At 69.8% G+C, this 56170-nt stretch carries 53 protein-coding genes and 1 tRNA gene; 33 read left to right on the forward strand and 21 right to left on the reverse strand.

All coding sequences use genetic code 11. From position 1 onward, the window contains the following. Positions 1 to 159 precede the first annotated feature (159 nt). Entirely contained in the window at positions 160 to 882 is a 723-nt protein-coding gene (locus ACZ5WE_RS12015; RefSeq protein WP_467685605.1) for a DUF5324 family protein, read from the reverse strand. A gap of 252 nt (positions 883 to 1134) precedes the next feature. Between ACZ5WE_RS12015 and ACZ5WE_RS12020 the strand changes: the two genes are divergently transcribed. Then, positions 1135 to 1668: a peptidylprolyl isomerase gene (locus ACZ5WE_RS12020; protein WP_453451344.1), complete on the forward strand. Its 534-nt coding sequence runs from the start codon at positions 1135 to 1137 to the stop codon at positions 1666 to 1668. Positions 1669 to 1785: 117 nt separating this feature from the next. Then, positions 1786 to 2682, forward strand: coding sequence for a rhomboid family intramembrane serine protease (locus ACZ5WE_RS12025; protein ID WP_467685607.1), 897 nt, complete (start codon positions 1786 to 1788; stop codon positions 2680 to 2682). A 279-nt stretch (positions 2683 to 2961) separates the two neighbouring features. On the opposite strand, the gene crgA is transcribed toward ACZ5WE_RS12025, so the two are convergent. Then, positions 2962 to 3216, reverse strand: coding sequence for a cell division protein CrgA (gene crgA, locus ACZ5WE_RS12030; RefSeq protein ID WP_160506128.1), 255 nt, complete (start codon positions 3214 to 3216; stop codon positions 2962 to 2964). Positions 3217 to 3308: 92 nt separating this feature from the next. Here crgA and ACZ5WE_RS12035 point away from each other — a divergent pair, with 92 nt between their 5' ends. From ACZ5WE_RS12035 to ACZ5WE_RS12060, 6 genes are read left to right on the forward strand one after another with little or no spacing between them, the layout of a single operon-like run. After that, the gene (locus tag ACZ5WE_RS12035) at positions 3309 to 4076 is read left to right on the forward strand and encodes a DUF881 domain-containing protein (protein ID WP_467685609.1); all 768 of its coding nucleotides are present in this window, start codon (positions 3309 to 3311) and stop codon (positions 4074 to 4076) included. Between the two features lie 22 nt (positions 4077 to 4098). After that, on the forward strand, positions 4099 to 4788 hold the full coding sequence (locus ACZ5WE_RS12040; RefSeq protein WP_467685611.1) for a class E sortase: 690 nt from the start codon (positions 4099 to 4101) through the stop codon (positions 4786 to 4788). Between the two features lie 4 nt (positions 4789 to 4792). After that, positions 4793 to 4981: a hypothetical protein gene (locus ACZ5WE_RS12045; protein WP_371750399.1), complete on the forward strand. Its 189-nt coding sequence runs from the start codon at positions 4793 to 4795 to the stop codon at positions 4979 to 4981. Between the two features lie 32 nt (positions 4982 to 5013). Beyond that, positions 5014 to 5667, forward strand: coding sequence for an aminodeoxychorismate/anthranilate synthase component II (locus ACZ5WE_RS12050; RefSeq protein WP_467686239.1), 654 nt, complete (start codon positions 5014 to 5016; stop codon positions 5665 to 5667). Then, positions 5664 to 7022 carry a class E sortase gene (locus ACZ5WE_RS12055; RefSeq protein WP_467685613.1) on the forward strand — a complete coding sequence of 453 codons (1359 nt, stop codon included), beginning with the start codon at positions 5664 to 5666 and terminating at the stop codon, positions 7020 to 7022. The genes ACZ5WE_RS12050 and ACZ5WE_RS12055 overlap by 4 nt, the downstream gene beginning before the upstream one ends. A gap of 24 nt (positions 7023 to 7046) precedes the next feature. After that, positions 7047 to 7853: a class E sortase gene (locus tag ACZ5WE_RS12060; protein ID WP_467685614.1), complete on the forward strand. Its 807-nt coding sequence runs from the start codon at positions 7047 to 7049 to the stop codon at positions 7851 to 7853. A 95-nt stretch (positions 7854 to 7948) separates the two neighbouring features. On the opposite strand, the gene pknB is transcribed toward ACZ5WE_RS12060, so the two are convergent. From pknB to ACZ5WE_RS12090, 6 genes are all read right to left on the reverse strand, one after another. Beyond that, a complete protein-coding gene (gene pknB / locus ACZ5WE_RS12065) occupies positions 7949 to 9955 on the reverse strand; it encodes a Stk1 family PASTA domain-containing Ser/Thr kinase (RefSeq protein ID WP_467685615.1) in 2007 nt (668 codons plus the stop codon). Positions 9956 to 10123: 168 nt separating this feature from the next. Next, positions 10124 to 11581 carry a peptidoglycan D,D-transpeptidase FtsI family protein gene (locus ACZ5WE_RS12070; protein ID WP_467685617.1) on the reverse strand — a complete coding sequence of 486 codons (1458 nt, stop codon included), beginning with the start codon at positions 11579 to 11581 and terminating at the stop codon, positions 10124 to 10126. Positions 11582 to 11683: 102 nt separating this feature from the next. Next, positions 11684 to 13111, reverse strand: a complete 1428-nt coding sequence (locus tag ACZ5WE_RS12075) for an FtsW/RodA/SpoVE family cell cycle protein (RefSeq protein ID WP_467685619.1) — start codon at positions 13109 to 13111, stop codon at positions 11684 to 11686. A 26-nt stretch (positions 13112 to 13137) separates the two neighbouring features. Continuing rightward, entirely contained in the window at positions 13138 to 14697 is a 1560-nt protein-coding gene (locus ACZ5WE_RS12080) for a Stp1/IreP family PP2C-type Ser/Thr phosphatase (protein WP_467685621.1), read from the reverse strand. A 120-nt stretch (positions 14698 to 14817) separates the two neighbouring features. Next, a complete protein-coding gene (locus ACZ5WE_RS12085; protein WP_361828992.1) occupies positions 14818 to 15342 on the reverse strand; it encodes an FHA domain-containing protein FhaB/FipA in 525 nt (174 codons plus the stop codon). Positions 15343 to 15352: 10 nt separating this feature from the next. Beyond that, positions 15353 to 16243, reverse strand: a complete 891-nt coding sequence (locus ACZ5WE_RS12090) for an FhaA domain-containing protein (protein WP_467685623.1) — start codon at positions 16241 to 16243, stop codon at positions 15353 to 15355. A gap of 411 nt (positions 16244 to 16654) precedes the next feature. On the opposite strand from ACZ5WE_RS12090, the gene ACZ5WE_RS12095 reads away from it, so the two are divergent. Together ACZ5WE_RS12095 and ACZ5WE_RS12100 are read left to right on the forward strand one after the other, a co-directional pair. Next, a tRNA-Leu gene (locus ACZ5WE_RS12095) sits at positions 16655 to 16741 on the forward strand. A 293-nt stretch (positions 16742 to 17034) separates the two neighbouring features. After that, positions 17035 to 17172 carry a hypothetical protein gene (locus ACZ5WE_RS12100; protein ID WP_467685625.1) on the forward strand — a complete coding sequence of 46 codons (138 nt, stop codon included), beginning with the start codon at positions 17035 to 17037 and terminating at the stop codon, positions 17170 to 17172. 83 nt (positions 17173 to 17255) lie between these two features. Here the strand turns inward: ACZ5WE_RS12100 and ACZ5WE_RS12105 are convergent, their stop codons facing one another. Then, positions 17256 to 18443 (reverse strand): MFS transporter, encoded by a 1188-nt coding sequence (locus tag ACZ5WE_RS12105; RefSeq protein ID WP_467685627.1) that lies wholly within the window; start codon positions 18441 to 18443, stop codon positions 17256 to 17258. A 292-nt stretch (positions 18444 to 18735) separates the two neighbouring features. Here ACZ5WE_RS12105 and ACZ5WE_RS12110 point away from each other — a divergent pair, with 292 nt between their 5' ends. The 4 genes from ACZ5WE_RS12110 to ACZ5WE_RS12125 all read left to right on the forward strand — a co-directional run bounded on the left by ACZ5WE_RS12110 (position 18736) and on the right by ACZ5WE_RS12125 (position 22578). Further along, positions 18736 to 19137 carry an ArsR/SmtB family transcription factor gene (locus ACZ5WE_RS12110; protein ID WP_467685629.1) on the forward strand — a complete coding sequence of 134 codons (402 nt, stop codon included), beginning with the start codon at positions 18736 to 18738 and terminating at the stop codon, positions 19135 to 19137. Positions 19138 to 19290: 153 nt separating this feature from the next. Continuing rightward, positions 19291 to 20868, forward strand: coding sequence for a DUF2252 domain-containing protein (locus ACZ5WE_RS12115; protein WP_467685631.1), 1578 nt, complete (start codon positions 19291 to 19293; stop codon positions 20866 to 20868). Positions 20869 to 21109: 241 nt separating this feature from the next. After that, positions 21110 to 21988 carry a J domain-containing protein gene (locus ACZ5WE_RS12120; protein WP_467685633.1) on the forward strand — a complete coding sequence of 293 codons (879 nt, stop codon included), beginning with the start codon at positions 21110 to 21112 and terminating at the stop codon, positions 21986 to 21988. Positions 21989 to 22230: 242 nt separating this feature from the next. Beyond that, on the forward strand, positions 22231 to 22578 hold the full coding sequence (locus ACZ5WE_RS12125) for a rhodanese-like domain-containing protein (RefSeq protein ID WP_467685635.1): 348 nt from the start codon (positions 22231 to 22233) through the stop codon (positions 22576 to 22578). A gap of 54 nt (positions 22579 to 22632) precedes the next feature. Here the strand turns inward: ACZ5WE_RS12125 and ACZ5WE_RS12130 are convergent, their stop codons facing one another. The 6 genes from ACZ5WE_RS12130 to paaA form a co-directional block, all read right to left on the reverse strand. After that, positions 22633 to 23766: an acyl-CoA dehydrogenase family protein gene (locus tag ACZ5WE_RS12130; protein WP_467685637.1), complete on the reverse strand. Its 1134-nt coding sequence runs from the start codon at positions 23764 to 23766 to the stop codon at positions 22633 to 22635. Positions 23767 to 23888: 122 nt separating this feature from the next. After that, entirely contained in the window at positions 23889 to 24965 is a 1077-nt protein-coding gene (gene paaE / locus ACZ5WE_RS12135; protein ID WP_467685638.1) for a 1,2-phenylacetyl-CoA epoxidase subunit PaaE, read from the reverse strand. Beyond that, positions 24965 to 25456, reverse strand: coding sequence for a 1,2-phenylacetyl-CoA epoxidase subunit PaaD (gene paaD / locus ACZ5WE_RS12140; protein ID WP_467685640.1), 492 nt, complete (start codon positions 25454 to 25456; stop codon positions 24965 to 24967). The genes paaE and paaD overlap by 1 nt, the downstream gene beginning before the upstream one ends. Next, positions 25450 to 26199: a 1,2-phenylacetyl-CoA epoxidase subunit PaaC gene (gene paaC, locus ACZ5WE_RS12145; RefSeq protein WP_467685641.1), complete on the reverse strand. Its 750-nt coding sequence runs from the start codon at positions 26197 to 26199 to the stop codon at positions 25450 to 25452. The genes paaD and paaC overlap by 7 nt, the downstream gene beginning before the upstream one ends. After that, positions 26196 to 26486 (reverse strand): 1,2-phenylacetyl-CoA epoxidase subunit PaaB, encoded by a 291-nt coding sequence (gene paaB / locus ACZ5WE_RS12150; RefSeq protein WP_160506146.1) that lies wholly within the window; start codon positions 26484 to 26486, stop codon positions 26196 to 26198. Before paaB ends, paaC begins: the two co-directional genes overlap by 4 nt. Further along, positions 26483 to 27481, reverse strand: a complete 999-nt coding sequence (gene paaA / locus ACZ5WE_RS12155; protein WP_467685643.1) for a 1,2-phenylacetyl-CoA epoxidase subunit PaaA — start codon at positions 27479 to 27481, stop codon at positions 26483 to 26485. The genes paaB and paaA overlap by 4 nt, the downstream gene beginning before the upstream one ends. A 223-nt stretch (positions 27482 to 27704) precedes the next feature. Between paaA and ACZ5WE_RS12160 the strand changes: the two genes are divergently transcribed. The 3 genes from ACZ5WE_RS12160 to ACZ5WE_RS12170 are packed head-to-tail and all read left to right on the forward strand — an operon-like array spanning position 27705 to position 30595. Then, complete coding sequence (locus ACZ5WE_RS12160; RefSeq protein ID WP_467685645.1) at positions 27705 to 28547, forward strand: DUF5819 family protein; 843 nt, start codon at positions 27705 to 27707, stop codon at positions 28545 to 28547. After that, a complete protein-coding gene (locus ACZ5WE_RS12165; protein WP_467685647.1) occupies positions 28544 to 29779 on the forward strand; it encodes an HTTM domain-containing protein in 1236 nt (411 codons plus the stop codon). The genes ACZ5WE_RS12160 and ACZ5WE_RS12165 overlap by 4 nt, the downstream gene beginning before the upstream one ends. Positions 29780 to 29815: 36 nt before the next feature. Continuing rightward, positions 29816 to 30595 carry a TrmH family RNA methyltransferase gene (locus ACZ5WE_RS12170; RefSeq protein WP_467685649.1) on the forward strand — a complete coding sequence of 260 codons (780 nt, stop codon included), beginning with the start codon at positions 29816 to 29818 and terminating at the stop codon, positions 30593 to 30595. A gap of 15 nt (positions 30596 to 30610) precedes the next feature. Here ACZ5WE_RS12170 and paaN read toward each other — a convergent pair whose 3' ends face one another. Beyond that, on the reverse strand, positions 30611 to 32302 hold the full coding sequence (gene paaN / locus ACZ5WE_RS12175) for a phenylacetic acid degradation protein PaaN (RefSeq protein WP_467685651.1): 1692 nt from the start codon (positions 32300 to 32302) through the stop codon (positions 30611 to 30613). Positions 32303 to 32497: 195 nt separating this feature from the next. On the opposite strand from paaN, the gene ACZ5WE_RS12180 reads away from it, so the two are divergent. Both ACZ5WE_RS12180 and ACZ5WE_RS12185 read left to right on the forward strand, forming a co-directional pair. Beyond that, positions 32498 to 34012 carry a 3-hydroxyacyl-CoA dehydrogenase gene (locus ACZ5WE_RS12180; protein WP_467685653.1) on the forward strand — a complete coding sequence of 505 codons (1515 nt, stop codon included), beginning with the start codon at positions 32498 to 32500 and terminating at the stop codon, positions 34010 to 34012. Continuing rightward, complete coding sequence (locus tag ACZ5WE_RS12185) at positions 34009 to 34602, forward strand: TetR/AcrR family transcriptional regulator (protein ID WP_467685654.1); 594 nt, start codon at positions 34009 to 34011, stop codon at positions 34600 to 34602. Before ACZ5WE_RS12180 ends, ACZ5WE_RS12185 begins: the two co-directional genes overlap by 4 nt. A gap of 27 nt (positions 34603 to 34629) precedes the next feature. Here the strand turns inward: ACZ5WE_RS12185 and ACZ5WE_RS12190 are convergent, their stop codons facing one another. Then, positions 34630 to 35154: an Lrp/AsnC family transcriptional regulator gene (locus tag ACZ5WE_RS12190; RefSeq protein ID WP_467685656.1), complete on the reverse strand. Its 525-nt coding sequence runs from the start codon at positions 35152 to 35154 to the stop codon at positions 34630 to 34632. Between the two features lie 190 nt (positions 35155 to 35344). Here ACZ5WE_RS12190 and pdhA (ACZ5WE_RS12195) point away from each other — a divergent pair, with 190 nt between their 5' ends. The 9 genes from pdhA (ACZ5WE_RS12195) (at position 35345) to ACZ5WE_RS12235 (ending at position 45244) form a co-directional block, all read left to right on the forward strand. Continuing rightward, on the forward strand, positions 35345 to 36499 hold the full coding sequence (gene pdhA, locus ACZ5WE_RS12195; RefSeq protein WP_467685658.1) for a pyruvate dehydrogenase (acetyl-transferring) E1 component subunit alpha: 1155 nt from the start codon (positions 35345 to 35347) through the stop codon (positions 36497 to 36499). Continuing rightward, positions 36496 to 37524, forward strand: coding sequence for an alpha-ketoacid dehydrogenase subunit beta (locus tag ACZ5WE_RS12200; protein WP_467685660.1), 1029 nt, complete (start codon positions 36496 to 36498; stop codon positions 37522 to 37524). The genes pdhA (ACZ5WE_RS12195) and ACZ5WE_RS12200 overlap by 4 nt, the downstream gene beginning before the upstream one ends. Beyond that, positions 37524 to 39059, forward strand: coding sequence for a dihydrolipoamide acetyltransferase family protein (locus tag ACZ5WE_RS12205; protein WP_467685662.1), 1536 nt, complete (start codon positions 37524 to 37526; stop codon positions 39057 to 39059). The genes ACZ5WE_RS12200 and ACZ5WE_RS12205 overlap by 1 nt, the downstream gene beginning before the upstream one ends. A gap of 94 nt (positions 39060 to 39153) precedes the next feature. Then, positions 39154 to 40305: an NTP transferase domain-containing protein gene (locus tag ACZ5WE_RS12210; protein WP_467685664.1), complete on the forward strand. Its 1152-nt coding sequence runs from the start codon at positions 39154 to 39156 to the stop codon at positions 40303 to 40305. Then, positions 40302 to 41978, forward strand: a complete 1677-nt coding sequence (locus tag ACZ5WE_RS12215; protein WP_467685666.1) for a molybdopterin molybdotransferase MoeA — start codon at positions 40302 to 40304, stop codon at positions 41976 to 41978. The genes ACZ5WE_RS12210 and ACZ5WE_RS12215 overlap by 4 nt, the downstream gene beginning before the upstream one ends. Then, on the forward strand, positions 41966 to 43087 hold the full coding sequence (locus ACZ5WE_RS12220; RefSeq protein ID WP_467685668.1) for a potassium channel family protein: 1122 nt from the start codon (positions 41966 to 41968) through the stop codon (positions 43085 to 43087). The genes ACZ5WE_RS12215 and ACZ5WE_RS12220 overlap by 13 nt, the downstream gene beginning before the upstream one ends. A gap of 39 nt (positions 43088 to 43126) precedes the next feature. Continuing rightward, positions 43127 to 44104, forward strand: coding sequence for an NAD(P)H-quinone oxidoreductase (locus ACZ5WE_RS12225; RefSeq protein ID WP_467685670.1), 978 nt, complete (start codon positions 43127 to 43129; stop codon positions 44102 to 44104). Between the two features lie 97 nt (positions 44105 to 44201). Then, positions 44202 to 44615 carry a hypothetical protein gene (locus ACZ5WE_RS12230; RefSeq protein ID WP_467685672.1) on the forward strand — a complete coding sequence of 138 codons (414 nt, stop codon included), beginning with the start codon at positions 44202 to 44204 and terminating at the stop codon, positions 44613 to 44615. Between the two features lie 86 nt (positions 44616 to 44701). Next, entirely contained in the window at positions 44702 to 45244 is a 543-nt protein-coding gene (locus ACZ5WE_RS12235) for a bacterial proteasome activator family protein (protein WP_249588835.1), read from the forward strand. Between the two features lie 109 nt (positions 45245 to 45353). On the opposite strand, the gene ACZ5WE_RS12240 is transcribed toward ACZ5WE_RS12235, so the two are convergent. Next, positions 45354 to 46991 carry a protein kinase domain-containing protein gene (locus tag ACZ5WE_RS12240; protein ID WP_467685674.1) on the reverse strand — a complete coding sequence of 546 codons (1638 nt, stop codon included), beginning with the start codon at positions 46989 to 46991 and terminating at the stop codon, positions 45354 to 45356. A gap of 295 nt (positions 46992 to 47286) precedes the next feature. On the opposite strand from ACZ5WE_RS12240, the gene ACZ5WE_RS12245 reads away from it, so the two are divergent. After that, the gene (locus tag ACZ5WE_RS12245; RefSeq protein WP_467685676.1) at positions 47287 to 48870 is read left to right on the forward strand and encodes a protein kinase domain-containing protein; all 1584 of its coding nucleotides are present in this window, start codon (positions 47287 to 47289) and stop codon (positions 48868 to 48870) included. A gap of 110 nt (positions 48871 to 48980) precedes the next feature. Here ACZ5WE_RS12245 and ACZ5WE_RS12250 read toward each other — a convergent pair whose 3' ends face one another. Together ACZ5WE_RS12250 and ACZ5WE_RS12255 are read right to left on the reverse strand one after the other, a co-directional pair. Continuing rightward, a complete protein-coding gene (locus tag ACZ5WE_RS12250; RefSeq protein WP_467685678.1) occupies positions 48981 to 49421 on the reverse strand; it encodes a pyridoxamine 5'-phosphate oxidase family protein in 441 nt (146 codons plus the stop codon). 113 nt (positions 49422 to 49534) lie between these two features. Beyond that, positions 49535 to 50197 carry a response regulator gene (locus ACZ5WE_RS12255; RefSeq protein WP_467685680.1) on the reverse strand — a complete coding sequence of 221 codons (663 nt, stop codon included), beginning with the start codon at positions 50195 to 50197 and terminating at the stop codon, positions 49535 to 49537. Positions 50198 to 50578: 381 nt separating this feature from the next. Here ACZ5WE_RS12255 and pdhA (ACZ5WE_RS12260) point away from each other — a divergent pair, with 381 nt between their 5' ends. From pdhA (ACZ5WE_RS12260) to ACZ5WE_RS12270, 3 genes are read left to right on the forward strand one after another with little or no spacing between them, the layout of a single operon-like run. Beyond that, on the forward strand, positions 50579 to 51757 hold the full coding sequence (gene pdhA / locus ACZ5WE_RS12260; protein ID WP_467685682.1) for a pyruvate dehydrogenase (acetyl-transferring) E1 component subunit alpha: 1179 nt from the start codon (positions 50579 to 50581) through the stop codon (positions 51755 to 51757). A 2-nt stretch (positions 51758 to 51759) separates the two neighbouring features. After that, entirely contained in the window at positions 51760 to 52740 is a 981-nt protein-coding gene (locus ACZ5WE_RS12265) for an alpha-ketoacid dehydrogenase subunit beta (protein ID WP_467685684.1), read from the forward strand. A gap of 11 nt (positions 52741 to 52751) precedes the next feature. Then, positions 52752 to 54260: a dihydrolipoamide acetyltransferase family protein gene (locus ACZ5WE_RS12270; RefSeq protein ID WP_467685686.1), complete on the forward strand. Its 1509-nt coding sequence runs from the start codon at positions 52752 to 52754 to the stop codon at positions 54258 to 54260. A 96-nt stretch (positions 54261 to 54356) separates the two neighbouring features. Here the strand turns inward: ACZ5WE_RS12270 and ACZ5WE_RS12275 are convergent, their stop codons facing one another. Next, positions 54357 to 55247, reverse strand: coding sequence for a D-alanyl-D-alanine carboxypeptidase family protein (locus tag ACZ5WE_RS12275; RefSeq protein WP_467685688.1), 891 nt, complete (start codon positions 55245 to 55247; stop codon positions 54357 to 54359). 158 nt (positions 55248 to 55405) lie between these two features. Between ACZ5WE_RS12275 and ACZ5WE_RS12280 the strand changes: the two genes are divergently transcribed. Continuing rightward, positions 55406 to 56104: a GntR family transcriptional regulator gene (locus ACZ5WE_RS12280; protein ID WP_467685690.1), complete on the forward strand. Its 699-nt coding sequence runs from the start codon at positions 55406 to 55408 to the stop codon at positions 56102 to 56104. Positions 56105 to 56170: the final 66 nt, after the last annotated feature.

Raw genomic sequence — 56170 nt, forward strand, 5'->3', positions numbered from 1 at the left:
AACCGGACGGGCTGGGACGCGCTGCTCGGCGCACACCGCCGTACCCCCGAGGTCTCGTCCTACCCCCCCCCCCCCCCCCCCCCACCCCCCCGCCCCCCCCCCCCCCCCCCCCCCCCCCCCCCCCCCCCCCGCGGCGTTCGGCAGTGGATCAGTGGAAGATCAGCGCAGGTCGTCGCGGTCCGCGGCCTCGGTTTCGGCCTGCTTGGCCTGGACCTCGGGGTCGAGGGAGGCCTGACCGCTGCCGTCGACCGAGGCCAGCGGCGCGCTGTCGGGGACCTCCGTCGCGGCCGGCGGCTCGACGAGCCAGTCCGGGTTGGCCTGCTTGTCCCACCACTTCCAGGCGGCGACCGCACCACCCGCCAGCACGCCCAGGACCACGAGGCCCTTGGCGAGACGCCCGGCGCGGGCCCGGCGGTTGTGCTTGCGGGCCAGCCGCTGGATCTCCTTGGGGGAGACCTCACCGCGCAGCGCGGCGAGCGCCGCGGCCCCGCGGGACGCCGCCTCATCACGGACGGGCTGAGCCACGGCCACGGCGTGCTCGATCCGCGGCTTCGAGTAGTCGGCGGCCTGCCGGGCTGCCTTGCGGGTCTGCTTGGCGGCCTTGCGGGTGCGGACAGCGGCTTCGTGCGCGGCGTGGTCGACCTTCGGCGGCACGTGCGTACGAGCCTGCTCCAGGCGCGGGCCGACGTGAGCGCCGTACTGGACGCGGGCTTGCTCGGCGGCTTGCGACACCTTGGGCGCGAGGCGTGCGCGGCTTTCGTGTGCGTAGTGGACGGCCTGGTCCTTGGCCGTTCCGGCGTAGGGGGCCACCGCCTCCGCGGCATGCCGCACGCTGTCCTTCGCCGAACCGGTCGCGGCGCGCACGCTGTCGATGCGGGTCACAGGATCCTCCTCCTCGGTGGCTTATAGGTATGTCACCTTTCCACCCTTTCAAGGATCATGCCTTCCGGATGGCTCCGAGGCATGACGCAGCCGGGCATCCGGGTGCGATCATTCTGATCAAATCGGTACAAGGAGAGTGCTTTGCCGACAATGCCACGGATCGTCGTGGCGCGCGCCCACTCGGTGACTACTCGTCGCAATCCGGTCCGTGGGAGGATCGGGGATGTCACAGAAGACAACGGAAGGCAGACCGTGGCCGAGCAGCTTTACGCCACCCTGAAGACCAACCGAGGCGACATCGAGGTGCTGCTGCACCCCAACCACACGCCGAAGACGGTCAAGAACTTCGTCGAGCTCGCCCAGGGCGAGCGTGAGTGGGTCCACCCGGAGACCGGCAAGAAGACCACGGACCGGCTCTACGACGGCACGGTCTTCCACCGCGTCATCAGCGGCTTCATGATCCAGGGCGGCGACCCGCTGGGCAACGGCACGGGCGGCCCCGGCTACGAGTTCGAGGACGAGTTCCACCCCGACCTCGCCTTCGACAAGCCCTACCTCCTCGCCATGGCCAACGCCGGTCCGGGCACCAACGGCTCCCAGTTCTTCGTGACGGTCTCCCCGACGGCCTGGCTCACCCGCAAGCACACCATCTTCGGCGAGGTCACGAACCCGGCGAGCCAGAAGGTCGTCGACGAGATCGCGGCCACGCAGACCAACCCGCGCACCGACCGCCCGGTGAACGACGTGGTCATCGAGTCCGTCGTCATCGAGACCCGCGCCGCCTGACACCGGCGCACCCCGCGAGGGAACCAAACCGCCCCGCCCATCCGTAAAAGGAGGGCGGGGCGGTGCGTTCGACGCGTGGGCGTGGCTGTGCCGTCGTACGGACATTGAGGGGACCCCATGGACCAGGCACCAGGCAGCCCGCAGGGGCCACAGGACGCACCGGACCTGCCCGGCTGCTACCGGCATCCGGACCGCACGACCGGCATCAGCTGCACGCGCTGCGAGCGTCCGATCTGCCCGGAGTGCATGATCAGCGCCTCGGTCGGCTTCCAGTGCCCCGAGTGCGTGCGCGAGGGCTCGGGTACCGGGCACGCGCCCGCGGCGAACCAGCCGCGCACCATCGCGGGCGGCTCGATCGCCGCCGACCCGCGGCTGATCACCAAGATCCTGCTCGGCCTGAACGTCGCGGTGTTCGTCGCGGTCCTCGCCATGGGGGACCGTCTGCTGAGCGAGCTGTGGCTGATCGGCGAATGGCCCCCCTACCCGTACGTGCCGGAGGACGGCGTCGCCGAAGGCCAGTGGTATCGCCTGGTCACGTCGATGTTCACGCACCAGGAGATCTGGCACATCGGCTTCAACATGCTGGGGTTGTGGTGGCTCGGTGGCCCCTTGGAAGCGGCGCTCGGCCGCGCTCGTTTTCTCGCCCTCTACATGCTGTCCGGTCTGGCCGGCAGCGCGTTGACGTATGTCCTGGAGAGCGCGAGCGAGGCCTCGCTCGGGGCGTCCGGGGCGATCTTCGGCCTCCTCGGCGCGACCGCGGTTCTGATGCGGCGCCTGAACTACGACATGCGCCCCGTCATCGCGCTGCTGGCGATCAACCTGCTCTTCACGTTCACCATGAACGGCATCGCCTGGCAGGCGCATGTCGGCGGTCTGGTCGCCGGTGTCGCGATCGCGTACGGGATGGTGCACGCGCCCCGCGAGCGGCGGACGCTCGTGCAGTGGGGGACCTGTGGTGGGGTGCTGATCGTGGTCCTGGCGGCTGTGGTCATCAGGACCGCGCAGCTCGTCTGAAGCCCGCCGTTGTCATCCGATGGCCAAAGTTGTCCACAGCGTGTGTCCGTGCTTGTGCATGCTGTGGGGAACAACAGTGCCCCTTGTCGCTGACCTGGGTTTCCCCAGGAAGGACAAGGGGCCTGTGAGGGCTTGCATGGCGATCAGCCAGTCATACCGGCGTCAACACCCAGAGGGTTATCCACAGATCGTCTTTCTTTTCCCCAGTCCGGGCCGGAATGTGGATAGCGCTGTGGATAACTCAGGGCAAGGCTTGCGCACAGCCCTGCCGGGGTGGCGCTACTTCCACTGCGTGGAGACGCCGAACCCCGCGGCGATGAAGCCGAAGCCGACCACGATGTTCCAGTTGCCCAGCGGGTCGATCGGCAGCTTGCCGTCGGTGACGTAGAAGACGACGATCCAGGCGAGCCCGATGAGGAACATCGCGAGCATCACCGGAGCCACCCAGCTGCGGCTGGTCAGCTTGATGTTCGTCGCCTTCTTCGCGGGCGGCGTGTAATCGTCGGCCTTCTTGCGGATCCGTGACTTCGGCACGAGGGTCTCTCCTGTCGATACGGGGAGCTGAGCCCTCCCCCGGGCGTCCGTTAGCGTAGTGCTTCCGCGGCGCTGAAGGAGATAAGGGTACGTTGAGCAATTCTGCCGACTCCCCCACAGGTCCGGATCGTCGTCCGCACTGGCGGCCGGTCCGGTTGCTGACGGCCGCCGTTTTCGCGCTCGCGGGCCTCATCTTCTTCACCAGCTTCAACACGGCCAAGGGCACGAACATCCGCACCGACGCCTCTCTCCTGAAGCTCTCCGACCTGATCGAGGAGCGCAGCCACAAGAACGGCAAGCTGGACGAGTCCAACGGCTCACTGCGCGACGACGTCGAGTCCCTGGCCGAGCGTGACAACGGCGGCACGAAGGCCGACGACGCCCGGCTGGGGGCCCTGGAGAAGAACGCGGGCACCAAGAAGCTCAGCGGTGACGCGGTCTCCGTCACCCTCGCCGATGCCCCGCCGAACGCCACCGCCAAGCTCCCCGGCTACCCCGAGCCGCAGCCCAATGACCTGGTCATCCACCAACAGGACCTCCAGGCCGTGGTCAACGCGCTCTGGCAGGGCGGCGCCAAGGGCATCAAGGTCATGGACCAGCGCCTCATCTCCACCAGCGCCGTCCGCTGCGTGGGAAACACCCTGATCCTCCAGGGCCGCGTCTATTCACCGCCGTACAAGGTGACCGCGGTCGGTGACCCGGAGGAGCTCAAGACGGCGCTCGCCGCGTCCCCGGAGATCCAGAACTACATGCTGTACGTCAACGCGTACGGCCTCGGATGGAAAGTCGACGACGGGGCGGTGACTCTTCCCGGCTACTCGGGCACAGTGGATCTCCACTACGCGAAGCCCGTGGAGTAGGCCGCTGGGGGAGCTTGTGCCGGTGCGAGTGCTGTTGAGGACGTTCAGCGAACTGTGCATCACCGTCGGCACGTTGATCGTGCTCTTCGTGGTGTACGTCCTGTTCTGGACCGGCGTGAAGGCCGACAATGCCATGGACAGCCAGATCGACACGCTGCAGGACCAGTGGGCGCAGGATTCGGTGCCCTCCGGGACGGACGACAAGCCCGCCGAGACCTCTCCGAACAAGCCCGGCCCCTACGAGGACGGCAAACCCTTCGCCGTCATGTACATCCCCCGGCTTGGTTTCACGTGGAACAAGCCGGTGCTCCAGGGCACCGGAACCGAGGTTCTCAAGAAGGGCCTCGGCCACTACGGGGACACCGCTCAGCTCGGCCAGAAGGGCAACTTCTCGGTGGCGGGCCATCGCCGCACCTACGGAGACCCGTTCAAGGACTTCCCCAAGCTGCGGCCGGACGACGCCGTGGTCCTGACCGACGGCACCACGTGGTTCACGTACCGCATCGACAACAAGCCCTACAAGACGCTGCCCGGCGACACAGGGGTCATCGATGCGGTTCCGCGCAAGTCCGGATTCGAGGGGCCGGGCCGTTACCTCACCCTTACCACCTGTGAGCCAGAGTGGGGACACAGCCACCGGTTGATCGTCTGGGCGCACCTCGATGCCACCCAGCCCGTCGAGGCCGGGAAACCGGAGGCACTGCGCCGTTAGTCTGGTGCCGTACGGCTACGGAAGGGACGGCATGTACGGCTGGATCTGGCGGCATCTGCCGGGAAACGCTTGGGTAAGGGCGCTGCTTTCGCTGATGCTCGTCTTCGCTGTGGTCTACGTGCTCTTCCAGTACGTCTTCCCCTGGGCCGAGCCGCTGCTTCCCTTCAACGATGTGACGGTGGACGGCCAGTGAGCGCAGTGAACCCGGCAAGTCCGGTGAGCCCGGTGGGCGCCGGCGGACGACCCAGCCGCATCCTTGTGGTCGACAACTACGACAGCTTCGTCTTCAACCTCGTCCAGTACCTCTACCAGCTCGGTGCCGAGTGCGAGGTCCTGCGCAACGACGAGGTCGAGCTGCGCCACGCGCAGGACGGCTTCAACGGCGTCCTGCTGTCACCGGGTCCCGGCACACCCGAGCAGGCGGGGGTCTGCGTCGACATGGTGCGGCACTGCGCCGGCACCGGCGTCCCTGTGTTCGGCGTCTGCCTCGGCATGCAGTCGATGGCGGTGGCCTACGGCGGAGTGGTGGACCGTGCGCCGGAGTTGCTGCACGGCAAGACGTCCCCGGTGGTCCACGAGGGCAAGGGCGTCTTCGCCGGGCTGCCGTCGCCGTTCATCGCGACGCGCTATCACTCGCTCGCCGCCGAGCCGGCCACGGTTCCGGCCGAGCTCGAGGTGACCGCGCGCACTCAGGACGGCATCATCATGGGCCTGCGCCACCGTGAACTGCCGGTCGAGGGCGTGCAGTTCCACCCCGAGTCGGTGCTCACCGAGCACGGTCACCGCATGCTCGCCAACTGGCTGGTGGAGTGCGGGGACACAGGTGCCATTGGTCGATCGAGTGGTCTTGCCCCGGTGGTGGGCAGGGCCACGGCGTGACCGCGGTGCGTCCCGAGCGCGATTCCTCCGGAGTCCCGTACGACGAGCAGTACACGTCGTACGGGGAGCCTGGGGCGTTTGAGGAGCCCGGGGCGTTCGAGGCGGCTGTCGATCACCTTGCCGACCCGCTGACTGATCCGCTGCCGGGTCAGCGGGGGCAGCATCCCTCACCGTGGTTCCGCAGCGGGCCTGCGGAGCCGGAGCCGCAGACCGCGCCGCAGCCGCGGCCGGAGCAGCCCCAGCCGCAGGAGTGGTACGACCCCCAGGGGTACGCCCGCGACTGGCGCGTGGAGCAGCAGCCGCAGCAGCCGCAGGAGCCGACGTACGAGGAGCTGTACGGCGCGTACGCCCCGCAGCGACCCGCGCCGGTGTACGAGCCGATACCGGAGGCCCCGCAGCCACAGACGCAGCCACAGAGGCCGTCGCAGCCGCAGCCACAGACGCAGCCTCACGTCGACGACGAGACGGTCGGGCTGCGGACGTCGGACACCCGCCGAATAGTCGAGCCGGCCACCGACGTCACCGAGGTCACCGACCCGCAACCCGACCCCGAGCGCCCCACCGAGGGCAGGGCCGCCCGTCGCAAGGCCGCCAAGAAGGGCACCCCGCGATCCCCCGCGGCCGCGGGGTCCACCGCCCCCCTCTCCCGCGTGGAGGCCCGTCGCGCCGAGCGCGCCCGTAGACCCTCCGCGGGCGCCGTGGCGAGCCGGGGGATCGGCGAACTGTTCATCACGGTCGGCGTCCTGATGCTGTTGTTCGTGACCTACCAGCTGTGGTGGACGAACATCCGCGCCCACCAGCAGGCCAACGGCGCCGCGAGCGACCTCCAGGAGAAGTGGGCCAAGGGCAAGGGCAAGCCGGGCGCCTTCGAGCCCGGACAGGGCTTCGCGCTCCTGCACATCCCTCGCCTCGACGTGGTCGTGCCGATCGCCGAGGGCATCGACAAGTCGAAGGTCCTGGACCGCGGCATGGTCGGGCACTACAACGAGGGCGGCACCAAGACGCCCATGCCGGACGCCAAGAAGGGCAACTTCGCGGTCGCCGGGCATCGCAACACCCATGGTGAGCCGTTCCGTTACATCAATCAGCTCGAACCGGGCGATCCGATCATCGTCGAGACGCAGGACAAGTACTTCGTCTACAAGATGGCGAGCATCCTGCCGCAGACCCAGCCCAGCAACGTCTCGGTGATCGGGCCCGTTCCGCCGGGGTCGGGCTTCACCAAAGAGGGCCGGTACATCACACTGACCACCTGTACCCCGGAATTCACGAGTAAGTATCGAATGATCGTCTGGGGCAAGATGGTCGAGGAACGACCGCGCGGCAAGGGCAAACCGAGCGCGCTCGTCAATTAGAACGGTGAGAACGGGGCAGATCCAGTGGCAGCCACGACCGACCACGACGAGGAGCAGGCCGGGGAGCAGGCCGGGGAGCGGGCCGGGGGGCGGACCGACGAGCAGGCCGGTGCGCGGGAGAAGCAGGCCGAGGCGCCCGCGCCCGCCCGTACGCGACGGCCACGGGGCCGGGGCCCGATCGCCACGGCGGTCAGCGTCTTCGGCGAACTCCTCATCACCGCGGGCCTGGTGCTAGGCCTCTTCGTCGTCTACTCCCTGTGGTGGACCAACGTCGTCGCGGACCGCGAGGCGCACAAACAGGGCGACAGAGTGCGCGACCGCTGGGCGGGCGGCCCGGGGAACCTGAACACCAAGGACGGCATCGGCTTCCTGCACGTGCCCGCCATGGGCAACGGCGACATCCTGGTCAAGAAGGGCACGGGCAGCAAGGAGCTCAACAACGGCGTCGCGGGCTACTACGAGGACCCGATCAAGTCGGCCCTTCCCCAGGACAAGGAAGGCAACTTCACGCTGGCCGCGCACCGCGACGGCCACGGCGCGAAGTTCCACAAGATCGACAAGATCAAGAAGGGCGACGCGATCGTCTTCGAGGCCCGGGACAAGTGGTACGTGTACAAGGTGTACTCGACGCTGCCCGAGACCTCGAAGTACAACGTGAAGGTCCTGAACCCGGTCCCGAAGGAATCGGGCGCGAAGAAGCCGGGCCGCTACATCACCCTGACGACGTGCACGCCGGTCTACACGTCCAACTACCGCTACGTGGTGTGGGGCGAGCTGGAGCGCATCGAGAAGGTCGACAACAAGCGGACGCCGCCGGCCGAGCTGGAGTGAGCCCGGCGCCGCGTACGGAAAGGGCCCCGGACACCGCCGCCTGCATGGCGGTGTCCGGGGCCCTTTCCGTGTACTGAATGAGGCCGTGGGCGGGGCTAGTCCTCGTTGTTGCGGGAGAAGCCGGCGTTGCCTCCGATGAAGCCTCCGCCGTCCTCCCCGCCGTTGCCGCCGCCGTTGTCGCCGGGGTTGCCGCCCGCCGTGGTCAGGTTGACCGCGGTGTCGGGTGCGACCTGCTGGTTGGCGGGCGGATCCGAGACGACCACGAGGGCCTCGTCGTCCTGCGGGCCGGTGATGGTGCCGACCGTCAGGCCGGCGTTTTCGATGGCCGTGCGGGCGTCCTTGAGCTTCTGACCGGTGAGGGCCGGCACGGTGGCCTGCTCGGCCTCCTTGGCGACCTTCAGCGTGACCGTGGAACCCGGGACGGCCTGGGTCTGCGCGGTGAGGCTCTGCGAGATGACCTTGCCGGCCTCGACCGAGTCGCTCTCTTCCTCCTCGCAGGTGCCGACGAGGTCGTTGGTCTTCAGCTGGGCCTTGGCCTCTTCGCAGGTCTTGCCGGTGACGTCGGGGACGGTGACCTTCTCGGCCTCCTTGGCCACCTCAAGGGTGATCTTGCTGCCCTTCTCCACCTCGCTACCGAAGACCGGGTCCGAGTCGAGGACCTCGTCCGGCGTACCGGAGGACTCCACGGGCTTGATGTTGACGTTGAACTGGTACTTGGGGCCCTCGAGCTTCTCCGTGGCGGTGTCGACGTCCAGGCCGATGACCTTGGGCACGGAGACCTTCGGCGCCCCGGTGGAAACCGTCACGGAGATCGTGTCGCCCTTGTTGACCGTGGCGTTCGCGCCCGGGTTCTGGGTGCAGATCTCACCCTCCGGGTACTTCGCGCACGGCTCGCGCTTGGAAGCGTCGAGCACGAGGTCCACGTTCTTGGCGGACTTCTTGGCGTCCGCCAGCTTCTCGCCGACGAAGTTCGGAGCCTTGATCGAATCGCTGCCGCCACCGCCCCCGGTGAACGCCCACTTCCCGATCAGGATCGCGCCCACCAGCACCAGCAAGCCCGCCACGACCAGCAGAATCGTAGAAGTGCTGCTCTTCTTCTGGCGGCGGCGCGAGTGATCGTCGTAGCCGTCGTCGGGGCCGCCGACCGGCGGCATCATCGATGTCTGGCCGCCGCCGTTCTGCGGGCGCAGCATCGCCGTCTGCTGGTCGTCCGGGTGGCCGCCGTAGCCCACCGCGCCCATGGCCGCGGTGGCCTGGACGGGCTGGCCGTCCAGGCAGGCCTCGATGTCGGCGCGCATCTCGTCGGCCGACTGGTAGCGGTAGTCCGGGTCCTTGGTGAGGGCCTTCAGGACGATGGCGTCCATCTCCGGCGTGATCTCGCCGTCGAAGACGCTCGGAGCCTGCGGCTCTTCCCTTACGTGCTGGTAGGCGACCGCCACCGGGGAGTCCCCGACGAAGGGCGGGCGCACCGTGAGGAGCTCGTAGAGCAGGCAGCCGGTCGAGTAGAGGTCGCTTCGCGCGTCCACCTGCTCGCCCTTGGCCTGCTCCGGCGAGAGGTACTGCGCCGTGCCGATGACCGCCGCGGTCTGCGTCATCGTCATCCCGGAGTCGCCCATGGCGCGGGCGATGCCGAAGTCCATGACCTTGACCTGGCCGTTGCGCGTCAGCATGACGTTCGCGGGCTTGATGTCGCGGTGGACGATGCCGTTGCGGTGGGAGTACTCAAGGGCCTGGAGGATGCCGATGGTCATCTCCATGGCGCGCTCGGGCAGCAGCTTGCGCCCCGAGTGCAGCAGCTCACGCAGGGTGGAGCCGTCGACGTACTCCATCACGATGTACGGGATGGAGACCCCGTCCACGTAGTCCTCGCCGGTGTCGTAGACCGCGACGATCGCAGGATGGTTGAGCGAGGCGGCCGACTGGGCCTCACGGCGGAACCGGGCCTGGAACGACGGGTCACGCGCGAGGTCGACCCGCAGCGTCTTCACCGCCACGGTGCGTCCGAGGCGGGTGTCGTGCGCGAGGTAGACCTCCGCCATCCCGCCTCGGCCGAGCACCTGGCCCAGCTCGTACCGCCCGCCGAGGCGACGCGGCTCTTCCATAGCTAATCCAGCCCTCTCCGTCAGTCCCGACCGCACCCTTGTGTGGTCCGGCGGTGTGCTGCTCGGGCATACCGTACCCGGCTCGCCTTACGTGACCCGGCCACGACCGTCACCCGATACAGGACCGGTACCGCAACGTGCACTGATGTGAAGAGGCCGTGACGGGGGTCACTTCTTGCTGTCCAGAACCGCCTTCATCACGTCCTTGGCGATCGGGGCGGCCAGACCACCACCGGAGATGTCGTCGCGGCCGGCCTTGCTGTCCTCGACGACCACGGCGACGGCCACCGGCGAACCGGAGTCGGTCTTGGCGTAGCTGATGAACCAGGCGTAGGGGTTTTCGCTGTTGTCGACGCCGTGCTGGGCCGTACCGGTCTTGCCGCCGACCGTGACGCCGGGGATCTTGGCGTTCGTGCCGGTGCCGTCGTTGATGACGGTCTCCATCATGTCCTGCAGCTTCTGCGCGTTCTCCTCGGAGAGCGGCTTGCTCATCTCCTTGGGCGCGTGCTTCTCGATCACGTCCAGGTTCGGGGCCTGCAGCTCGCTGACCATGTACGGCTCCATCAGCGTGCCGTCATTGGCGATGGCCGAGGCGACCATGGCCATCTGCAGCGGCGTCGCGGCCGTCTCGAACTGGCCGATGGAGGAGAGCGCGGTCTGCGGCCTGTCCATCTTCTCGGGGAAGACGGAGGCGTTCGAGCGGACCGGCACGAACTGCTCTTCGTTGAAGCCGAACTTCTCGGCCGTCTCGAGCATCTTGTCCTTGCCGAGGTCCGAGCCGATCTTGCCGAAGACGGTGTTGCAGGACACCCGCAGCGCCTCGCGCAGAGAGGCGTTCTTGCAGGGGATGTTGCCCTCGTTCGGCAGCGGCGTCTGGGTGTCGGGCATCGTCCAGGGCAGCGGCGACTTGGTGGGCGCGTCGATGTCGTCGTACAGGCCGTGCTCCAGAGCCGCCGCGGCGGTGACCGCCTTGAAGGTGGAGCCGGGCGGGTACGTCTCGCGCAGGGCGCGGTTGAGCATCGGCTTGTTCTTGTTCTTGTCCAGCTTCTGGAAGGCCTTCCCGTCGGCTCCGGCGAAGGTGGAGGGGTCGTACGACGGTGCTGAGGCCAGCGCCAGGATCGCGCCCGTGGACGGGTCGATCGCGGCGACCGCGCCCTTGCCAAGGCCCTTCAGGCCGTCGTACGCGGCTTTCTGTGCGGCCGAGTCGAGGGTCGTGACGACGTTGCCGCCTTCCTTCTTCTCGCCGGTCAGCATGTCGAGACTGCGGCGAAAGAAGAGGCGGTCGTCGTTACCGGTCAGGATGCCGTCCTCGATCGACTCCAGCTGTGTCGCGCCGACGCTCTGTGACGCGAAGCCGGTGACCGGGGACCACATGGAGCCGTTTGTGTACGTCCGCTGGTACTTGAGGTCGTTGCCGCCACTCGTCTCCTTGGAGCCGGTGATCGGTTTGCCGTCCACGATGATGTTGCCGCGCGGAGTGCCATAGCGCTCGATGGTGACGCGGCGGTTCTTCTCGTCCTTGGCCAGGGTGTCGGCCTGCACGTACTGGAGCCAGTTGTCCCGGACCATCAGAGCGAGGATGAGCAGACCACAAAACATCGCGATCCGGCGTAGCGGCTTGTTCACGGTCCGAACCTTTTCGACTTGCGATCACCATGGGCCAGGTCCAGAGGATCCTAGTACTACAGGCGATCGCTTGACGGTGAGTGAGGGGTCAGGGCGGGATGGTCAATCAGACCGGACCACTTGGGTCATTTCCGCGTCGGGGTTCGGGGCGGGGGCGGGCGCGGGGCGGCGCGCGGTATCGCTGATGCGGATGAGGATTCCGATCAGCGCCCAGTTGGCGATCACTGATGAACCGCCGTACGCGAGGAAGGGCATGGTCATACCCGTCAACGGAATCAAGCTCATGACGCCACCGGCGACCACGAAGACCTGGATGGCGAAGGCGCCGGACAGGCCGATCGCCAGGAGCTTGCCGAACGGGTCGCGGGCGGCGAGCGCGGTGCGCACACCGCGCTCGACGATCAGGCCGTAGATCAGCAGGATCGCCATGATTCCGGCGAGGCCGAGCTCCTCGCCGAAGGTGGCGAGGATGAAGTCCGAGTTGGCGGCGAACTTGATGAGGTCGGAGTTGCCCTGGCCGAGGCCGGTGCCGAGCGTGCCGCCGGAGCCGAAGGCCCACAGGGCCTGCATCGCCTGCTCGGAGTGGCCGACCACGCCATCCTGGCTCAGCGTGTACTCGCGCATGGGGTCGAGCCACGCGTCGACGCGCTGTTTGACGTGCGGCTCGAAGGAGGCGACGCCGACCGCGCCGACCGCGGACATCAGCAGGCCGAACACGATCCAGCTGGTGCGCTCCGTGGCGACGTACAGCATGACGACGAACATGCCGAAGAACAGCAGCGAGGTACCGAGGTCGGTCTCGAAGACCAGGATCAGGATCGAGATGATCCAGACGACGACGATGGGACCGAGGTCACGGCCACGCGGCAGGTACAGGCCCATGAAGCGGCGGCTGGCCAGGGCCAGGGCGTCGCGCTTCACCATGAGATAGCCCGCGAAGAAGATCGCGATGACGATCTTCGCGAACTCACCGGGCTGGATGGAGAACCCGCCGACGCGGATCCAGATCTTGGCGCCGAACACGTTCATGCCGAGGCCGGGGACCAGAGGCAGCAGCAGCAGGATGATGGCGCCGACCATCGAGATGTACGTGTAGCGCTGCAGGACGCGGTGGTCCTTGAGCAGGATCAGCACGCCGACGAACAGGGCGATGCCGATCGCGGAGTACATCAGCTGGTTCGGTGCGGCAGCACTGAAGTTGGGCAGCTGTTGCAGCCGCTTCGACTGGTCGAGTCGCCAGATGACGACGAGACCGAGCCCGTTGAGCAGCGTCGCCAGGGGCAGCAGCAGAGGGTCGGCGTACGGCGCGAACTTGCGCACCACGAAGTGGGAGATGCCGGCGAGGAGACCGAGCCCCGCCCCGTACCCGAGCATGCCTGTGGGCAGTTCGCCGTCGATCGCCAGGCCTACGTTGATGTAGGCGAACAGCGGGATGACGACGGCGAACGCGAGGAGCGCGAGCTCGGTGTTGCGCCTGCTCGGCGCCCCGATCGCGCCGATGGTCGACGTGTGTGTAGTGCTACTGCTCATGGCGTGCAAAGGCCCCCAACGGCTGCTTACTGCTTACCGCACAGCGGGACCAGCTTCTCCTCGTCCTCGGAGAGGCTGGGGCCGGGTGTGGGAGTCGGTGCGGTCTTGGACTTGTTCTTGTCGGTCGAGCTGTTCTTGTCGTTCGTGTCGTTCGGGTTGTTCTCGCCCGCCGGATCGGTCGGATCGTCGGTGGGCGCCTTGGCCGACAGGCCGGTCGTGCCGCCCGCCTCGCCCTCGCCGGGCTTGGCGTTCTCCCGCTCGGCCTCACGGCGCTTGGCGTCCTTCTCGCAGGCCGAGGCCTGCTTGCCGAGCTCCTCGACCTTGCTCTTGGCGTCGTCGAGATTGCCCTCGGGGATGGTCCCCTCGACCTGCTTGCGCTGGTACGGCGGCAGGTACTTGAGTTCGATCTCGGGGTGGTTCTCCTCGACCTTGGACAGGCTGACCCACGCCAGATCCTGGTCGATGCCGCGGTACAGGGCGACGTTCTCGTCGTTCGTGCCCACGTAGTACTGGGTCTGGGTCCAGCGGTAGCCGCCGTACAGGCCGCCGCCGATGACCGCCAGGGCGAGCACGATGTAGAGCGATCTCTTGAGCCACTTGCGGCCGCCGCCGGGCTTCACGAAGTCCTCGTCGCTGTACGCGCCGAAGCTGCCCTCGGGAGCGTAACTCGCCGTGTCGCCGCTCCCGGGCGGCCCGAAGCCGCCTCCGGAGGGCTGCGGCGGCACGGGGCGGCCGAGGCCGGACGCGCGGCCCGCCGGGGTCTGCATGGCGCCGTTGTCGTCCTGCGCCTGCAGCTGGTTCTCGGCGACCGCGCCGACGACCACGGGGGTGTCGGAGAGCTGGCCCGCGAGGGTGTCGCCGCTGTCGATGTCCAGGACATCGGCGACGATCACCGTGATGTTGTCGGGGCCGCCGCCGCGCAGCGCGAGCTGGATGAGCTCCTGCACGGTTTCCTGGGGGCCCTGGTAGCTCGCGAGGGTGTCTTCCATCGTCTGGTGCGAGACGACACCGGAGAGACCGTCCGAGCAGATCAAGTAACGGTCGCCGGCGCGGACTTCACGGATGGAGAGGTCCGGCTCGACATGCTCACCACTGCCAAGGGCGCGCATCAGCAAGGAGCGCTGCGGGTGGGTGGTGGCTTCCTCTTCGGTGATCCGGCCCTCGTCGACCAGGCGCTGCACCCAGGTGTGGTCCTGGGTGATCTGCGTGAGGACGCCGTCCCGAAGGAGATAGGCGCGTGAGTCGCCCACGTGTACGAGGCCGAGGCGCTGCCCCGTCCACAGCAGCGCGGTCAGGGTCGTCCCCATGCCCTCGAGCTGGGGATCCTCCTCGACCATCAGGCGCAGCTGGTCGTTGGCGCGCTGCACGGCGGTGCCGAGCGACGTGAGGATGTCCGATCCCGGCACGTCGTCGTCGAGGGTGACGAGCGTCGAGATCACCTCGGAGCTCGCGACCTCACCCGCGGCCTGGCCCCCCATGCCGTCGGCGATCGCGAGGAGACGCGGACCGGCGTAACCGGAGTCCTCGTTCCCCTCCCGGATCATGCCTTTGTGCGATCCGGCGGCGAAGCGCAAAGACAGACTCATGCGCACCTCGCCCGTCGGCTCCGGGTACATCCGCACGGTGCCCACCCTCCGGTCGGGAGCGCGCTGGCGTCCAGTGTGTGGACCGCGTCGGCTCGCTCGCTCCGCTCGCTCATTGTCGTACTACTTCCGCAGCTCGATGACGGTCTTGCCGATGCGGATCGGCGCGCCCAGCGGAACGGGCGTCGGGGTGGTGAGTCGGGTCCGGTCGAGATACGTGCCGTTGGTGGACCCGAGATCCTCGACGATCCACTGGCCGTCACGGTCCGGGTAGATCCTGGCATGCCTGCTGGACGCGTAGTCGTCGTCCAGCACGATCGTCGAATCGTGCGCACGGCCCAGCGTGATCGTCTGGCCCTGCAGGGCGACCGTCGTGCCCGCGAGGATCCCTTCGGATACGACCAGCTTGCTGGGGGCGCCACGGCGCTGCCGCCCGCCGCCCTGCTGCTGGCGCTGGGGAGGTGGTGTGGCCGCCTGCTGTTGCTGGCGTGCGGCCTGCTGCGGTCGCGCGTTCTCACGGCGCGAACCGCGCTGTGTGACGCGTGTTCCGAACAGGTCGCTACGGATGACCTGGACGGCCACGATCACGAACAGCCACAGAACGGCTAGGAAACCCAGCCGCATGACCGTCAGGGTCAGCTCTGACATTGCCCCCGCTTCACCCTTCGGCTTGCCGGTAAACGATGGTGGTTTGGCCCACGACGATCCGCGAGCCGTCGCGGAGCGTAGCGCGGGTGGTGTGCTGCCCGTCTACCACGATGCCGTTGGTAGACCCGAGATCCTGGATCGTCGAGGGCGTTCCGGTCCGGATCTCACAGTGCCGGCGCGATACGCCGGGGTCGTCGATCCGCACATCGGCGTCGGTGCTGCGACCCAGCACCAGCGTCGGGCGGGAGATCTGATGGCGATTGCCGTTGATCTCGATCCAGCGCCGCACCTGAGCACCCGGAAGAGGTCCCGCGCCGGGCCCCTGAGGGCGGCTCGGAGCCGCTGCGGGCCCGCCCGGGCGGCCGCCCGGAGGCGGCCCTGCGGGCATCGGGGGAGGGCTGGAAGGCTGAGCGGGCTGTGGATAGCCATAGCCACCGCCCGCGCCGCCCGCGGGGGGTCTGGCGGGGCTGTGGCCGGCGGCGGGGCCCGAGGGGGCTGCCGGGGCGCGCTCGGGGCTCTGGGAGGTGCTGGACGCGAGCGTGCGGCTGCGCACCCGGTACAGGCCCGTGTCGAGATCCTCGGCCTTCTCCAGGTGGACCTTGATGGGGCCCATGAAGCTGTACCGCTGCTGCTTGGCGTACTCGCGCACCATCCCGGACAGCTCGTCGCCGAGCTGTCCCGAGTAGGGGCTCAGACGCTCGAAGTCGGGCGCGCTGAGCTCCACGATGAAGTCATTGGGGACGACGGTCCGCTCGCGGTTCCAGATCGTCGCGTTGTTGTCGCACTCGCGCTGCAGGGCGCCGGCGATCTCGACGGGCTGGACCTCGGACTTGAACACCTTGGCGAAGGTGCCGTTGACGAGACCTTCGAGTCGCTGCTCGAACTTCTTCATGACTCCCATGGGGCACCTCCTCCGTCGTAGTCATCCTGGTACTGCTTACTGATCGTATCCACGCGCCGGGAAATCGGCTGGTTCCCCCTGTCCGCCCAGTCGATGAGTGTCGCCTCTCACAAGGCATGCCCGCACCAGGGTTCCGGGATCCTTCCGGGCTCCTCTCAGGCTCCTCTATGCAGGGATCGTAGAGGGGGCCTCAAACCAGTGTCGCGCACCCGACTGCGGACCTTCGCCGGGCACGGCGCAAGTCAGTCGGTCGGGCCCCGGATCTCTCCGGATCTCTCCGGATCACCTGGGCAGGTGCCCCCGAATACGGATGTGAATCCACCCTCGGCAGCGTGCTAATCTTCTGGATGTCGAAAGGCGCTCGCACCAAGCAGTCGCACCAAGCGGTGAGAGACCCAAGACAACACCCATGCGCGGGTGGCGGAATAGGCAGACGCGCTGGATTCAGGTTCCAGTGCCCGAAAGGGCGTGGGGGTTCAACTCCCCCCTCGCGCACCATGAAGAACCGACGAAACGGGTCTTCACCAGAGACGAAAGTCCTGGTGAGGCCCGTTTCTCGCGTTCTGGGCGGGCTACGGTCCGGATGTTGACGCGGGCAGGCCCCCAGCGGTGAGCTATCTCACTGCTGGGGGCCTGCTGCCGTGATTCTCAGTCGTCCGGGGCGTGCCCCGCGGGCGCTGGGGTGGTGTGGGGGCGCGGTGGTGTGGGGGCGCGGGGGTGCGGGGGTGCGGAGGCGTGGGGGTGCGGGGGCGCGTACGGCTGTGGCACCGGTGAAGGAGGCGGCCGCGGCCATGAAGCAGGGCTCGACGTCCGACTGGCCGGTGACGTACAGCACCGCGCCGCACCGCACCGCACCGCACCGCGCCGCGCCCAGCGTCACGGCCGCCGTACCCAGTCCCACGCACACCTGGCGTGATCCGGTGGGCTAGGGGCTTTGTGGCGGTTGGTGGTTGACGGGTGGGTGGGTTGACGGGCTGGCGGTGGGTGTCGGGGTCGGGGTGTCGGGTTGAACCTATGCGGGCTCGGTGGCCTGGCGGCGGGCCAGGACCACCAGGCCGCCGCATACCGCCATGACCACGAGGACCACACCGAAGGTCGTCGAGCCGGTGGTCAGGCCGACCGCGTCGCTGAGGAACCCGGCCACGACCGGGAGAATGCCGGCGGGTACATAACCGCCCACGTTGAGCGCCGCGTTGGCCTCGGCCAGGCGTTCCGATGGGACTGCGGCATTGAGCAGTGAGAGGCCGCCGAGCTGGCCCATGCCCTGACCAGACCCCGCGAGCACGGCCGCAGTGATCAGCGGCACGACCGACGAGGTGTGCACGGCGGCCACCAGGGCGGCCATACCCGCTGTCGTACTCGCCGCACCGGCGAGCAGGATGGTGCGCACCCGCAGCTTCTGCACCGCGAACTGGACCCCGGTCGCGGCCAGGAACATCACGAAGGCCATCGCCCCGGCGACGATGCGGCTGGTGGTGCCGAGGAGACCGGAGAGCAGGGACGGGCCGAGCGACAGGACGAAGGACGTCGCGGTGATGCCGGGGGCGAACACGGCGATGCCGAGCAGGAGTTGACCGCCCTTACCGCGCGGCACACCCGGAACGCGGACCCAGGAGGCCTTTTGGGCGGGAGTGCCGGGCTTGGCGGGGCCCCGGCAGGAACTCTTGGTGGAGTCCTTGAGGGGGCGGGACTTCACCGGCAGCGGCATGCGCAGGACAACCATGAACGCGGCGGCGAGGAGGACGATCTCCACCACGAAGACCGTCACCGTCGGCGCGGGCGCCGTTTCGGAGAGCACGCCGGCCAGGAGCGGGCCGAGTCCCGCACCCAGCACCATGGCGCACGACGCGAGCAGGGCACCGAGCCGCTTGCGCGCCGGGCCTGCCACATCCGAGACCGCCGCCATGCCCGCGGAGACCACGGCTCCGACCGCGATACCGGTGAACAGTCTCGCGACGACCAGGGCGAGTACCGACGACGCGGTCGCGAAGATCAGGCAGGCCACCGCGGCGAGCACCAGGGCCGGCAGCAGTACGGGCTTGCGTCCCACGCGGTCCGAGAGCACTCCCGATACCAGCAGCGAAGCGATCAGCCCCACGATGTACCAGGCGAAGATCACGGTCAGCATGCCCTTGGAGAAGCCGATGTCGCGCTGCCAGAGGACGTACAGCGGCGTCGCCGCGTTGGACAGGACGAACACGGCGGTGACGGGTCAGGCGGCCAGCCAGATCCACCGCCGGGGGGCGGTCGCCGCGCCCCCGGCGGACTTCTCCGTGCTCCCGGTGCTCTTCGGCTGTTGCGGCGCCGTTTGTACGTCCGTCACTGCATCTCCCCTGGTTGTCTCCACTACGAGTTGAGTCGAACATACCTCCTGTACGATTGGAGTCGTACATGGGAGCGGAGCGGCGATCAGGAACCGCGTGATCAGGAACCGCCTGACCAACGCGCGATCAGGAACGCGCGATCAGGAACCGCCTTACAGGGAGATGCCGATGGCCACGTTCAACACCCCACCCGCCCTCGCCGATCCACCCCCGCCTCTCGACGAACCGGCGGTCGAAGAGCTGCGTCTGGAAGTCGTGATGGGGGCGCTGAGCGACCCGCTGCGCTTGGGGATCGTCCGCAAGCTCCTGCTCGACTCCGAGGACTTCGACCACTCCTGTGGCTGGTTCGGCCTGGCCCGGCCGAAGTCCTCACTCACCCATCACTTCCGCGCCCTTCGGGACGCGGGCCTCACCCGGCAGCGTCAGTACGGACTTGAACGCCGCAGCCAGGTGCGGATCGACGATCTCAACGCGCGGTTTCCCGGACTGCTGGAACTGGTGGCCGCATGGCAGCCGGCGGACGGGACGGGGAAGGGAACAGCTAAGAAAACAGGGAAGGAAACGGCGTAGGCACCTCGACGGAAGGTGAAGGTGAGGCGTGGGGTTATCCACAGGGGGAGGGTTATCCACAGGCTCTGACGTCGCCCGGCGCCCGGGGGTACCTTCGATGCCAGACGGGGCCCACGAGGGCCGTCTGGACGCGGGGGATGCGGGGGCGAGGCAATGGTCAGCGCGGGCAAGACGGGTAGGTCGGGCGGGACGGGCAAGGCGGGTAGGTCGGGTAGCGACAGGTTGGGTAGCGACAGCGCGGAGTCCGGCGGTCCGGAGGCCGGTGGTTCGGAGTCAGCGGGTGCGCGGCTTCCGTACGTGAAGGGGTTCGCCCAGGCGCCTTCACTGGCTTCGCAGGGCGCGCAGGGCTCGCGGCGGCCTCCGGCTGCGCCGAAGCAGCCGAAGCAGCCGAAGCAGGAAGGCAAAGCGCTGCGGGCGCGGGTCAGCCGCGCCTCGCACGAGTGGTTCGTCGAGGACGACGGCCGACCCGATCCGGTCGATGCCGTGGAGGAGTCCAACCGCAGCAGGCTCCCCGAGCTCACACCGATCCGGATGGGCAGGATGGCCGCGTCGCCCTTCGCCTTCCTGCGCGGGGCCGCAGGCCTGATGGCGTACGACCTCGCACGGACTCCCGTGACGGGGATCGGCGCCCAGATATGCGGTGACGCCCACGCGGCGAACTTCGGCCTCTACGCGGATGCGCGGGGCGGCCTCATCATCGATTTGAACGACTTCGACGAGACGGGGCACGGGCCCTGGGAGTGGGACGTGAAGCGGCTCGCGGCCTCCCTCGTGCTCGCGGGGCGTGAGGCGGGGGCGAGCGAGGACGTCTGCAGAGAAGCGGCGTTCGACGCGGTGGGCGCCTATCGGCGCACGATGCGGCTGCTGGCGAAGCTCCCCGCGCTCGACGCTTGGAACGCCATCGCGGACGAGGAGTTGGTCTCGCACACGGACGCGCGGGATCTGCTCGGCACCCTGGAGAGCGTCTCCGAGAAAGCACGGCAGAACACGAGCGCCCGGTTCGCGGCCAAGTCGACGGAGCGCGTCGAGGACGAGGGCGGCTTCGCGGGGCGCCGCTTCGTCGACTCCCCGCCGGTGCTGCGGCGAATACCGGACGCGGAGGCGGCCGAGGTCGCCTCCGCCCTCGCGGAGTATGTGGGCACGCTCTCCGAGGACCGGCTGCCGCTGCTCGCGCGGTACGCGATCCAGGACGTGGCGTTCCGCGTCGTGGGCACAGGCAGCGTCGGCCTGCGGTCGTACGTGGTGCTGCTGCTCGACCACCGGGGCGAGCCGCTGGTGCTCCAGGTCAAGGAGGCGCGGCCCTCCGCGCTGCTTCCGCATCTGCCCACAGTGGGCTTCACGGCGCCCGAGGTCGCGCACGAAGGGCACCGGGTGGTGCTCGGACAGAAGCGGATGCAGGTGGTGAGCGACTTCCTGCTGGGGTGGACGACAGTGGCAGGGCGGGCCTTCCAGGTGCGGCAGTTCAGGAACCGCAAGGGCAGCGTGGACCCTGCGGCACTGGCAGCCGACCAGATCGACGACTACGGCCGGATGACCGGAGCACTGCTGGCCCGCGCGCACGCGCACAGCGCCGACCCACGGCTCATCGCGGGGTACGTCGGCAAGAACGACGAGCTGGACACGGCGATGGCGGCTTTCGCCGTGGCGTACGCGAACCGAACGGAGGCGGACCACGCGGAACTGGTGCGCGCGGTCAAGGAGGGACGGGTGGAGGCGGAGGCGGGGGTGTGAGGAGGGGAGGGAGGGGAGGGAGGGGGTGGGGGAGCCCCCCTCAGCGGAAGCCCCCTCAGTGGCCCCTCTCAGTGGCCCCTCTCAGTGGCTCCCCCAGCGGAAGCCCTCAGGGAAGGACCCCACACGGAAGCCCTTCTCAGCGATGCCCCCGGCAAGCCTCTACGCCAAGGACTCGCTCGGCCCCCGGCGGCGCTGGCTGCCGGTCGGTCGGGGTGGTGGTGCGGTGGCCTAGGCTGGACGGGTGACGACCCCGGAAGCCGAGCCCACGCAGCCCCAGACGCCCGACCCCGGGCCCGCGACCGCTGGTCGCGAGGCTCCTGACGGGGCGGCGGGGCAGAGTGGCGCCGCACGGCCGGAGGACCGGTTGGAGAAGGCGGTCCGGGCGGCCGAGCAGGCGCTGATCGAGTACGAGATCGCCGTCGAGACGTTCCGGGTCGAGGTGGAGAATTTCTCGCGGCTCCACCACCAGAAGCTCGGCCCGATGTACGCGCGCCTGGACGAGCTGGATGCCGAGATCGCCGAGGCCCTGGCTGCCCGCAGTGGTGACCCAGAGGACCGGCGCAAAGCGGACGAGGCGCGGGCGCGGGTCATGCCGATGCCGGGGGTCGAGGAGCTGTTCCACGGCTGGATGGACGGCGACGGCCTCTATCCGGAGGCCGCCGCGATGCTGACCGATCAGTCGGTACGGCCGCCGCAGCGGGTGCGGCCCAGCGACGAGGCCCGCAAGCTCTACCGCGAGCTCGTCCGCAAGTCCCACCCGGACCTGGCCCAGGACGATCAGGAGCGCGGCCGCCGCGAGGAGTTCATCACGCGGGTGAACGCCGCGTACGCGCGTGGGGACGAGCCCCTGCTGCGGGAGCTGTCCGACGAGTGGGCCGCCGGCCCTGTGGCCGAGCAGCAGTGGCCGAGCAAGAGCGAAGAGCTCTACGCACGCCTTGAGTGGCTCTCCCAGCGCAAGGAGTTGCTCGGCGTGGTCGCACGGGAGCTGGAGGAGGGTGCGATCGGCGCGATGCTGCGGATGGCGCCGGATGATCCGGACCAACTCCTCGACGAGATCGCCGAGCAGTTGCTCGCGCAGGTCACCGAGCGCGAGGCGGAGCTCGCGCGACTGACCGCCTAGCCCGTCGGGCCGCCTGGCCGGTGGGGCCGCTTGGCCGGTGGGACCGCCCTGCCCGTCGGACCGCCTGGCCGGTGGGACCGCCTGGCCGGTGGGACCGCCTGGCCGGTGGGACCGCCTGGCCGGTGGGACCGCCTGGCCGGTGGGACCGCCTGGCCTGTGGCGCAGCCTAGCCCGTCGGGCCGCCTGGCCCGTGGGGCTGCCTGGCCCGTGGGGCTGCTGGTCCGTCGGGTAGCGTCGGAGGCATGGCTTTCGGATCTCATGTGCCCACCGTCGGTGTCGACGACCTCGCAGGCGGCGACTTTCTCCTTGATGTCCGCGAGGACGAGGAATGGCAGGCGGGCCACGCCGCGGGTGCGCTGCACATCCCGATGAGCGAGTTCGTCTCCCGCTATGGCGAGTTGACCGAGGCCGCGCCGCAGGACGGCAAGGTCCACGTCATCTGCCGGGTCGGTGGACGCTCGGCGCAGGTCGCCATGTACCTCATCCAGCAGGGTGTCGACGCGGTGAACGTCGACGGTGGCATGCAGAGCTGGGAGGCCGCGGGCCGGCCCGTCGTCGACGACAAGGGTCAGCCGGGCGCCGTGATCTAGCCCCCTGGGGCGGGGGCTCGACTGCCGCGGGCGCTGCTCTCGCGGTGTGAGCCTTCAGCCGAGTGGGTGGGCGGCCAGCAGGTCGCCCAGTGCCTCCTCGTGCGCCGCTGCCGGGCCGAGGGCAAGCTCCAGTTGCTTGGCCCACGCGTGGTAGCGGTGCAGGGGGTAGTCGGTGTCGGATCCGAAGCCGCCGTGCAGATGCTGAGCCGTCTGCACCACCCTGCGTACGCCGTCCGACGCCCAGATCTTGGCGACGGCCACATCCCCCGTGGCGGGCAGGGCGCCGCTCGCGCCGGTGCTGATGCGCCAGGCGGCCTGCCAGAGGGTGACCTCCATCGCGCGCAGGTCGATGTAACGGTCGGCTGCCTGGACCGCCACGGCCTGGAAGGTGGCGACGGGGAAGCCGAACTGCTCGCGTTTGCCGGTGTATTCGCTGGTCATGCTCAGCACGCCCTCACCGAGGCCGAGCGCGAGGGCGCAGGTCCCGGTGGTGAGCAGGTCGCGCAGCCAGTCCCAGGCCCCGTCGGCCTCGATGATGTCGGCGCCATCGAGCCGTACGGATTCCAGGCTGAGCTCGCCGAGGCGCTCACCGCTGGTGGACACCTGCTCGGCGAGGGTGAGGCCGTCGTGCGCGCGGGGGATCAGGGCGAGGACGGTCCGGCCGGCCGTTGTGTGGGCGGGCACCACGATGAGGTCGGCGTTCTGTGCCCAGGGCACGGCTGTCTGTGTGCCGTCGAGCAGCCAGTCGTCGCCATCCTGCCGTGCGGTGACGGCGAGTTCGGCGCGGTCGTGGCCGCTGCGGCCGCTCGCCGCGACGGTCAGGACGAGCTCTCCGCGGGCGGCCCTCGGCAGGATCCGCTGCTTCAACTCCTCGCTGCCGTAGGTCTGTACGGCATAAGCGGCAGCGCTGCTTTCCAGGAGCGGAATCCGTGCGAGCTTCTTCGCCGACTCGCGCAGGATCAGGCAGAGGGCGATGGCGTCCAGGCCCGCGCCGCCGTACTCGGGGTCGAGGAGCAGGCTCAGCAGGTCGGCTCCGGCGAGCTTGGCCCACAGGGCGCGGTCGAGGTCCTCGGCGACGGCGCCCGGGACGAGGGCGGGGCTCGGCACTCCGTCGGGTGCGACGGAGGCGAAGAGCGCCTTCGCCGCCTCGACGGCCGCCTGCTGTTCCTCGGTGAAGGTGAAGTCCACTGCTTGTCCTCCCGCGCACCGGCCCGACGATTCTGTCTCTGCCTGTTACACCCGCTGTTTCTGACGGGTCGTCAAGATAGAACAGGTTCTATGGGAAGGGAACACACCTGCACGCGGGGCTCTCAGCGGTCGAAGTCCAACTCCACGGTGTCCGTGGCCGGATGGGACTGGCATGCGAGCACATATCCCGCCTCGGTCTCCTCCGGCTCCAGCGCGAAGTTGCGGTCCATCCGCACCTCGCCCGAGACCCGAAAGGCCCGGCAGGTCCCGCACACCCCGCCCTTGCAGGCGTACGGCGCGTCCGCGCGGTTGCGCAGCACGGTGTCGAGGAGGGACTCGCCGTCCTGGACCGGCCAGGTGCCGGAGCGGCCGTCGAGCGTCACCGTCACGGTGCTGTGCGCGGGAGCGGCCGTCGCGGAGGCGGGTGCCGGGGAGGCGAGGCCGCCGTCCACGTGGAATATCTCCTCGTGGATGCGCTGACGCGTTACGCCCAGGCCGCGCAGTGTCTTCTCCGCGCCCTGCACCAGTCCGAACGGACCGCACAGGAACCAGCCCGCGACCTCCTCGACGGGCAGCAGCGCCGGCAGCAGCCTGGCCAGCCGCTCCTCGTCGAGCCGTCCGGAGTCGAGCCCCGACTGCTGCTCCTCCCGGGAGAGGACTGTGACCAGCTGGAACCGGTTTGGCCAGCGATCCTTGAGATCGGCGACCTCCTCCAGGAACATCGTCGACGCGGCGGTGCGGTCGCTCCGGATGAGGCAGAACGTGGCCTGCGGTTCGCGCTCGAGGAGTGTCGTGACGATGGAGAGCACCGGTGTGATCCCGCTGCCGCCGACCACCGCCGCATAGCGCCCGGGTGCCGGCTCCAGCGTGAAGCGCCCGGCCGGGGTCATCACGTCAAGAACGTCGCCGACGGCGACTTCTTTCAGGGCGTACGTCGAGAAGGCGCCGCCTTCTACGAAGCGCACCCCGACCCGCAGGGTCCGGGGTTCCGAGGGGCTTTCGGGGTGGGGTGCGGGTGCGCAGATCGAGTACGTACGCCGGATCTCCGTGCCGTCGACGAAGCGGCGGACGGCGAGATGCTGGCCCGGTACGAAGCGGTACTCCTCACGCAGGGCAGGGGGCACCTCGAAGGTCAGCGTCACGGAGTCGTCGGTGAGCTGCTCGACCGCCGCTACCCGGAGCTGGTGGAAGCGCGCCATCACAACTCCTTGAAGTGGTCGAACGGTTCACGGCAGGCGATGCACCTGCGCAGGGCCTTGCAGGCCGTCGACGAGAATCGGCTGAGCAGTTCGGTGTCGGTCGAGCCGCAGTGCGGGCAGCGGACCGAGAGGGTGAGGGGTACCGGCCCGGCGGTGCTGTGCGGGCGCGGGGGCGCGATGCCGAACTCCGCCAGTTTGCGGCGGCCCTCGGCGCTGATGTCGTCCGTCGACCAGGCGGGGGATAGCACGGTGCGCACGGAGACCTCTGCCATGCCGCGCTCCCGCAGGACCTGCTCGATGTCGGCGATCATGGTCTCTATTGCTGGACAGCCGGTGTACGTGGGGGTGAGCTCGACATCGACCTTGCCGATGCCGCGGACGTGCACGCCGCGCAGAACCCCGAGCTCGGCCAACGTGATGACCGGCAGCTCCGGGTCGGGCACGGAGCCCGCGAGGGCAAGGAGCTCCTCCTCGAGGGCGGTGGTCACCATGACGCCCCCGGGTGGCTGCGGTGCAGATGCTGCATCTCGGCGATCATCCGCCCGAAGGATTCGGTGTGCAGACCCTGGCGGCCCGCGCCCGCTGCCCAGGCCCCTTCTTGCGGGCCGACGGGCACGGCCAGGGTCGCCTTCTCGATCACGGCGGTCACCGAGGCAGTCCAACTCGCGTGCAGCGCCTGCCAGTCGATGCCCTCACCCCCGTCCGCCCGGTCGATGCCCTCCACCGGCCGGAACATCTCGCCGGTGAACCGCCAGAGCGTGTCGAGCCCGCGCTGCATCCGCTCATGGCTCTGAGCCGTCCCGTCGCCGAGCCGCAGCGTCCACTGCTCCGCGTGGTCCTGGTGGTAGGCCACTTCCTTGACGGCCTTCGCGGCCAGTGGGGCGAACGGAGTGTCTCCGCTCGCCAACTCGCCGTACAGCAAGGTCTGGTACGTGGAGAAGTAGAGCTGGCGGGCGATGGTGTGGGCGAAGTCGCCGTTCGGCTGCTCGACCAGCTGGAGGTTGCGGAAGGCGCGTTCCTCGCGCAGGTAGGCCAGTTCGTCCTCGTCCCCGGCCAGGGAGAGCAGGACGCGCGCCTGGCCGAGCAGGTCGAGGGCGATGTTCGCGAGGGCGACCTCTTCCTCCAGGACGGGCGCGTGGCCCGCCCACTCCCCCAGCCGGTGCGAGAGCACCAGCGCGTCATCGCCCAGCGCGAGGGCGGTGGCGGTGGCCGTCGGGGCCGGCAGCGCGGTCACAGGTGCTTCACCCCGTCCGGGATGTCGTAGAAGGTCGGGTGGCGGTAGGGCTTGTCGCCCGCCGGTTCGAAGAAGGAGTCCTTCTCGTCGGGCGAGGAGGCGGTGATCTGTGTGGACGGCACGACCCAGATCGAGACGCCTTCGCTTCTGCGGGTGTACAGGTCGCGGGCGTTGCGCAGGGCCATTTCCGCGTCCGGCGCGTGCAGGCTGCCCGCGTGGGTGTGGGAGAGCCCGCGGCGGGAGCGCACGAACACCTCCCACAGCGGCCAGTCGGTCGAGCTGCTCATGCCTTCGCCTCCCCGTGCTTGGCGGCGAACGCCGCTGCTGCCTCGCGCACCCACGCGCCTTCTTCATGCGCGGTCCTGCGCTGTGTGATCCGCTGTTCGTTGCACGGGCCGTTGCCCTTGAGGACTGCCCAGAACTCCGTCCAGTCGATCGGGCCGAAGTCGTGGTGCCCCCGCGCCTCGTTCCACACGAGGTCCGGGTCGGGGAGCGTGAGTCCGAGGGACTCGGCCTGGGGGACGCAGATGTCCACGAAGCGCTGGCGCAGCTCGTCGTTCGAGTGCCGCTTGATCTTCCAGGTCATCGACTGCTCCGAGTGCGACGACTCGTCGTCGGGCGGGCCGAACATCATCAGGGACGGCCACCACCAGCGGTCCACCGCGTCCTGTGCCATCGCGTGCTGGGCCTCGGTGCCTCGGCTGAGGGCGAGCAGGGATTCGTACCCCTGGCGCTGGTGGAACGACTCCTCCTTGCAGACGCGGACCATCGCGCGGGCATAGGGGCCGTACGAACAGCGGCAGAGCGGGACCTGGTTCGTGATGGCGGCGCCGTCCACCAGCCAGCCGATCGCGCCGACGTCGGCCCAGGTCAGCGTCGGGTAGTTGAAGATCGATGAGTACTTCTGGCGGCCCGAGTGCAGCTTGTCGAGCAGTTCGTCCCGGCTGGTGCCGAGGGTCTCGGCCGCGCTGTACAGATACAGGCCGTGACCGGCCTCGTCCTGCACCTTGGCCATGAGGATCGCCTTGCGCCGCAGGGACGGGGCGCGCGTGATCCAGTTGGCCTCAGGCTGCATGCCGATGATCTCGGAGTGGGCGTGCTGCGCGATCTGCCTGACCAGCGAGGCGCGATAGGCCTCGGGCATCCAGTCCCGCGGCTCGATGCGCTCGTCGGCCGCGACGGCGGCGTCGAAGACCGCTTCGTGCGCCGCCGTGCGTGCGGCGTCGGCCATCGCCTGGTCCGCCTCGGACCGGGCCGTCTGATGCTCGGCTGCTGTCGCCATCGCGGTCCCCCTCGACCTTTAGCTAGCTACCGACCGATCGTTCGGTTCGTGGAATTCAATGGTGCGGCTCAGCGCCATAGGGTGTCAACCCTGTGGATAACTTCACGGACGCTGTAACTGGCGCGCAGGCATGAGTACCGTTCCGCTGCGACGGGCGGTAGAGAGCCGTGTGACGGGCGGGCCGACGGGCGTACCGCCATGCGGGATCGGGAATCGGGGCGGAATGGACGCGAACGACAACAACGCGCACGAGCCACCGCCCCCGTCCTTCGACGCCGTCTCCCCGTCCTCAGGTGCCGCCCTCCCGCCTTCCGACGCCGTCTCGCCGCCTCCCGGCGGCATCACCCCCGTCCCGCCGGCCCCGGGGGCCGTGCCCGCGCCCGTCCCGACGCCCCGCACCGGCATCGCCGCCCTCTCCCCGCGCTACCAGGCGGCGGCCGCGCTCGCGCTCGCGCTCATCGCCGTCACCGCCTGCGTCCACGTCGGGATGCTCTTCCTCCACGTCGCCCCCGCGAACACCATGACCAAGCAGCACGGTCAGGCCGTCGACGACTGGATCTACCCCGAGTTCGAGCAGAACTGGAAGCTCTTCGCGCCCAACCCGATGCAGCAGAACATCGCGGTGCAGGCCCGCGCCGAGATCCGCACGGACAGCGGAACGACCCGGACCACCGCCTGGTACGACCTCTCCGCGCGCGACGGCGCAGCCATCGACGGCAATCTGCTGCCCAGCCACACGCAGCAGAACGAACTGCGCAGGGCCTGGGACTTCTACGTCGGCGCACACGACGCGCAGAATCGTCCCCGCGGCCTGCGCGGGGAGCTCTCGGAGCGCTACATCCGCCGCATCGTGATGATGCGCGTCGAGCGCGTGGAGCCCCTCGGCAAGGGCGCCACCATCGAGCGCGTCCAGGTCCGCTCCAGGACCACGAACGTGCGGCCCCCCGAGTGGAGCGATGAGAAAGTCACGACGAAACCGGCGCTCCGCCAGCTGCCGTGGTGGTCCGTGACACCCGACGACATGCCTCTGGGCAAGGCCCGAGAGTCCGAGGGGGACGCCCGATGAACCGCTTCGGCTCCCTGCTCGGGCGCGGCATGGAACGCGTCACCGCATCCGCTCTCGGCCCCTATCAGACCGCCGTGATCCGCATCGGATTCGCCGCCACCTGGCTGCTCTTCCTGCTGCGCGAGCTCCCCCACCGCCATGAGCTGTACGGTCCCGACAGCCCGTGGAACTGGGACATGGCCCAGCAGCTCATCGCGGAGAACGACGCCTTCACGGCCCTGATGTGGTCCGACGGGCGCATCTGGTTCGAGGCCGTCTACGCACTCGCCGTCCTGAGCAGCGCCCTGCTGATGCTCGGCTGGCGCACACGCACGATGTCCGTGCTCTTCATGATCGGCGTGCTCTCGCTGCAGAACCGCTCCATCTTCATGGGCGACGGTGGCGACAACGTCATCCACCTCATGGCCACCTACCTGGTGTTCACGCGCTGCGGCCAGGTCTGGTCGCTCGACGCCCGGCGTGCGCTGCGCGCGCGTACGGCGCCGGTCGACCCGGCGAAGACGGCACAGCCCGTCGACAAGGCCGGGCCCGTGCTGTGGTGGGCCCTTGGGCTCGGCCTTTCCTTGGTGACGTTCATGGGGGAGCTCAGCGGAGGCTGGCTGCTGATCTTCTGGGGGCTGTGGCTCGCGCACGGCCTGTGGTGGGCCGTCGGACGGCGGGCGCCCGACGGCGAGGCCCGCAAGCTGCTCGACGTCATCGTCAAGCTCGCGCACAACGCCGCGCTTCTGGTGATCATGGTCGAGGCGTGTCTGATCTACGCGACGGCCGGCTGGTACAAGATCCAGGGCAGCCGCTGGCAGGACGGCACGGCCATCTACTACCCGCTGCGTCTCGACTACTTCTCCCCCTGGCCCGCGCTCTCCGACCTGCTCGCCTCGCACGGCCTCATGGTGATGCTGGTGACGTACGGGACGGTCGCCGTGCAGGTGGCCTTCCCCTTCACCCTCTTCAACCGGCGGGTCAAGAACGTCCTCCTGGCCGCCATGATCTTCGAGCACGCGGTCATCGCGGTCGTTCTCGGTCTGCCGTTCTTCTCGCTCGCGATGATCGCGGCCGACGCGGTGTTCCTGCCGACGTCGTTCCTGCGCCGCGTCGGCGGATGGACGGCACGCGCGCGTGGAGCGCTGTTGTCGCGGTTCTCGCGCGGTGGCACGGTTCCGGGGCAGCGCGGGGCGGACGAGGAACCGGCCAGGGAATCCACCGAGCACGCGCGCGTAGGCTTCCCTTCATGAACGGGCCGTACAAGGGATGAGCGGGACGTACGCCAGATGAACGGGACGCACCAGCGTGATCCGGACAGTGCTGTGCGCGACTGGCGAGAGGTCGCCGACGCCTCCGTGCTGCTCGACGGCTTCCACGCCATCAAGCACGCGCTGCGCTTCGGGGCGCTGATCCCCTCGGCGCTGACCAGCGACAGGGCCGCTGTGCTCGCCCTCGCCGACGACCTCGCGCCGGATGTGAAGGACGCCCTGGCCGCGCTCCTCGTCCAGGTCCCGGACAGCACCCTGCGCGCCCTCGTGCCGCGCCTGCATCCCACGGGGGTGGCTGCTCTCGCGGTACGTCCTTCCCGTACGGACAACCTCGACGCGCTGGCCCGCATGCCGAGGACAGCTCCGGTCGTCGTCCTCGACGACCCCCGGAATCTGGGCAACGCGGGGGCCGTGATCCGGCTCGCCGCGGGGTTCGGGGCGACGGGAGTCGTCACGACGGGCACGCTCGACCCCTGGCATCCGACGGTCGTACGCGGTGGCGCGGGCCTGCACTTCGCCACGGCTGTCGAGCGGATGGACGTCTGCGAGCTGCCCCCGGGGCCGGTGTTCGCCCTCGACGCGGAGGGAGAGGACATCCGCCGCCTGAAGCTGCCGGACGACGCCGTGCTGGCCTTCGGGTCCGAGCGAAGTGGCCTGTCCGCGCAGGTGCGGGAGCGTGCCGACCACCTGGTGTCCCTGCCGATGCGGCCCCAGGTCTCCAGCTACAACCTGGCCACCAGCGTCGGGATGACGCTCTTCCACTGGTCGGCGGGCAGGCCTCCGGGTACGGAGGCCTGAGCCCGCCGCCGGGCGTCAGGCGTCCCTGCGCACCTCCACCACGCGGAAGCGGTTGGCCACGAAGGCGCCGTCGCACAGGGCGGCGTTCGCGGCGGGGTTGCCGCCCGAGCCGTGGAAGTCCGAGAACGCCGCCGTCTGGTTCACATAGAGGCCGCCCGTGAGGTTCAAGGAGAGCTGGGCGCACTCCTCCAGGCAGGTCTCCTCCACGGCGCCGGACACCTCGTCCGACGTCGTGTACGCGCCGACCGTCATGGCGCCCTTGTCGCGCACCGTGCGGCGCAGCAGCTCCACGGCGTCCGACGCCGAGTCGACCGCGACGGCGAAGGAGACGGGGCCGAAGCACTCGTTCAGATAGACGGCCTCGGCGTCCGGCTTCGCGCCGTCCAGCTTGACGATGACGGGGGTGCGGACCACGGCGTCCGGGAACTCCGGGTTGCTGATCTCCCGTGAGGGGAGGGCCACTTCACCCAGTCCGGCAGCCGCTTCCAGGCGGGCCTTCACATCCGGGTTGACCAGGGCGCCGAGGATGCCGTTCGCCCGGGCGTCGTCGCCGAGCAGGCCGTTCACCGACGCGGCGAGGTCGGACACCACGTCGTCGTACGACTTCGCTCCGGCGTCCGTCGCGATGCCGTCCCGGGGGATCAGGAGGTTCTGCGGGGTCGTGCACATCTGGCCGCTGTACAGCGACAGGGAGAAGGCCAGGTTGGACAGCATCCCCTTGTAGTTGTCCGTCGAGTCGACGACGACCGTGTTCACGCCGGCCTTCTCCGTGTAGACCTGCGCCTGGCGGGCGTTGGCCTCCAGCCAGTCGCCGAAGGAGGTCGATCCGGTGTAGTCGATGATCTTGATCTCGGGGCGGACGGCGAGGGTCTTGGCGATGCCCTCATCGGGGCGCTCGGCGGCCAGGCACACCAGGTTCGGGTCGAACCCCGCGTCGGCGAGGGCCTCGCGCGCGATGCGCACGGTCAGCGCGAGCGGGAGCACAGCGCGCGGGTGGGGCTTGACCAGGACGGGGTTGCCGGTGGCCAGGGAGGCGAACAGGCCCGGGTAGCCGTTCCACGTCGGGAAGGTGTTGCAGCCGATCAGGAGCGCGATACCGCGGGCCACGGGCGTGAAGCGCTTGTTCAGGCCGATCGGGTCGCGCTTGCCCTGGGGCTTGGACCACTCCGCGTTGTCGGGGGTGCGGGACTGCTCGACGTACGCGTACGCCACCGCTTCGAGGCCGCGGTCCTGGGCGTGCGGTCCGCCCGCCTGGAAAGCCATCATGAAGGCCTGGCCGCTGGTGTGCATGACCGCGTGCGCCATCTCGTGCGTACGGGCGCTGATGCGCGACAGGATCTCCAGGCAGACCATCGCGCGCACTTCCGCGCCCGCGTCGCGCCATGCACGCATTCCTGCGCGCATCGCCGGCAGCAGCGTGTCGATGTCCGGGTGGGGATACGTGATGCCCAACTCGGGCCCGTACGGCGAGGCTTCCGCGCCTGTCCAGTCGTCCGTGCCCGGTTGGTCGAGGTCGAAGCGGCTGCCCAGGAGGGCGTCGAAGGCGGCTTTGCCCTCGGGCAGGCTCAGACTGCCGTTTTCTCCATAGGCCTTGGGGTGCTCGGGGTGCGGCGACCAGTACGCGCGCGTGCGGATCGTCTCCAGCGCCTGGTCGAGTGTGGGCCGGTGCGTGGCGATCAGCTGGTGCGCGGTGAGTTCGGCGGCCATATCGGACCAACTCCTCGTCGAGCCGGCTCTTCGTCGAGCCGGCGAGCGGGGCAGGGCAGTGGGCAGGAACGGACAGACAGAGCTAGAGTAACCGAACGATCGGTCGGGACAAGGGGGTCCGCCGAACCTGTGGACAACTTCTCGCCGGGCACCCCGCACCCTCCGGCGGACACCTCGTGCGGGAGGATCGCGAGCATGACAGCACTCGAGCTCAGCAGCCCCGTTGCCGTGGTCGGCACGGGCACCATGGGGCAGGGAATCGCCCAGGTAGCCCTGCTGGCGGGCCACCCCGTGCGGCTGTACGACGCCGTGGCGGGGCAGGCGAAGGCCGCGGCCGCCGCGATCTCCGCACGCCTTGACCGGCTCGTCGAGAAGGGCAGGCTCGCGGCCGACGACCGGTCCGCCGCGGGGGAGCGGCTCGCGCCGGTCGACAGCCTCGCCGAGCTGGCCGGGTGCGGACTCGTCATCGAGGCGGTCCTGGAGCAACTGCCAGTGAAACAGCGGCTCTTCGAAGAGCTGGAAGAGATCGTCGACGAGGAGTGTCTCCTCGCCACGAACACCTCATCCCTCTCCGTCACCGCCATCGCCGGCACGCTCAGGAAGCCCGGCCGCTTCGTCGGCCTGCACTTCTTCAACCCCGCGCCGCTCCTCCCCCTCGTCGAGGTCGTCAGCGGCTTCGCGACCGACGAAACGGCCGCCACGCGCGCGTACGAGACGGCGCGGACCTGGGGCAAGACGCCGGTCCGCAGCGCGGACACCCCCGGCTTCATCGTCAATCGCGTCGCCCGCCCCTTCTACGCGGAGGCGCTGCGCGTCCACGAGGAGCGAGCCGCCGACCCGGCCACCATCGACGCCGTTCTCCGCGAATCCGGCGGCTTCAAGATGGGCCCCTTCGAGCTCACCGATCTCATCGGCCAGGACGTGAACGAGGCGGTCACCCGCTCCGTGTGGGAGTCCTTCTTCCAGGACCCCAAGTTCACGCCGTCACTCGCCCAGCGCCGCCTTGTCGAATCACGCCGCCTCGGCCGCAAGTCGGGGCACGGCTGGTACGCGTACGGGGACGACGCCCCGCGCGCGGAGCCGCACACGGCGGCGCCCGCACCGGCCCCGGCGTCCGTCGTGGTGCACGGAGAGCTGTTCCAGGCGCAGGCGCTGGTGGAGCTGATCGGCGACGCCGGTATCGACGTCACGCGCAAGAAGCCGATCGATCCCGACTTCCCCGGCTGGATCGAACTGCCCAGCGGGGTGCGGCTCTTCCTTGCCGACGGTTCCGCCGCTGACGACGCCGAGGCTCCGGTGATCCATTTCGATCTCGCGGTGGACTACAAGTCCGCGAGCAGGATCGCCCTGGCGCCCGCCGTGGCAGTGGGCGAGGCCCAGCTCCGTGAGGCCGTCGGTCTCTTCCAGGCGCTGGGCAAGCAGGTCAGCGTCGTCGCCGATGTCCCAGGGCTGATCGTGGCCCGTACCGTCGCCATGCTCGTCGACTTCGCACAGGACGCCGTCGCGCGCGGCGTCGCCGACAAGGAGGACATCGACACGGCGATGCGCCTGGGCGTCAACTACCCGCGCGGCCCGCTCGCGTGGGGCGAGGAGCTCGGCGCGGGCTGGGTCCTTGAAACCCTGGAGCGCCTGCACCTGGAGTACCCCACAGGCCGCTACGCGCCGTCCCAGGCGCTGCGCCGGGCGGCAGCGCGAGAGGACCAATCATGACCACCACCAGGCGCGACACGTACACCCCGGACACCCTCCTGACGGTGGCGGTCCGGGTCTTCAACGAGCGCGGCTACGACGGCACGTCCATGGAGCACCTCTCCAAGGCGGCCGGCATCTCCAAGTCCTCGATCTACCACCACGTCTCCGGCAAGGAGGAGTTGCTGCGTCGCGCGGTGAGCCGCGCGCTCGACGGCCTCTTCGGGATCCTTGCCGAGGACCGCGCGCGCGTGGGCACCGCCGTGCAGCGCCTGGAGCACGTCACGCGACGCACCGTCGAGGTGCTGATCGCGGAGCTGCCCTATGTGACCCTGCTGCTGCGCGTGCGCGGCAACACGGACACCGAGCGGTGGGCGATGGAGCGGCGCAGGGAGTTCGACCAGCAGGTCGCCGATCTGCTCAAGGAGGCCGTGGCCGACGGCGATCTGCGCTCGGACGTCGAGCTGCGCCTCGCCACCCGGCTGCTCTTCGGGATGATCAACTCCATCGTGGAGTGGTACCGCCCGGACGCCCGTGGCGCCTCGTCGGGTGAGCAGGTCGCCGACGCCGTCGTGCAGCTGGCCTTCGCGGGACTGCGCAGCGGCGGCTGACAGGCCGGCTTCCTCCCGTCTGGGAGGTCAGCTCTCCGGCTCCAGGTCGTCCTCCTCGAAGACCAGCAACGTACGTGTGCTGAGCACTTCGGGGATGGACTGCAGCCGGGTGAGGACCAGCTCGCGCAGCGCCCGGTTGTCCGGCGTGTGCACTAGGAGCAGTACGTCGAAGTCGCCGCTGACCAGCGCGATGTGAGAGGCGCCCGGCAACGTGCGCAGATGCTCGCGGACCGTGCGCCAGGTGTTCTGGACGATCTTGAGCGTGATGTAGGCGGACGCGCCCTGACCTGCCCGCTCGTGGTTGATTCTGGCCCCGAAGCCACGAATGACGCCGTCGTCGATGAGCCGGTTGATGCGCGCGTACGCGTTGGCCCGTGACACGTGGACGCGCTCGGCCACGGACCGTATCGACGCGCGACCGTCCGTGTGCAGGATGTGCAGGATGTCGCGGTCGATCGGGTCCAGCGGGCGGGGCAGGCCCTCCTGGCGGTCGCCGGCCCGGCTTTCGGGACGATCACCGTCGCGCCCGTCGGCCATTCGTTCAGATGCCATGTCCCCCCGCCTCCCTACCATGGACGTACTGCATCCATCCCAGGCTGTGCAGAACCGTTTGTCCACAGCCTGGAGGTGCCTGTAGCCAAAATGTGCCGACGACCGAACAATCGGTAGGTGAGGCGCCTCACATTGCCGCGCCTCTTTTGCCGCTCCCACGAGGAGACCGCTTCCACATGGAGGTGCCGACATGACGGTCATGGAGCAGCGGGGCGTCCACCGGCCCACCCCGCCACCCGCATGGCAGCTCAGGACCGACCCCGCGCCGCTGCTGCCCGACGCGGAGCCGTATCGCGTCCTTGGCACGGAAGCCGCCGGCAAGGCCGACGAGGAGCTCCTGGGCCGGCTGTACGCCCAGCTGGTGCGCGGACGGCGGTACAACACGCAGGCGACGGCTCTGACGAAGCAGGGCAGGCTTGCCGTCTACCCCTCGAGCACCGGCCAGGAAGCGTGCGAGGTGGCCGCAGCGCTCGTCCTCCAGGAGCAGGACTGGCTCTTCCCCAGCTACCGGGACACGCTCGCCGCGGTCGCCCGCGGCCTCGACCCCGTCCACGCGCTGACTCTGCTGCGCGGCGACTGGCACACCGGCTACGACCCGCGCGAGTACCGCGTAGCGCCCCTGTGCACCCCACTCGCGACCCAGCTCCCGCACGCCGTGGGGCTCGCGCACGCCGCCCGCCTGAAGGGCGACGACGTGGTCGCGCTCGCCATGGTCGGGGACGGCGGCACCAGCGAGGGCGACTTCCATGAGGCACTGAACTTCGCGGCCGTCTGGCAGGCGCCCGTCGTCTTCCTGGTGCAGAACAACGGCTTCGCCATCTCCGTGCCGCTCGACAAGCAGACGGCCGCCCCCTCCCTGGCCCACAAGGCCGTCGGGTACGGAATGCCGGGACGCCTGGTGGACGGAAATGACGCGGCGGCGGTGCACGAGGTGCTGAGCGAAGCGGTATCCCGCGCCCGCTCGGGCGGCGGCCCCACGCTCGTCGAAGCGGTGACGTACCGCATGGACGCCCACACGAATGCCGATGACGCCACGCGCTACCGCGGGGACGCCGAGGTCGAGGCCTGGCGTGCGCACGACCCGATCCTGCTCCTGGAAAGGGAGTTGACCGAGCGCGGCCTCCTCGACGAGGACCGGGTGCGGGCGGCCCGGGACGACGCCGAGGCCATGGCGGCCGATCTGCGGGAGCGCATGAACCAGGACCCCGAGCTCAACCCCATGGACCTCTTCAGCCATGTGTACGCGGAGCAGACCACCCAACTGCGTGAACAGGCGGCTCAGTTGCGGGCGGAGCTCGAGGCAGCGGAAGAAGACGGCACGGACGGCGAGGAGAACGCGCGATGAGTACGGTCGCGGCCGAACGGGCCACGAAGAAGGCAGGCAAACCGGCCACCATGGCGCAGGCGCTCGGGCGCGCGCTGCGTGACTCCCTGGCCGAGGACCCTGCCGTGCACGTCCTCGGAGAGGACGTCGGGGCGCTCGGCGGAGTCTTCCGGGTCACCGACGGACTCACCAAGGAGTTCGGCGAGGACCGCTGTACGGACACACCGCTCGCCGAGGCGGGCATCCTGGGCACGGCCGTCGGCATGGCGATGTACGGGCTGCGGCCCGTCGTCGAGATGCAGTTCGACGCGTTCGCCTATCCGGCCTTCGAGCAGCTCATCTCCCACGTGGCACGGATGCGCAACCGCACCCGGGGCGCGATGCCGCTGCCCATCACGGTGCGCGTGCCCTACGGCGGCGGCATCGGCGGCGTCGAGCACCACAGCGACTCCTCCGAGGCGTACTACATGGCGACTCCGGGGCTCCACGTCGTCACGCCCGCCACGGTCGCCGACGCCTACGGGCTGCTGCGGGCCTCCATCGCCTCCGACGACCCGGTCGTCTTCCTGGAGCCCAAGCGCCTCTACTGGTCCAAGGCCGACTGGAACCCGGCCGCGCCCCAGACCGTTGAACCCATAGGCAAGGCAGTGGTGCGGCGCACCGGCCGCAGCGCCACGCTCCTCACGTACGGGCCGTCCGTGCCCGTCTGCCTGGAGGCCGCCGAGGCCGCGGTCGCCGAGGGGTGGGACCTCGAAGTGGTCGATCTGCGCTCCCTCGTGCCCTTCGACGACGAGACGGTGGCCGCCTCCGTGCGGCGGACCGGGCGCGCGGTCGTCGTGCACGAGTCGGGCGGGTTCGGAGGGCCCGGCGGGGAGATCGCCGCTCGCGTCACGGAGCGGTGCTTCCACCACCTGGAGGCGCCGGTCCTGCGCGTCGCCGGATTCGACATTCCCTATCCGCCGCCGATGCTCGAGCGGCACCATCTGCCGGGCGTGGACCGGATCCTGGACGCGGTCGCGCGGTTGCAGTGGGAGGCGGACAGCTGATGGCGCCCGGTCTGAATGTGAACAGCCTCGAGTTCAAGCTTCCCGATCTCGGTGAGGGGCTCACGGAGGCGGAGATCACCCGCTGGCTCGTGCAGGTCGGCGATGTCGTCGCCGTGGACCAGCCCGTCGTCGAGGTGGAGACGGCCAAGGCGATGGTCGAGGTGCCCTGTCCGTACGGGGGCGTGGTGACGGCCCGCTTCGGTGAGGAGGGGGCGGAACTGCCGGTGGGGGCACCGCTGTTGACGGTCGCCGTCGGCGCCCCTGCCGGGGGCGCGGCCGGGGCGGCTGCGGCTCCGGAAGAGCCCGCGGAGCGCGCCCTGCAGACGGCTGCCGCCGAGGAGTCCTCCGGCAACGTCCTGGTCGGGTACGGCACGGCCGCGGCGCCCGCGCGGCGCAGGAGGGTGCGGTCGACGGGGGCCACCACGAAGGCGGGGGCCACGACCAAGACGGGGGCCGCCACCAAGACCGTCACGAAGGCGGCACCGAAGCCTGCCGCGCAGCCTGTCCCGCAGGTCTCGGTGGCGCACGATCCCGCTGGGCCGTCCGTGGCCGCGGGGCCGGGCCCCACGCTGGCGGGCGCTGTGCCTCGCCCGGACGGACCGATACCGGTGATCTCACCCCTCGTACGCAAGCTGGCCCGTGAGAACGGCGTGGAGCTGCGGGAGTTGACGGGCACGGGTCCGGACGGGCTGATCACGCGGGCCGACGTGGAGACCGCCATAGCGGTGGAGCGCACGGTCGCGCCCACGGCCTCCGTCGCGCACACGGCCCCGGTCACGCACCAGCCGGTGGCAGCGGTGAACGAGGAGACGCGCGTCGCCCCGCAGGGGGCGGAGGCCCGCTACCCGCTGACCGGCATCCGGGGCCTCGTCGCGGACAAGATGTCCCGCAGCAGGCGTGAGATACCGGAAGCCACCTGCTGGGTCGATGCCGACGCCACCGAACTGCTCGCGGCACGCACGGCGATGAACGCCTCCGTGAAGGGAGACGACGGCGCGCAGAAGATCTCGCTGCTCGCGCTGTTCGCCCGCATCAGCGTGGCCGCTCTGGCCCGCTATCCGATGCTCAACTCCACCGTGGACCTGGAGGCGCGCGAGGTGGTCCGGCTCGCCGACGTCCACCTCGGCTTCGCCGCGCAGACCGACCGCGGTCTGGTCGTCCCCGTGGTGCGGAACGCGAACACGCGGACCACCGAATCGGTCAACACCGAGCTGATCCGGCTCACGGAGTCGGCGCGGGACGGAAAGCTGACGCCGGGGGAACTGACGGGCGGCACGTTCACGTTGAACAACTACGGGGTGTTCGGGGTCGACGGCTCCACGCCGATCATCAACCACCCCGAGGCGGCCATGCTCGGCGTGGGACGGATCGTGCCCAAGCCGTGGGTGCACCAGGGTGAGTTGGCGGTGCGGCACGTCGTGCAGCTCTCCCTCACCTTCGACCACCGGGTGTGCGACGGCGGCACGGCGGGCGGGTTCCTGCGGTTCGTGGCGGACTGCGTGGAGCAACCGGCGGTGTTGCTGCGGGGAGTGTGAGGAGGCCCGGGGCAGCGGAGTGAGTCCTGATGCGGTGATGTGAGACCCCGTACAAAGGGGTGGCATTGATCCTTCGTGCGCCCATACTCGGGGAATGACCGCGCAGAGGGCTCCGGGTGGCGTCGAATCCGCCGCATCGGACGCCGCCCCGACCGATCTCCCGCACGCCTCCCCGTACGACGCCGTGGTGCTCGCGGGCGGCGGCGCCAGACGGCTCGGCGGTGCGGACAAGCCGGGTCTGCGGGTGGGCGGCCGTGCGCTGCTCGACCGGGTGCTCGGCGCGTGTGCCGGCGCCGGGACGACCGTGGTCGTCGCCGCGCCCCGCCCGACTGCCCGCCCCGTGGTGTGGGCGCGCGAGGAACCCCCGGGGGCTGGGCCGCTCGCCGCGCTCGACGCGGGGCTGCGGCGTACCGGGGCGGAGCTGGTGCTGGTGCTCTCCGCCGATCTGCCGTTCCTGGAGGAGCGGACGCTGGACGGCCTCCTCGCCGAGCTGCGGGAAAGCGGCGCGCGCGGGGCGGACGGTGCGGTCCTGACAGATGCCGACGGTCGGGACCAGCCGCTGGTCGCGGCCTATCGCAGTGCGTCGTTGAAGCGGGGGATCGCGAAGCTCGCCGCCGAGCACGGTGGTCTGGCGGGGCTTCCGCTGCGGTCGCTCACGGCGCGGCTCCAACTCACCCGGGTCACCGACGCCGTAGCGTCCTTCGACTGCGACACCTGGGATGACATCGCCGCCGCCAGGGCGCGTATCAGGGAGCATGGTCACGTGTTGGATGAATGGATTTCCGCAGTCAAGGACGAACTGGGCATCGAGCTCGACGTCGATACCGGCTTGCTGCTCGACCTCGCCCGCGACGCCGCACATGGCGTGGCCAGGCCTGCGGCTCCGCTGACCACCTTCCTGGTGGGGTACGCGGCGGCGCGGGCCGCGGAGGGCGGTGGTCCCGAAGCGGTGGCCGATGCGGCCCGCAAGGCGGCGGCGCTGGCCACGCGGTGGGCGCAGGAGGGCGAATCCGGCGCCGCGCCCGACGCGACGCCCCCGCACACTGGTGCCGCGCCCGACGCGACGCCCCCGCACACTGGTGCCGCGCCCGACGCGACGCCCCCGCACACCGGCGCCGCGCCCGACGCGACGCCACCGCACACCCGCCCCGACCCGGGGCAGGACGCCAGGGACGACTTGCGGCCCGACGCCAGGGACGACTTGCGGCCGGATGCCAGGGACGACATGCGGCCGGACGCCGGATGAGTGGGCAGCCCGCGCCGGACGCCGAGCTCGACGAGGCTCTTGCCCTGGTGAACGACGACCACGGCCGCAGGACCGGCAGGCGCCCCGACGCCGAGCCCGTCGGCGGCGCCCTCCGGAGCACGCCGGGCGCCTCGGGCGTCGGCGAGCCGGCTCACGACACCGTGCCCCAGCCTCCGTCCGAGCCCGAACCCAAGCCCGCCCCCTCGGGATCTGCCACCCTCCCCAGCAGCCACACTCACCCCGGTGCCCCCGGTGCCCCCGGTGCCCCCGGTGCCCCCGGTGCCCCCGGTGCCCCCGGTGCCCCCGGTGCCCCCGGTGCCCCCGGTGCCCCCGGCACCCCCGGCACCCCCGGCACCCCCGGCACCCCCGGCACCCCCGGCACCCCCGGCACCCCCGGCACCCCCGGCACCCAGGCCGAGCACCGCGACATCACCCCCTGGCCCGCCGCCCGCACCGCCGCCGGGCGTGCCCCGCGGCCGGTGCCCACCACCTCCGCGCCCCTCGCCGTCCCCCTGGGGCGAGCGCTCGGCCTCGTTCTTGCCGCGCCCCTCGCCGCCCTCACCGATCTGCCTTCCTTCGACACCTCCGCGATGGATGGCTGGGCCGTCGCCGGGCCCGGACCCTGGGGAGTCCAGGCCGACGGAATCCTCGCCGGGCACGGGCGGCCGGAGCCGCTCGCCGACGGGGAAGCCGTGCGGATCGCGACCGGCGCCCGCATCCCGCAGGAGGCCACCGCCGTCATCCGCAGCGAGCACGGCCTCACCGACGACAAGGGGCGGCTGCACCCCCGGCGTGACGTCACACACGGGCAGGACATCCGGCCGCGCGGCCAGGAGTGCCGCTCCGGTGACCAACTCCTGCCGCGCGGCTCCCTGGTGACCCCGGCGGTGCTCGGCCTCGCGGCGGCCGCCGGGTACGACGAGCTGCCCGTCGTCCCCCGGCCCAGTGCCGAAGTGCTGATCCTGGGCGATGAGTTGCTGACCGATGGGCTCCCCCACGAGGGCCTCATCCGTGACGCGCTCGGGCCCATGCTGCCGCCCTGGCTGCGCTCGCTCGGCGCGGACGTCATCGCCGTACGCAGGCTCGGTGACGATGCCGAGGCGCTCCACCAAGCCCTCACCACCTCCACCGCCGACCTCATCGTCACCACCGGCGGCACCGCGTCCGGACCGGTCGACCACGTCCACCCCATCCTGCGCCGCATCGGTGCCGAACTGCTCGTGGACGGCGTCGCCGTGCGCCCCGGGCACCCCATGCTGCTCGCCCGCATCCGCCCCGACCAACACCTCGTCGGCCTGCCCGGCAACCCCCTGGCCGCGGTCTCCGGCCTGCTGACCCTGGCCGAGCCCCTGCTGCGTACGCTCTCGGGGCGCCCCGTGCCGTCGACGTACACCGCTGTTCTGCGCGAGGACGTGCACGGGCACCCGCATGACACCCGCCTCGTCCCCGTCACCCTGCGTGCCGACCACGCCGTGCCTCTGCACTACAACGGTCCGGCGATGCTGCGTGGGATCGCCGTGGCCGACGGGCTCGCGGTCGTCCCGCCGGGCGGCGGTCGACGAGGCCGGGAGCTGGAAGTTCTCGACCTGCCTTGGGCCCTGTCGGAAACCGGCACGGAGACAGGCACGGGAGCCGACATGACAGCGGACCCGGCCGGGGAGTGTTTCACGTGAAACTTCCCGGCCACGACGCCATCGCCCGCAACCCCGACGAGCACCTCGTCACCCATCGGATCAAACTGCCGCGCCAAATCGTCGAGCGCCCCCTGAGGCAGGTCGCCAAGCGACTTCTCATGGCGCTCGCGGTACTCGCTCTGACGACCTTCATCGTCTGGATCGACCGCGACGGCTATCACGACAACTCCGACAACAAGCTCGACTTCCTCGACGCCGCCTACTACTCCACCGTCACGCTCTCGACCACCGGTTACGGCGACATCGTCCCGTACAGCGACAGTGCGCGGCTGTGCAACATTCTCCTGATCACGCCGCTGCGCGTGCTCTTCCTGATCATCCTGGTCGGCACCACTCTCGAAGTGCTCACGGAACGTACGCGCGAGGAATGGCGTCTGAACCGCTGGAGGTCCAACTTGCGTGAACACACCGTCGTCGTCGGCTTCGGCACCAAGGGTCGCTCGGCGATCCAGACCGTCTGCGCGACCGGTCTGAAGCCCGATCAGATCGTGGTGGTCGACCCGAGCGCGAAGGTCGTCGACGCCGCCACCGCGGAGGGGTACGCGGGCGTCATCGGCGACGCGACGCGCAGTGACGTGCTCCTCCGTGCCGAGGTGCAGCGCGCCCGGCAGATCATCATCGCGACCCAGCGCGACGACACCGCCGTCCTGGTCACGCTGACCGCCCGGCAGATGAACCGCGGGGCGAAGATCGTGGCCGCGGTGCGCGAGGAGGAGAACGCGCCGCTGCTTCGCCAGTCCGGCGCCGACGCGGTGATCACCAGCGCCAGCGCGGCGGGACGGCTGCTCGGCCTCTCCGTGCTCAGTCCCAGCGCCGGCATGGTCATGGAGGATCTGATCCAGCAGGGCAGCGGGCTCGATCTCGTCGAGCGGCCGGTGATAAAGGCCGAGGTGGGCCTCGGGGTCCGGGAGACGGACGACCTGGTCGTCAGCGTCGTACGTGGGCACCGGGTGCTCGGTTACGACGATCCCGCCGTCGGCAAGCTGCAGTTGATGGACCGTCTGATCTGCATCGTGCGGGCGACGACGACGTCGCCGATGGCGCCGGACGCCAAGTCGAATCCGCCGCGCGGAGGTCTGCGCACGTAGTCGGACCGACTGGAATGGGCAGAGAGTAGCCTCGCCCGCATGCATGCGATCACGATCCCCGAAGCCGGCGGACCCGAAGCGCTCGTATGGGCCGAGGTCCCCGATCCCGTACCCGGTGAGGGTGAGGTGCTGGTCGATGTCGTCGCCAGCGCCGTGAACCGCGCCGACCTGCTTCAGCGCCAGGGCTTCTACAACCCGCCACCCGGATCGTCCCCCTACCCGGGGCTCGAGTGCGCCGGCCGCGTCACCGACATCGGCCCCGGCGTCTCCGGCTGGAAGATCGGCGACGAGGTGTGCGCGCTGCTCGCCGGCGGCGGCTACGCCGAGCAGGTCGTCGTCCCCGCCGGGCAGTTGCTGCCCGTGCCCGACGGCGTCGACCTCGTCACCGCGGCCGCGCTGCCCGAGGTGACGTCGACGGTCTGGTCCAACGTCTTCATGATTTCCCACCTCAGGCCCGGCGAGACGTTCCTCGTGCACGGCGGCTCCAGCGGTATCGGCACCATGGCGATCCAGCTGGCGAAGGCCGTCGGCGCCAGGGTCGCGGTCACGGCGGGCACCAAGGAGAAGCTCGACTTCTGCGGGGAGCTCGGCGCGGACATCCTCATCAACTACCGCGAGCAGGACTTCGTCGAGGAGATCAGGAAGGCCACGGACGGCGCGGGCGCGGACGTCATCCTCGACAACATGGGCGCCAAGTACCTGGACCGGAACGTGCAGTCGCTCGCCACCAACGGCCGCCTCTCGATCATCGGCATGCAGGGCGGCGTCAAGGGCGAGCTGAACATCGCCACGCTCCTGGGCAAGCGCGCCGCCGTCACCGCGACCTCCCTGCGGGGCCGTCCCGCCGAGGAGAAGGCGTCGATCGTCGCGGCGGTGCGCGAGCACGTCTGGCCGCTGATCACCACCGGCCACGTACGGCCGATCGTCGACCAGACGGTGCCGATGAGTGACGCGGCGGCCGCGCACCGCGTACTGGAGGAGAGCTCGCACATCGGGAAGGTGCTGCTCGTCCGCTGATCGTGCCGCGGTCGAGATGCCGGGTAAGCGTCACCATGTGACGCTTGCTCCAGCTTCAGTGATCTCTCCGACCCGGTAGCGGGAGGGAGTCAGCGCGGTGACTCCATGGCTTCGCCCCTTGTTGATTCTGACGGTGCTGATCGCCGTCTGCCCTGTCTCCCTCTCGTACGCGGCCGTCTCCCTCTCGTACGCTGCCGACCCCTCTCCCGGTGAGACCCGCGCCGGAAGCGCCCCCGGTGAAGGCCGCGCCAGGCCCGGCCGGGACGAACCCGCGCCGTCGGTCGCGGCGTCCGTGCCGCCCCGCAGGCCGCCGCGGCAGATGCCCACGCCTCCCCCCTCCCCACCCCCTGCCGTGCAGCCCCTCGGCAAGGCCACCCCGGCGCCCGACGCCACTCGGCAGACGGCCATCGAGCCCGTCGTACCCGGCCTACGTGTCCTGCCGCTCGGCAGTGGCCTGGTCCTCATCGGCCTCGGTCTCGGGTTCTTCGCCGTGCGGCTGCGCCGCGGCTGACACGGACGGGCCCTCCGTACACGGTGGATCAGCGCCAAATGGGGGCACCACCGATGTGTGACGTACGGGTGCGAGAGAATGGCGGCATGGAGATGCCGAGGAACGAAAGGTCGCCCGAGAGCCCCCAGGTCCTGGTCGTGGGCCAGGACGGAATGGCACTCGGCGGCGGCGGAGACGACGAATCCCGCGAGGTCCCGGTGACGGACATGGTCGAACAGCCGGCGAAGGTCATGCGGATCGGCAGCATGATCAAGCAGTTGCTCGAGGAGGTGCGGGCGGCACCTCTCGACGAGGCGAGCCGGGTGCGGCTCAAGGAGATCCACGCCAGTTCGGTCAAGGAGCTCGAGGACGGTCTCGCCCCCGAGCTCGTCGAGGAACTGGAGCGCCTTTCCCTCCCCTTCACCGACGACGGAGTGCCCAGCGACGCCGAACTGCGCATCGCGCAGGCCCAGCTGGTGGGCTGGCTCGAAGGACTCTTCCACGGGATCCAGACGGCCCTCTTCGCGCAGCAGATGGCGGCGCGGGCACAGCTCGAATCGATGCGGCGCGCGTTGCCGCCCGGTGTGGGCGGCGGCGAGGAGGAAGAGGACGGCGGCATCGCGGGGCGGACCGGAGGGCCTTACCTCTGAGCAGTCACCAGGACCTCTGAGCAGTAGCCAGGCAGTACCGAACAGACGTGAAGGGCCCGGTCACGAGGTGACCGGGCCCTTCACGTGATGACTGCGCCATGGCGTCCGATCAGGCCGGATTGCCCGTGGAGATGGTGAGCTCGATTTCCACGTCGTCCGGGTCGACGTCCGAGCCTTCCTTGGGGGACTGCTGCATGACCATGTCCTCCCCGTAGGTGTTCTCGTCGATCGTGCGCTTGTCGTACTGCCAGCCGGCGGCCTGCAGGCACTTCTGCACGGAGCGCCAGTCGTGGAACGTGAAGTCAGGGACCTTGATCTTGTTCTCGTCGTTGTACGCCGTGTCGGGCTCGAGGCACTCTTCGGTCTCGATCGTCTTCGATCGGTCCGGACCGCGGTGACCGGCCACCGGCGCGTTCGACTCCTTCTCTTCCTTGCCGCCCTTGCTGTCGTCGCCGCTCAGCGACACCGCCGCGATCACACCGCCGATGGCGAGCAGCGCGACGACGATCGAGCCGACGACCACCGGCATGTTCCGCTTGCCGCCGCCCGAGCCCGGTCCGCCGCTCTGCGCTGACGTCTGCGAGGGCTGCGGCGAGAGCGTGTAAGGGGGCGGGGTCTGCGAGGCCTGGGGGGCGTACGCGTTCGTGGGCGCCGGGGTCTGGTAGCCGCCCTGCTGCGGGTAGCCGTAGCCCGGGGTGACGGGGCCCGGGGCCGGCGTGGGCGGGCCGTAGGGACCCGGCTGGTACGGCGTCTGGACGTTGCCGCTCTGCGGCATGGAGGAGTCGACCGGCGGGAAGACCGCGGCGCCGACGCCCGCGCCGCTCGTCGTCTGGGCGCCGGGCACGATGCTCGGCGCGGCCGCCTGGAAGGACTGGGCGACGCGCAGGCACTCGTCGCGCATCGCCTCGGCGGTCGGGAAGCGCTCGTTCGGGTTCTTCTTCAGCGCGCGGGCGACGATCGCGTCGACGGCGGGCGGCAGCGAGCGGTTGACCGAGGACGGAGCGACCGGCTCCTCCTGGACATGCGCGTACGCGATGGCCAGCGGCGAGTCCGCCTCGAAGGGCAGCCGCCCGGTGGTCAGCTGGAACAGCATGATGCCGACCGAGTACAGGTCGGAGCGGGCGTCCACGCCGCGGCCGAGCGCCTGCTCGGGCGAGAGGTACTGGGGGGTGCCGACGACCATGCCGGTCTGCGTCATGGAGGTGACGCCGGACTGCATGGCACGGGCGATGCCGAAGTCCATGACCTTGACGACGTTGCGCTTCGTCATCATCACGTTGCCGGGCTTGATGTCGCGGTGGACCAGGCCCATCTCGTGGCTGATCTCGAGAGCGGCGAGCACATCGGCGGTGATCTTCAGCGCCTGGTCGGTCGGCATCGCGCCGAACTGGGTGACCGACGCGTCGAGCACGGAGCCGAGCGGCTTGCCCTCCACGTACTCCATGACGATGTACGGCATCGTCGTGCCGTCGAGATCGTCCTCGCCGGTGTCGAAGACCGAGACGATGTTCGTGTGCGTGAGCTTGGCCACCGACTGGGCCTCGCGGCGGAAGCGCTCGCGGAAGGACTGCTCGCGGCCGAGCTCGCTGTGCAGCGTCTTGATAGCGACTTGACGGTCGAGTACGGAGTCGTACGCCAGGTGAACGGAGGCCATGCCGCCTTCACCGAGAAGATCGCGCAGCTGGTACCGGCCACCGGCCAGCGAGCGCCCCGCATACCGTCCCTGTGCGCCGTCCTGGCTGCTCATGTCGTGCGTCCCCCATCGGCGCGGTGTGCCGGACGGCTCCGCGATCGGTGATCGATTCCCGCTATTCCTGGCCAAGTCTGCCCGAGGGCACCGACACGTCAAGCTCGATGCCCGTTCCGTGACCGTACGCGCAAGAAGCGTCTCGGAAGCGTTACAAGTTTGCGCGCGGGGGCACCCGGCGGGTTTGATGTCCGGTCCACCTCGAACCGCCGCGCCACGCGAAGGCTGTAGCGTGGCCCGGCGGGGTTCCCCCGGTACCACCGAGCACCACGACCAGAAACGACGGCGAGGACTGATGGCACAGACGCAGCGCGCTCAGGGCCCGTCCGACCCCGAGGCGAGTGGCGGCGGTATGTCAGACGCGCCGGAGTTGTGGGGTAACGGCGGGCTTGTAGGGGATGGCCGGTATCGGCTGACCCGCAGACTCGGCCGGGGCGGCATGGCCGAGGTGTTCGCGGCCGAGGACGTACGTCTCGGTCGTACGGTCGCCGTCAAGCTGCTCCGCTCCGACCTGGCGGAGGACCCGGTATCCAAGGCCCGCTTCACACGCGAGGCCCAGTCGGTGGCGGGGCTCAACCACCATGCGGTGGTGGCGGTCTACGACTCCGGTGAGGACGTCGTCGGGCCGAACGTCGTCCCGTACATCGTCATGGAGATCGTCGAGGGCCGGACGATCCGCGATCTGCTGCTCAACGCGGAGGCGCCGGGCCCCGAGCAGGCCCTGATCATCGTCTCCGGGGTGCTCGAGGCGCTCGCGTACTCGCACCAGCACGGCATCGTGCACCGCGACATCAAGCCCGCGAACGTGATCATCACCAACACCGGCGCGGTCAAGGTGATGGACTTCGGCATCGCCCGTGCGCTGCACGGCGCGCAGTCGACGATGACGCAGACCGGCATGGTCATGGGCACGCCCCAGTACCTCTCCCCGGAACAGGCGCTCGGCAAGGCCGTCGACCACCGTTCCGACCTGTACGCGACCGGCTGTCTGCTCTACGAACTTCTCGCGCTGCGGCCCCCGTTCACCGGTGAGACGCCGCTGTCCGTGGTCTACCAGCACGTCCAGGACATCCCGGTCCCGCCGTCCGAGACCTCGGACGCGGCGCCGCCGGAGCTGGACGGCCTGGTGATGCGTTCACTCGCCAAGGACCCGGACGACCGGTTCCAGACGGCCGAGGAGATGCGCGGTCTGGTCCAGTACGGGCTGCAGATGCTGCACGAGCAGGGCAGCCACACCGGGACCTGGAACACCGGGCCCGTCGATCTCGCGGGCATGCACGAGGGCGGCAACACCCCGGCGATGGGCGTCGCGGGCACCACCGCGATGCAGCACCCGGGTGACTCCGGCACCGCGCAGATCCCGGGCGCCATGCTGCGTCCCCCGGGCGGCGACGACGGCGGCTTCGACGGCAGCCACCGGGACGGCAACGGCCGGGGCGGCCGGGGCAAGGCGTGGATCCTCGCCGTGCTGGCGATCATCGCGATCGCGGTGGGTGTCGCGTACGCGCTGACGGCGGGCGACGGCAAGCAGAAGGAAAAGGAAGGCCCGACGAAGGCGCCGACCAAGCAGTCCGAGTCGGAGAAGCCGAGCAAGAGCCCGGAAGAGGACGCATCGGAGGACGAGACGCTGCCCGGCGACGGCTCCGGCGGCCAGGGCAGCTACACGCCGGAGCAGCCGAACACCACAGGGCCGACGACGCCCACGTCGCCGACCCAGAGCGAGCCGACGGACGACCCGACCGAGCCGACGGACGATCCGACCACGCCGACGGACGACCCGACCACGCCGACCGACGACCCCACCCCCACCGATGGTGGTGACGAGTCGCCGGTGACCGGCGGCCCGGAGGGCGGGGCCAACACCGGCGCCGACGGCTGAGCCGAGGCGTACAGGCCCGTCGTACGGGACCGTGAACGAGACGCACGCGCGCGTGGAGCCCCGAAAGGCTCCACGCGCGCGTGCGTCGTTTCTTTGGCCGCTGGTAGTCGCTACTGCGAGGTGCGCTGAAGCTGCCGCTGCCGGCCGCCGTGGAGGGTGTGCACCGTGGCCAGTTGCGGCTCGATGCGCATGTAGACCGGGTCGTAGAGCTCGCCGTCCACGTAGTGCGGGCCCGAGCCGAAGAGTTCCAGTTCGGCGGTGGTCGGCTCGATGGCCTCGCACAGGCCGACGAACTGCACGGTCCACTGCCCCGTGCGCGCGGTCTCGGCGCTGAGGTTGTCCGCCCCGTAGGCGACGACACTGCCGATGCAGGCCTCGTGGTAGCCGTATCCCTTGTGCATGCGCAGCAGGATCCGCCCGTCCACGACTATGTGGCGGGCCGCGGCGAGGAAGGGCAGAGCGCGCATGCTGGTCGCGACCCGGCCGTACGCGGTGCGGCCGAGCAGTTCGAAGGCGAGCCGTTCGTCCTGTTCCTGATCATCGGAGGGCATGCGTCCACCCTCTGGCAACGGCGTGGGCCCGGGGAAGGGGATCCCGCCCCTAGGGGACGGGGACGTAAGTCCCGTTTACGATCACGAACCGTGCTACCGGATGACGCAGCGTGTCAGTGATGCTGTTCCGCCTGCATGCGGGCCACGTACGCGGCAGCCTGGGAGCGTCGCTCCATGCCGAGTTTGGACAGCAGACTGGACACGTAATTCTTGATCGTCTTCTCGGCGAGGTGCAGCCGTTCGCCGATCACCCGATTGGTCAGGCCCTCGCCGATCAGGTCGAGGATCTTCCGCTCCTGGTCGGTGAGGTTCGAAAGACGGTCGTCGCCCTTGGGGGTGTTCCCGTCGCGCAGCCGCTCCAGGACGCGGGCCGTGGCGACGGGGTCGAGCAGGGACTTTCCCGCTGCCACGTCGCGTACGGCGGAGAGCAGTTCATTGCCGCGAATGGCCTTCAGGACATAGCCGGAAGCGCCCGCCATGATCGCGTCGAAGAGCGCCTCGTCGTCCGCGAACGAGGTGAGCATCAGGCATTTGATGTCCTCGTTCCGCGAACGGATCTCGCGGCACACCTCCACACCGCTGCCGTCCGGAAGCCGCACGTCGAGAACGGCCACGTCCGGCCGGGTCGCGGGGATCCTGACCAGGGCGTCCGCCGCTGTTCCGGCCTCTCCGACGACCTCGATGTCGGACTCCACGGAGAGCAGCTCATGGACTCCTCGCCGCACCACTTCATGGTCGTCGAGGAGAAATACCGTAATTTTTCCGTCTTCGCGCACGGTGTCAGTCTCACACACGATCTCTCGCAGTGCCCGAGCTGAACTCTTCCCGTCCATGGGGTGGCCGGGATAACGTGCCGGTGTTCCGGCCCCCTGCCAGGCTGTGATCAGTGCTGTGACCAGGAACTGTTCCCGACTTTCTGGATTTACTCGGAAATCCAAGCAGTCAGATACTTGGAAATCCAAGCAAATTCGCAGGTCAGATGGGGTTTCACAGAATTGGGAAGCACTGGGTAACGTGCATTGTGCAGGGCGCTCGCCGGGGCACCTGTCACGCCTGTTCCCGGCCGAGTCGCACCCACCCCGTGCGCGGGCACGGATCAGGCGAGCCGCACTGGCTTACCCGGTAATCCCGGGGGCCGGACCGACGGAGGAGCACACGTGACCGTGGAGAGCACCGCCGCGCGCACACCGCGCCGCAGCACGACCAGCGGCGGCAAGCGCGCAAGCGCCAAGAAGGCCGCGCCGAGGAAAAGCACGGAACCCCAGCTGATTCAGCTGCTGACCCCTGAAGGCAAGCGGGTCAAGAATTCCGAGTACGACGCCTACGTCGCGGACATCACCGCCGACGAGCTGCGCGCCCTGTACCGCGACATGGTCCTCACCCGCCGCTTCGACGCCGAGGCCACCTCCCTGCAGCGCCAGGGCGAGCTGGGTCTGTGGGCGTCGCTGCTCGGCCAGGAGGCCGCCCAGATCGGCTCCGGCCGGGCCACCCGCGACGACGACTACGTCTTCCCCACCTACCGCGAGCACGGCGTCGCGTGGTGCCGCGGGGTGGATCCGACGAACCTGCTCGGCATGTTCCGCGGCGTCAACAACGGCGGCTGGGACCCGAACACCAACAACTTCCACCTGTACACGATCGTCATCGGCTCGCAGACCCTGCACGCCACCGGTTACGCGATGGGCGTGGCCAAGGACGGCGCGGACTCGGCCGTGATCGCGTACTTCGGGGACGGCGCCTCCAGCCAGGGCGACGTCGCCGAGGCGTTCACGTTCTCCGCTGTCTACAACGCTCCCGTCGTGTTCTTCTGTCAGAACAACCAGTGGGCGATCTCCGAGCCCACCGAGAAGCAGACCCGCGTGCCGCTCTACCAGCGCGCTCAGGGCTACGGCTTCCCCGGTGTGCGGGTCGACGGCAACGACGTGCTCGCCGTGCTCGCCGTCACCAAGTGGGCCCTTGAGCGGGCACGTACGGGCGAGGGCCCGGCGCTCATCGAGGCGTTCACCTACCGCATGGGCGCGCACACCACGTCCGACGACCCGACCAAGTACCGCAACGACGACGAGCGCGAGGCCTGGGAGGCGAAGGACCCGATCCTGCGCCTGCGGACCTACCTCGAGTCCGAAGGTCACGCGGATGAGGGATTTTTCGCGGAACTCGAGGCGGAGAGCGAAGCGTTGGGCAAGCGAGTGCGAGAGGTGGTGCGGGCGATGCCGGATCCGGATCTGATGGCGATCTTCGAGAACGCGTATGCGGACGGGCATGCGCTGGTCGACGAGGAGCGCGCGCAGTTCGCCGCGTACCAGGCGTCGTTCGCCGATGAGGGTGGTAAGTGACCATGGGCGTACAGAAACTTCCCCTTGCCAAAGCGATCAACGAATCGCTGCGTACGGCGCTCGACACCGACCCCAAGGTCCTCATCATGGGTGAGGACGTCGGCAAGCTCGGCGGCGTCTTCCGGGTGACGGACGGCCTGCAGAAGGACTTCGGCGAGGACCGTGTCATCGACACCCCGCTCGCCGAGTCGGGCATCGTCGGCACGGCCATCGGCCTGGCCCTGCGGGGCTACCGCCCGGTGGTGGAGATCCAGTTCGACGGCTTCGTCTTCCCCGCGTACGACCAGATCGTCACGCAGCTCGCGAAGATGCACGCCCGCGCGCTCGGCAAGATCAAGATGCCGGTCGTCATCCGCATTCCGTACGGCGGCGGCATCGGCGCCGTCGAGCACCACAGCGAGTCGCCCGAGGCGCTGTTCGCGCACGTGGCGGGGCTCAAGGTCGTCTCCCCGTCGAACTCCTCGGACGCCTACTGGATGATGCAGCAGGCCATCCAGAGCGACGACCCGGTGATCTTCTTCGAGCCGAAGAGGCGCTACTGGGACAAGGGCGAGGTCGACACGGACGCCATCCCGGCGCCGCTGCACAAGGCCCGCGTCGCCCGCGAGGGCACGGACCTGACGCTCGTCGCGTACGGCCCGATGGTGAAGGTCTGTCTGGAGGCCGCCGCGGCCGCCGCCGAAGAGGGCAAGTCCCTTGAGGTCGTGGACCTGCGCTCCATGTCGCCGATGGACTTCGACGCGGTGCAGGCCTCGGTCGAGAAGACGCGGCGGCTCGTCGTGGTCCATGAGGCCCCGGTCTTCCTCGGCACGGGCGCGGAGATCGCGGCGCGCATCACCGAGCGCTGCTTCTACCACCTCGAAGCTCCCGTGCTGAGGGTCGGCGGCTTCCACGCGCCGTATCCGCCGGCGCGGTTGGAAGAGGAGTACCTGCCGGGCCTCGACCGGGTGCTCGACACTGTCGACCGCTCGCTGGCGTACTGAGGGAGAGGGTCGTGACGACGATGACAGACGCTGCGCTGGCCGAGTTCAAGATGCCCGACGTGGGCGAGGGGCTCACCGAGGCAGAGATCCTCAAGTGGTTCGTGGCGCCGGGCGACACGGTCACCGACGGGCAGGTGGTGTGCGAGGTCGAGACGGCCAAGGCCGCCGTCGAGCTGCCCATCCCGTTCAACGGCGTGGTGCATGAACTGCGCTTCCCCGAGGGCACCACGGTCGATGTCGGCCAGGTGATCATCGCGGTGGACGTGTCCGGTGGAAGTGCGCCCGCCGCGCCCGCGGAGACCGCCGCTCCGGAACAGGCCGCCGCCGCCCCGGTGGAGAAGGCCGCTGCCGAGGAGCCCGAGCAGGAGGCCGCTCCCCAGGGCCGCCAGCCCGTGCTCGTCGGCTACGGGGTCGCCGAGTCCTCGACGAAGCGCCGCGCGCGCAAGGCCGCTTCGGAGCAGGCCGAGGCCGCCGGTACGTACTACGCGGCGGCGGTCCAGGCCGAGCTGAACGGCTCCGGCACGGCAGCCGCCTCCGCCGCGCCTGCCGCGCCCGCGCCTGCGGGCCCCGCGTCCGCGGGTGACCGGCCGCTGGCCAAGCCGCCGGTGCGCAAGCTCGCCAAGGACCTGGGAGTCGATCTCGCGGCCGTCGTCCCGTCCGGGCGCGACGGCATCATCACGCGCGAGGACGTGCACGCGGCGGTGGCTACCGCCGCCGCCCCGGCAGCCCCGGCCCCCGCGTCCGCTCCGGAGCAGGCGCCCACCGAAGCTCCCGCTCCCGGCACCGCCGCAGCCCCTGCGGGCCACGCCGACGCCGGCGCCCGCGAGACCCGTATCCCCGTCAAGGGCGTCCGCAAGGCGATCGCCCAGGCGATGGTCGGCTCGGCCTTCACGGCGCCGCATGTCACGGAGTTCGTGACAGTGGACGTGACGCGGACGATGAAGCTGGTGGAGGAACTCAAGCAGGACAAGGCTTTTGCGGGCCTGCGGGTCAACCCGCTGCTGCTCATCTCCAAGGCCCTGCTCGTGGCGATCCGGCGCAATCCGGACGTGAACTCGGCCTGGGACGAGGCGAATCAGGAGATCGTCCAGAAGCACTACGTGAACCTGGGCATCGCCGCCGCGACGCCGCGCGGCCTGGTCGTCCCGAACATCAAGGACGCCCACGCCAAGACACTTCCCGAACTCGCCGAGTCCCTCGGCGAGTTGGTGTCCACGGCCCGTGACGGCAAGACGACACCGGCCGCGATGCAGGGCGGCACGGTCACCATCACGAACGTCGGCGTCTTCGGCGTCGACACCGGCACGCCGATCCTGAACCCCGGCGAGTCCGCGATCCTCGCGGTCGGCACGATCAAGCTCCAGCCCTGGGTCCACAAGGGCAAGGTCAAGCCGCGTCAGGTGACGACACTCGCGCTCTCCTTCGACCACCGCCTGGTCGACGGCGAGCTCGGCTCCAAGGTGCTCGCCGATGTGGCGGCGATCCTGGAGCAGCCCAAGCGGCTCATCACCTGGGCGTAGCGACACGCGCGAGCGACGCGACGGGGCCCCGCCACACACTGCGGCGGGGCCCCGTCGGCGTACCGCGTGGGACTACGCGCGGGATTACGCGCGGGGCTACTTCTTGAAGCCGTAGTCCATCAGCTTCTTCGCGTCCTTCGTGCGGTTGGTCGACGAGGTCGAGGTGAGGACCGTGCCGATGACCGTCTTGCCGTTCCGCGTCGCGGCGAAGACCAGGCAGTACTTGGCCTGCGGTCCTGAGCCGGTCTTCACGCCGATCGCGCCGCTGTAGCTGCTGAGCAGGTTGTTCGTGTTCGACCACGACATGTAGCGGTAGCCGCCGCTCTTCGTGGTGACCTTCTGCTTCGTCGACTTCGTCTTCACGACCGTACGGAACGTGGAGCTCTTCATCGCGCTGCTGGCGAGCTTCGTCAGGTCGCGGGGCGTCGAGTAGTTGCCCGCGCCGCCGATGCCGTCGAACGAATCGAAGTGGGTGTTCGTCAGGCCGAGGCTCCTGGCCTGGGAGTTCATCTTGCCGATGAACGACTTCACGCGGGCGGAGCGGGTGGAGCCCTTGCCGAACTTGTCCGCGAGCGCGTACGCCGCGTCGCAGCCGGACGGCAGCATCAGGCCGTACAGGAGCTGGCGGACGGTGACCTTGTCGCCGACGATCAGCCGGGCGGACGAGGCGGTGTTCCTGACGATGTAGTCGCTGTAGGCCTTCTCGATCTTGACCTTGGAGTTGAGGTTGAGGTTCGACTGCGAGAGCACCACCTTCGCCGTCATGATCTTCGTGGTCGAGCCGGTGGAACGGCGGGTGTCCGCGGACTTGGTGAAGAGCGTCTTGCCCGTGCCGTTGTTCATCACGAAGCCGCCCTTGGCGGCGATGGACGGCTTCGGCAGCGCGGCCGCCTGGGCCGGCGTCGTGAGGGCCCCGCCCGCGATGACCGCACCCGCGGTGACGATAACGGCCGATGCGCGGCGAATGCCCTTAATGGGGGTTTTCAAGTTCAATGCTCCAAATGCCCCTGGAATGCGGCCACATGAGGGTGCCGCTCGACAGGTATGACACACGAGGAAAGCAAATGGATGCACGGTGACGGGGGTGATGTCCGGATCGTGAAATGGACGACCTCATGAGTACGTGTTGTATCTATGCTGTGCGCATGCCTGTCGCTCCCGCCTCGCCCCCTACGGCTTCCCCCACTGCTCCCCCCACCCGCCCCCTGAAGCAGCCACCCGCCGCGGAACGCGTGTACGCACACGTCAAGCAGGGGGTGCTCGACCGTCGGTACGAGGGCGGCACGCTGCTCACCGAAGGTGAGCTCGCCGAGGCGGTCGGGGTGTCCCGCACTCCGGTGCGCGAGGCCCTCCTGAAGCTGGAGGTGGAGGGGCTCCTGAGGCTCTACCCGAAGAAGGGTGCGCTGGTCCTTCCGGTGTCCGTGCAGGAGATCGCCGACGTCGTCGAGACGCGGCTCCTGGTGGAGACGCACTCGGTGCGCAAGGCGGTGCCCGCGCCGCGGGGTCTCATCGCCCGCCTCGAGGAGCTGCTCGACCAGCAGCGGGAGCAGGCCACTGCCGGGGACCTCGCCGCTGCCGCCGTGACCGACCGCTGCTTTCACGCGGAGATCGTGCGAAGCGGCGGGAACGAGATCCTTGCCCGCCTGTACGACCAGCTCCGTGACCGGCAGTTGCGGATGGGGGTCGCCGTGATGCACTCCCACCCCGACCGGATCGCCAAGACCCTTGCCGAGCACAAGGAGATCCTCGACGCGTTGCGCGCCGGGGACGCGGACGGGGCGGTCTCTGTGGTCACCCGGCACGTCGGGTGGTTCCAGAACCTCGCTCGGGGTGAGGTTCGGTGAGGATGCTCTTTGACCGGTCGCCGTCCGCCGTCGTCGGGTTTTCTTTCGCCGCTTCGCGGCGTGTTT

Source organism: Streptomyces sp. NPDC033180 (genome assembly GCF_055577645.1).

Excerpts from the sequence above, each read along its gene's own strand:
- ACZ5WE_RS12025 (WP_467685607.1), top strand. The coding sequence starts at position 1,786 with ATGGACCAGGCACCAGGCAGCCCGCAGGGGCCACAGGACGCACCGGAC.
- pknB (WP_467685615.1), bottom strand. The coding sequence starts at position 9,955 with ATGGAAGAGCCGCGTCGCCTCGGCGGGCGGTACGAGCTGGGCCAGGTG.
- ACZ5WE_RS12075 (WP_467685619.1), bottom strand. The coding sequence starts at position 13,111 with ATGAGCAGTAGCACTACACACACGTCGACCATCGGCGCGATCGGGGCG.
- ACZ5WE_RS12080 (WP_467685621.1), bottom strand. The coding sequence starts at position 14,697 with ATGAGTCTGTCTTTGCGCTTCGCCGCCGGATCGCACAAAGGCATGATC.
- ACZ5WE_RS12085 (WP_361828992.1), bottom strand. The coding sequence starts at position 15,342 with ATGTCAGAGCTGACCCTGACGGTCATGCGGCTGGGTTTCCTAGCCGTT.
- ACZ5WE_RS12090 (WP_467685623.1), bottom strand. The coding sequence starts at position 16,243 with ATGGGAGTCATGAAGAAGTTCGAGCAGCGACTCGAAGGTCTCGTCAAC.
- ACZ5WE_RS12100 (WP_467685625.1), top strand. The coding sequence starts at position 17,035 with ATGAAGCAGGGCTCGACGTCCGACTGGCCGGTGACGTACAGCACCGCG.
- ACZ5WE_RS12110 (WP_467685629.1), top strand. The coding sequence starts at position 18,736 with ATGGCCACGTTCAACACCCCACCCGCCCTCGCCGATCCACCCCCGCCT.
- ACZ5WE_RS12115 (WP_467685631.1), top strand. The coding sequence starts at position 19,291 with ATGGTCAGCGCGGGCAAGACGGGTAGGTCGGGCGGGACGGGCAAGGCG.
- ACZ5WE_RS12125 (WP_467685635.1), top strand. The coding sequence starts at position 22,231 with ATGGCTTTCGGATCTCATGTGCCCACCGTCGGTGTCGACGACCTCGCA.
- paaE (WP_467685638.1), bottom strand. The coding sequence starts at position 24,965 with ATGGCGCGCTTCCACCAGCTCCGGGTAGCGGCGGTCGAGCAGCTCACC.
- paaD (WP_467685640.1), bottom strand. The coding sequence starts at position 25,456 with ATGGTGACCACCGCCCTCGAGGAGGAGCTCCTTGCCCTCGCGGGCTCC.
- paaB (WP_160506146.1), bottom strand. The coding sequence starts at position 26,486 with ATGAGCAGCTCGACCGACTGGCCGCTGTGGGAGGTGTTCGTGCGCTCC.
- paaA (WP_467685643.1), bottom strand. The coding sequence starts at position 27,481 with ATGGCGACAGCAGCCGAGCATCAGACGGCCCGGTCCGAGGCGGACCAG.
- ACZ5WE_RS12160 (WP_467685645.1), top strand. The coding sequence starts at position 27,705 with ATGGACGCGAACGACAACAACGCGCACGAGCCACCGCCCCCGTCCTTC.
- ACZ5WE_RS12165 (WP_467685647.1), top strand. The coding sequence starts at position 28,544 with ATGAACCGCTTCGGCTCCCTGCTCGGGCGCGGCATGGAACGCGTCACC.
- ACZ5WE_RS12170 (WP_467685649.1), top strand. The coding sequence starts at position 29,816 with ATGAACGGGACGCACCAGCGTGATCCGGACAGTGCTGTGCGCGACTGG.
- paaN (WP_467685651.1), bottom strand. The coding sequence starts at position 32,302 with ATGGCCGCCGAACTCACCGCGCACCAGCTGATCGCCACGCACCGGCCC.
- ACZ5WE_RS12180 (WP_467685653.1), top strand. The coding sequence starts at position 32,498 with ATGACAGCACTCGAGCTCAGCAGCCCCGTTGCCGTGGTCGGCACGGGC.
- ACZ5WE_RS12185 (WP_467685654.1), top strand. The coding sequence starts at position 34,009 with ATGACCACCACCAGGCGCGACACGTACACCCCGGACACCCTCCTGACG.
- ACZ5WE_RS12190 (WP_467685656.1), bottom strand. The coding sequence starts at position 35,154 with ATGGCATCTGAACGAATGGCCGACGGGCGCGACGGTGATCGTCCCGAA.
- pdhA (WP_467685658.1), top strand. The coding sequence starts at position 35,345 with ATGACGGTCATGGAGCAGCGGGGCGTCCACCGGCCCACCCCGCCACCC.
- ACZ5WE_RS12200 (WP_467685660.1), top strand. The coding sequence starts at position 36,496 with ATGAGTACGGTCGCGGCCGAACGGGCCACGAAGAAGGCAGGCAAACCG.
- ACZ5WE_RS12205 (WP_467685662.1), top strand. The coding sequence starts at position 37,524 with ATGGCGCCCGGTCTGAATGTGAACAGCCTCGAGTTCAAGCTTCCCGAT.
- ACZ5WE_RS12210 (WP_467685664.1), top strand. The coding sequence starts at position 39,154 with ATGACCGCGCAGAGGGCTCCGGGTGGCGTCGAATCCGCCGCATCGGAC.
- ACZ5WE_RS12215 (WP_467685666.1), top strand. The coding sequence starts at position 40,302 with ATGAGTGGGCAGCCCGCGCCGGACGCCGAGCTCGACGAGGCTCTTGCC.
- ACZ5WE_RS12225 (WP_467685670.1), top strand. The coding sequence starts at position 43,127 with ATGCATGCGATCACGATCCCCGAAGCCGGCGGACCCGAAGCGCTCGTA.
- ACZ5WE_RS12235 (WP_249588835.1), top strand. The coding sequence starts at position 44,702 with ATGGAGATGCCGAGGAACGAAAGGTCGCCCGAGAGCCCCCAGGTCCTG.
- ACZ5WE_RS12240 (WP_467685674.1), bottom strand. The coding sequence starts at position 46,991 with ATGAGCAGCCAGGACGGCGCACAGGGACGGTATGCGGGGCGCTCGCTG.
- ACZ5WE_RS12245 (WP_467685676.1), top strand. The coding sequence starts at position 47,287 with ATGGCACAGACGCAGCGCGCTCAGGGCCCGTCCGACCCCGAGGCGAGT.
- ACZ5WE_RS12250 (WP_467685678.1), bottom strand. The coding sequence starts at position 49,421 with ATGCCCTCCGATGATCAGGAACAGGACGAACGGCTCGCCTTCGAACTG.
- ACZ5WE_RS12265 (WP_467685684.1), top strand. The coding sequence starts at position 51,760 with ATGGGCGTACAGAAACTTCCCCTTGCCAAAGCGATCAACGAATCGCTG.
- ACZ5WE_RS12280 (WP_467685690.1), top strand. The coding sequence starts at position 55,406 with ATGCCTGTCGCTCCCGCCTCGCCCCCTACGGCTTCCCCCACTGCTCCC.